Source organism: Actinoplanes sp. NPDC051494 (genome assembly GCF_044454705.1).
In the GTDB taxonomy this organism is placed as follows: domain Bacteria; phylum Actinomycetota; class Actinomycetes; order Mycobacteriales; family Micromonosporaceae; genus Actinoplanes.
Genome location: NZ_JBITDZ010000002.1, coordinates 585,356 through 641,827, shown reverse-complemented (window position 1 = coordinate 641,827; position 56,472 = coordinate 585,356). Strand labels below are relative to the sequence as shown.

General features: G+C 70.1%; 54 protein-coding genes, 1 tRNA gene and 1 pseudogene (2 of these 56 only partly in view). 31 read left to right on the top strand and 25 right to left on the bottom strand.

What is annotated here, in order from left to right; genetic code table 11:
• Nucleotides 1–975, top strand: the 3' portion of a protein-coding gene (locus tag ACIA6A_RS09575) for a hypothetical protein (RefSeq protein ID WP_396097052.1). It extends 150 nt beyond the left edge of the window; 975 of the gene's 1,125 nt are visible here — the last part of the coding sequence; its start codon lies beyond the left edge, outside the window; it ends in the stop codon at nt 973–975.
• A gap of 222 nt (nt 976–1,197) precedes the next feature.
• Here ACIA6A_RS09575 and ACIA6A_RS09570 read toward each other — a convergent pair.
• Nucleotides 1,198–1,782, bottom strand: a pseudogene (locus tag ACIA6A_RS09570) (M23 family metallopeptidase); the annotation flags it as partial.
• Between the two features lie 727 nt (nt 1,783–2,509).
• On the opposite strand from ACIA6A_RS09570, the gene ACIA6A_RS09565 reads away from it, so the two are divergent.
• Nucleotides 2,510–2,833: a hypothetical protein gene (locus ACIA6A_RS09565; protein WP_396097050.1), complete on the top strand. Its 324-nt coding sequence runs from the start codon at nt 2,510–2,512 to the stop codon at nt 2,831–2,833.
• Nucleotides 2,834–2,890: 57 nt separating this feature from the next.
• Complete coding sequence (locus ACIA6A_RS09560; RefSeq protein ID WP_396097049.1) at nt 2,891–3,094, top strand: hypothetical protein; 204 nt, start codon at nt 2,891–2,893, stop codon at nt 3,092–3,094.
• Between the two features lie 274 nt (nt 3,095–3,368).
• Here the strand turns inward: ACIA6A_RS09560 and ACIA6A_RS09555 are convergent.
• Nucleotides 3,369–3,458 (bottom strand) — tRNA-Ser (locus ACIA6A_RS09555).
• A 109-nt stretch (nt 3,459–3,567) separates the two neighbouring features.
• Between ACIA6A_RS09555 and deoD the strand changes: the two genes are divergently transcribed.
• Complete coding sequence (gene deoD / locus ACIA6A_RS09550) at nt 3,568–4,275, top strand: purine-nucleoside phosphorylase (protein ID WP_396097048.1); 708 nt, start codon at nt 3,568–3,570, stop codon at nt 4,273–4,275.
• Here deoD and ACIA6A_RS09545 read toward each other — a convergent pair.
• The 6 genes from ACIA6A_RS09545 to ACIA6A_RS09520 form a co-directional block, all read right to left on the bottom strand.
• Nucleotides 4,265–4,714 (bottom strand): nucleoside deaminase, encoded by a 450-nt coding sequence (locus tag ACIA6A_RS09545; RefSeq protein ID WP_396097046.1) that lies wholly within the window; start codon nt 4,712–4,714, stop codon nt 4,265–4,267. The two genes, deoD and ACIA6A_RS09545, sit on opposite strands and share 11 nt — an antisense overlap.
• Nucleotides 4,711–5,244: a tRNA adenosine deaminase-associated protein gene (locus ACIA6A_RS09540; RefSeq protein WP_396097045.1), complete on the bottom strand. Its 534-nt coding sequence runs from the start codon at nt 5,242–5,244 to the stop codon at nt 4,711–4,713. The genes ACIA6A_RS09545 and ACIA6A_RS09540 overlap by 4 nt, the downstream gene beginning before the upstream one ends.
• Nucleotides 5,245–5,540: 296 nt before the next feature.
• Entirely contained in the window at nt 5,541–5,960 is a 420-nt protein-coding gene (locus ACIA6A_RS09535; protein WP_396097044.1) for a hypothetical protein, read from the bottom strand.
• A 107-nt stretch (nt 5,961–6,067) separates the two neighbouring features.
• Nucleotides 6,068–6,397 (bottom strand): STAS domain-containing protein, encoded by a 330-nt coding sequence (locus ACIA6A_RS09530; RefSeq protein WP_396097043.1) that lies wholly within the window; start codon nt 6,395–6,397, stop codon nt 6,068–6,070.
• 240 nt (nt 6,398–6,637) lie between these two features.
• Complete coding sequence (locus ACIA6A_RS09525) at nt 6,638–6,847, bottom strand: hypothetical protein (protein ID WP_396097042.1); 210 nt, start codon at nt 6,845–6,847, stop codon at nt 6,638–6,640.
• 446 nt (nt 6,848–7,293) lie between these two features.
• Entirely contained in the window at nt 7,294–8,520 is a 1,227-nt protein-coding gene (locus tag ACIA6A_RS09520; protein WP_396097041.1) for an ArsB/NhaD family transporter, read from the bottom strand.
• Nucleotides 8,521–8,559: 39 nt separating this feature from the next.
• Between ACIA6A_RS09520 and ACIA6A_RS09515 the strand changes: the two genes are divergently transcribed.
• The 4 genes from ACIA6A_RS09515 (at nt 8,560) to ACIA6A_RS09500 (ending at nt 11,232) form a co-directional block, all read left to right on the top strand.
• Complete coding sequence (locus tag ACIA6A_RS09515) at nt 8,560–8,706, top strand: hypothetical protein (protein WP_396097040.1); 147 nt, start codon at nt 8,560–8,562, stop codon at nt 8,704–8,706.
• A gap of 44 nt (nt 8,707–8,750) precedes the next feature.
• Nucleotides 8,751–9,392, top strand: a complete 642-nt coding sequence (locus ACIA6A_RS09510; RefSeq protein WP_396097039.1) for a GNAT family N-acetyltransferase — start codon at nt 8,751–8,753, stop codon at nt 9,390–9,392.
• 98 nt (nt 9,393–9,490) lie between these two features.
• Nucleotides 9,491–9,883, top strand: a complete 393-nt coding sequence (locus tag ACIA6A_RS09505) for a helix-turn-helix domain-containing protein (RefSeq protein WP_396097038.1) — start codon at nt 9,491–9,493, stop codon at nt 9,881–9,883.
• Nucleotides 9,880–11,232: an ATP-binding protein gene (locus ACIA6A_RS09500; RefSeq protein WP_396097037.1), complete on the top strand. Its 1,353-nt coding sequence runs from the start codon at nt 9,880–9,882 to the stop codon at nt 11,230–11,232. Before ACIA6A_RS09505 ends, ACIA6A_RS09500 begins: the two co-directional genes overlap by 4 nt.
• A 26-nt stretch (nt 11,233–11,258) precedes the next feature.
• On the opposite strand, the gene ACIA6A_RS09495 is transcribed toward ACIA6A_RS09500, so the two are convergent.
• Both ACIA6A_RS09495 and ACIA6A_RS09490 read right to left on the bottom strand, forming a co-directional pair.
• Nucleotides 11,259–12,929, bottom strand: coding sequence for a DUF885 domain-containing protein (locus ACIA6A_RS09495; RefSeq protein WP_396097036.1), 1,671 nt, complete (start codon nt 12,927–12,929; stop codon nt 11,259–11,261).
• A gap of 9 nt (nt 12,930–12,938) precedes the next feature.
• A complete protein-coding gene (locus ACIA6A_RS09490; RefSeq protein WP_396097034.1) occupies nt 12,939–14,015 on the bottom strand; it encodes a PHP domain-containing protein in 1,077 nt (358 codons plus the stop codon).
• Between the two features lie 303 nt (nt 14,016–14,318).
• On the opposite strand from ACIA6A_RS09490, the gene ACIA6A_RS09485 reads away from it, so the two are divergent.
• The 6 genes from ACIA6A_RS09485 to ACIA6A_RS09460 all read left to right on the top strand — a co-directional run bounded on the left by ACIA6A_RS09485 (nt 14,319) and on the right by ACIA6A_RS09460 (nt 20,073).
• Nucleotides 14,319–15,413 carry a hypothetical protein gene (locus ACIA6A_RS09485; RefSeq protein ID WP_396097033.1) on the top strand — a complete coding sequence of 365 codons (1,095 nt, stop codon included), beginning with the start codon at nt 14,319–14,321 and terminating at the stop codon, nt 15,411–15,413.
• Nucleotides 15,400–17,976 carry a nitrate- and nitrite sensing domain-containing protein gene (locus tag ACIA6A_RS09480; RefSeq protein WP_396097032.1) on the top strand — a complete coding sequence of 859 codons (2,577 nt, stop codon included), beginning with the start codon at nt 15,400–15,402 and terminating at the stop codon, nt 17,974–17,976. Before ACIA6A_RS09485 ends, ACIA6A_RS09480 begins: the two co-directional genes overlap by 14 nt.
• Complete coding sequence (locus tag ACIA6A_RS09475; RefSeq protein ID WP_396097031.1) at nt 17,973–18,422, top strand: roadblock/LC7 domain-containing protein; 450 nt, start codon at nt 17,973–17,975, stop codon at nt 18,420–18,422. The genes ACIA6A_RS09480 and ACIA6A_RS09475 overlap by 4 nt, the downstream gene beginning before the upstream one ends.
• A complete protein-coding gene (locus ACIA6A_RS09470; protein ID WP_396097030.1) occupies nt 18,419–18,811 on the top strand; it encodes a DUF742 domain-containing protein in 393 nt (130 codons plus the stop codon). The genes ACIA6A_RS09475 and ACIA6A_RS09470 overlap by 4 nt, the downstream gene beginning before the upstream one ends.
• Entirely contained in the window at nt 18,789–19,430 is a 642-nt protein-coding gene (locus ACIA6A_RS09465) for a GTP-binding protein (RefSeq protein WP_396097029.1), read from the top strand. The genes ACIA6A_RS09470 and ACIA6A_RS09465 overlap by 23 nt, the downstream gene beginning before the upstream one ends.
• Nucleotides 19,431–19,542: 112 nt before the next feature.
• A complete protein-coding gene (locus ACIA6A_RS09460) occupies nt 19,543–20,073 on the top strand; it encodes a hypothetical protein (RefSeq protein ID WP_396097028.1) in 531 nt (176 codons plus the stop codon).
• Here ACIA6A_RS09460 and ACIA6A_RS09455 read toward each other — a convergent pair.
• From ACIA6A_RS09455 to ACIA6A_RS09440, 4 genes are all read right to left on the bottom strand, one after another.
• Nucleotides 20,064–24,905 (bottom strand): DNA repair ATPase, encoded by a 4,842-nt coding sequence (locus ACIA6A_RS09455; RefSeq protein WP_396097027.1) that lies wholly within the window; start codon nt 24,903–24,905, stop codon nt 20,064–20,066. The two genes, ACIA6A_RS09460 and ACIA6A_RS09455, sit on opposite strands and share 10 nt — an antisense overlap.
• Nucleotides 24,902–26,953, bottom strand: a complete 2,052-nt coding sequence (locus tag ACIA6A_RS09450) for an SPFH domain-containing protein (protein WP_396097026.1) — start codon at nt 26,951–26,953, stop codon at nt 24,902–24,904. Before ACIA6A_RS09450 ends, ACIA6A_RS09455 begins: the two co-directional genes overlap by 4 nt.
• An 8-nt stretch (nt 26,954–26,961) precedes the next feature.
• Nucleotides 26,962–27,522 carry a hypothetical protein gene (locus ACIA6A_RS09445; RefSeq protein ID WP_396097025.1) on the bottom strand — a complete coding sequence of 187 codons (561 nt, stop codon included), beginning with the start codon at nt 27,520–27,522 and terminating at the stop codon, nt 26,962–26,964.
• A gap of 91 nt (nt 27,523–27,613) precedes the next feature.
• On the bottom strand, nt 27,614–27,865 hold the full coding sequence (locus ACIA6A_RS09440) for a hypothetical protein (protein ID WP_396097024.1): 252 nt from the start codon (nt 27,863–27,865) through the stop codon (nt 27,614–27,616).
• Between the two features lie 345 nt (nt 27,866–28,210).
• Between ACIA6A_RS09440 and ACIA6A_RS09435 the strand changes: the two genes are divergently transcribed.
• From ACIA6A_RS09435 to ACIA6A_RS09420, 4 genes are read left to right on the top strand one after another with little or no spacing between them, the layout of a single operon-like run.
• Nucleotides 28,211–29,557 (top strand): glycosyltransferase, encoded by a 1,347-nt coding sequence (locus ACIA6A_RS09435; RefSeq protein ID WP_396097023.1) that lies wholly within the window; start codon nt 28,211–28,213, stop codon nt 29,555–29,557.
• 10 nt (nt 29,558–29,567) lie between these two features.
• The gene (gene wecB, locus ACIA6A_RS09430; protein ID WP_396097022.1) at nt 29,568–30,761 is read left to right on the top strand and encodes a non-hydrolyzing UDP-N-acetylglucosamine 2-epimerase; all 1,194 of its coding nucleotides are present in this window, start codon (nt 29,568–29,570) and stop codon (nt 30,759–30,761) included.
• A complete protein-coding gene (locus tag ACIA6A_RS09425) occupies nt 30,761–32,389 on the top strand; it encodes a DUF2334 domain-containing protein (protein WP_396097021.1) in 1,629 nt (542 codons plus the stop codon). Before wecB ends, ACIA6A_RS09425 begins: the two co-directional genes overlap by 1 nt.
• Nucleotides 32,389–32,748 (top strand): nuclear transport factor 2 family protein, encoded by a 360-nt coding sequence (locus ACIA6A_RS09420; protein WP_396097020.1) that lies wholly within the window; start codon nt 32,389–32,391, stop codon nt 32,746–32,748. Before ACIA6A_RS09425 ends, ACIA6A_RS09420 begins: the two co-directional genes overlap by 1 nt.
• On the opposite strand, the gene ACIA6A_RS09415 is transcribed toward ACIA6A_RS09420, so the two are convergent.
• Nucleotides 32,724–33,464, bottom strand: a complete 741-nt coding sequence (locus tag ACIA6A_RS09415; RefSeq protein WP_396097019.1) for a dienelactone hydrolase family protein — start codon at nt 33,462–33,464, stop codon at nt 32,724–32,726. The genes ACIA6A_RS09420 and ACIA6A_RS09415 overlap by 25 nt on opposite strands.
• Nucleotides 33,465–33,587: 123 nt before the next feature.
• Between ACIA6A_RS09415 and ACIA6A_RS09410 the strand changes: the two genes are divergently transcribed.
• The gene (locus ACIA6A_RS09410) at nt 33,588–35,045 is read left to right on the top strand and encodes a cellulose binding domain-containing protein (RefSeq protein WP_396097018.1); all 1,458 of its coding nucleotides are present in this window, start codon (nt 33,588–33,590) and stop codon (nt 35,043–35,045) included.
• A gap of 66 nt (nt 35,046–35,111) precedes the next feature.
• Here the strand turns inward: ACIA6A_RS09410 and ACIA6A_RS09405 are convergent, their stop codons facing one another.
• The gene (locus ACIA6A_RS09405; protein WP_396097017.1) at nt 35,112–35,714 is read right to left on the bottom strand and encodes a TetR/AcrR family transcriptional regulator; all 603 of its coding nucleotides are present in this window, start codon (nt 35,712–35,714) and stop codon (nt 35,112–35,114) included.
• Between the two features lie 105 nt (nt 35,715–35,819).
• Between ACIA6A_RS09405 and ACIA6A_RS09400 the strand changes: the two genes are divergently transcribed.
• Nucleotides 35,820–36,290, top strand: coding sequence for a MarR family winged helix-turn-helix transcriptional regulator (locus ACIA6A_RS09400; RefSeq protein WP_396097016.1), 471 nt, complete (start codon nt 35,820–35,822; stop codon nt 36,288–36,290).
• A complete protein-coding gene (locus ACIA6A_RS09395) occupies nt 36,287–37,894 on the top strand; it encodes an MDR family MFS transporter (RefSeq protein WP_396097015.1) in 1,608 nt (535 codons plus the stop codon). Before ACIA6A_RS09400 ends, ACIA6A_RS09395 begins: the two co-directional genes overlap by 4 nt.
• A 453-nt stretch (nt 37,895–38,347) precedes the next feature.
• Here the strand turns inward: ACIA6A_RS09395 and ACIA6A_RS09390 are convergent, their stop codons facing one another.
• Nucleotides 38,348–38,872 (bottom strand): TetR/AcrR family transcriptional regulator, encoded by a 525-nt coding sequence (locus ACIA6A_RS09390; RefSeq protein ID WP_396097014.1) that lies wholly within the window; start codon nt 38,870–38,872, stop codon nt 38,348–38,350.
• Between the two features lie 77 nt (nt 38,873–38,949).
• On the opposite strand from ACIA6A_RS09390, the gene ACIA6A_RS09385 reads away from it, so the two are divergent.
• A complete protein-coding gene (locus ACIA6A_RS09385) occupies nt 38,950–39,354 on the top strand; it encodes a nuclear transport factor 2 family protein (protein WP_396097013.1) in 405 nt (134 codons plus the stop codon).
• A 143-nt stretch (nt 39,355–39,497) separates the two neighbouring features.
• Here the strand turns inward: ACIA6A_RS09385 and ACIA6A_RS09380 are convergent, their stop codons facing one another.
• The 7 genes from ACIA6A_RS09380 to ACIA6A_RS09350 all read right to left on the bottom strand — a co-directional run bounded on the left by ACIA6A_RS09380 (nt 39,498) and on the right by ACIA6A_RS09350 (nt 46,450).
• Nucleotides 39,498–40,253, bottom strand: coding sequence for a PDZ domain-containing protein (locus ACIA6A_RS09380; protein WP_396097012.1), 756 nt, complete (start codon nt 40,251–40,253; stop codon nt 39,498–39,500).
• Nucleotides 40,254–40,357: 104 nt separating this feature from the next.
• The gene (locus tag ACIA6A_RS09375; protein WP_396097618.1) at nt 40,358–41,545 is read right to left on the bottom strand and encodes a hypothetical protein; all 1,188 of its coding nucleotides are present in this window, start codon (nt 41,543–41,545) and stop codon (nt 40,358–40,360) included.
• Nucleotides 41,546–41,795: 250 nt separating this feature from the next.
• Complete coding sequence (locus ACIA6A_RS09370) at nt 41,796–42,110, bottom strand: DUF3349 domain-containing protein (protein ID WP_396097011.1); 315 nt, start codon at nt 42,108–42,110, stop codon at nt 41,796–41,798.
• A gap of 4 nt (nt 42,111–42,114) precedes the next feature.
• Complete coding sequence (locus ACIA6A_RS09365; RefSeq protein WP_396097010.1) at nt 42,115–42,414, bottom strand: hypothetical protein; 300 nt, start codon at nt 42,412–42,414, stop codon at nt 42,115–42,117.
• Between the two features lie 13 nt (nt 42,415–42,427).
• Nucleotides 42,428–43,651: an anion permease gene (locus tag ACIA6A_RS09360; RefSeq protein ID WP_396097009.1), complete on the bottom strand. Its 1,224-nt coding sequence runs from the start codon at nt 43,649–43,651 to the stop codon at nt 42,428–42,430.
• Nucleotides 43,652–43,761: 110 nt separating this feature from the next.
• Nucleotides 43,762–45,057 (bottom strand): aspartate aminotransferase family protein, encoded by a 1,296-nt coding sequence (locus ACIA6A_RS09355; RefSeq protein WP_396097008.1) that lies wholly within the window; start codon nt 45,055–45,057, stop codon nt 43,762–43,764.
• 16 nt (nt 45,058–45,073) lie between these two features.
• Complete coding sequence (locus ACIA6A_RS09350) at nt 45,074–46,450, bottom strand: PLP-dependent aminotransferase family protein (RefSeq protein WP_396097007.1); 1,377 nt, start codon at nt 46,448–46,450, stop codon at nt 45,074–45,076.
• Between the two features lie 175 nt (nt 46,451–46,625).
• Between ACIA6A_RS09350 and ACIA6A_RS09345 the strand changes: the two genes are divergently transcribed.
• From ACIA6A_RS09345 to ACIA6A_RS09310, 8 genes are read left to right on the top strand one after another with little or no spacing between them, the layout of a single operon-like run.
• On the top strand, nt 46,626–47,465 hold the full coding sequence (locus ACIA6A_RS09345; RefSeq protein WP_396097006.1) for a nitrilase-related carbon-nitrogen hydrolase: 840 nt from the start codon (nt 46,626–46,628) through the stop codon (nt 47,463–47,465).
• Complete coding sequence (gene hydA / locus ACIA6A_RS09340; RefSeq protein ID WP_396097005.1) at nt 47,462–48,862, top strand: dihydropyrimidinase; 1,401 nt, start codon at nt 47,462–47,464, stop codon at nt 48,860–48,862. The genes ACIA6A_RS09345 and hydA overlap by 4 nt, the downstream gene beginning before the upstream one ends.
• A gap of 10 nt (nt 48,863–48,872) precedes the next feature.
• Nucleotides 48,873–50,357, top strand: coding sequence for a CoA-acylating methylmalonate-semialdehyde dehydrogenase (locus ACIA6A_RS09335; protein ID WP_396097004.1), 1,485 nt, complete (start codon nt 48,873–48,875; stop codon nt 50,355–50,357).
• 4 nt (nt 50,358–50,361) lie between these two features.
• Complete coding sequence (locus tag ACIA6A_RS09330; RefSeq protein ID WP_396097003.1) at nt 50,362–51,372, top strand: TIGR03842 family LLM class F420-dependent oxidoreductase; 1,011 nt, start codon at nt 50,362–50,364, stop codon at nt 51,370–51,372.
• The gene (locus tag ACIA6A_RS09325) at nt 51,369–52,229 is read left to right on the top strand and encodes an ABC transporter permease (RefSeq protein ID WP_396097002.1); all 861 of its coding nucleotides are present in this window, start codon (nt 51,369–51,371) and stop codon (nt 52,227–52,229) included. Before ACIA6A_RS09330 ends, ACIA6A_RS09325 begins: the two co-directional genes overlap by 4 nt.
• Nucleotides 52,226–52,993, top strand: a complete 768-nt coding sequence (locus ACIA6A_RS09320; protein ID WP_396097001.1) for an ABC transporter ATP-binding protein — start codon at nt 52,226–52,228, stop codon at nt 52,991–52,993. Before ACIA6A_RS09325 ends, ACIA6A_RS09320 begins: the two co-directional genes overlap by 4 nt.
• On the top strand, nt 52,990–53,733 hold the full coding sequence (locus ACIA6A_RS09315) for an ABC transporter permease (protein ID WP_396097000.1): 744 nt from the start codon (nt 52,990–52,992) through the stop codon (nt 53,731–53,733). The genes ACIA6A_RS09320 and ACIA6A_RS09315 overlap by 4 nt, the downstream gene beginning before the upstream one ends.
• 9 nt (nt 53,734–53,742) lie before the next feature.
• Nucleotides 53,743–54,861 (top strand): ABC transporter substrate-binding protein, encoded by a 1,119-nt coding sequence (locus tag ACIA6A_RS09310; protein WP_396096999.1) that lies wholly within the window; start codon nt 53,743–53,745, stop codon nt 54,859–54,861.
• Nucleotides 54,862–54,906: 45 nt separating this feature from the next.
• Here the strand turns inward: ACIA6A_RS09310 and ACIA6A_RS09305 are convergent, their stop codons facing one another.
• Entirely contained in the window at nt 54,907–55,422 is a 516-nt protein-coding gene (locus tag ACIA6A_RS09305; protein WP_396096998.1) for a hypothetical protein, read from the bottom strand.
• Nucleotides 55,423–55,537: 115 nt separating this feature from the next.
• Between ACIA6A_RS09305 and ACIA6A_RS09300 the strand changes: the two genes are divergently transcribed.
• A protein-coding gene (locus ACIA6A_RS09300; protein ID WP_396096997.1) for a LamG-like jellyroll fold domain-containing protein crosses the window boundary here: on the top strand, nt 55,538–56,472 show its start. The gene runs 1,021 nt beyond the window's last position; the window shows 935 of its 1,956 coding nt (coding positions 1–935); it begins with the start codon at nt 55,538–55,540; the stop codon falls past the right edge of the window.

The following is a 56,472-nucleotide window of genomic DNA, read 5'->3' as shown; positions in this document are numbered from 1 at the left end:
GGCGACTTCACCCAGGCGGTCGTCAAGGGCAAGTCGTACCCGCGGACCCGGCTCGCCGCCGTCGACGCGTACACCGGCGCTCTCCTGCCCTGGGCCCCGGCCGCCAACGGCCGGGTGAAAGCGATCGCGGTCAGCGGGTCGTCCGTCTACATCGGTGGCGATTTCGGCACCGTCGCCGGGCAGAAACGGGACAGCCTCGCCCGGCTCGACGCGACGAGCGGCGCACTCTCCAGCACGTTCAAGCACACCGTCGACGGCCGGCCGTACGCGCTCGCCGCCGCCAACGGCCGCCTCTATGTGGGCGGCACGATCAGCAAGGTGAACGGCCAGTCCCGGGCCAGGCTCGCCGCGTTCGACCTGGCCACCGGCGCCCTCGACAGCACCTGGAAACCGGCCGTCGACGACCAGGTCGAGTCACTGGCCACCGGCGGCGGCCGGGTCTACACCGGAGGCAAATTCCACAAGGTCAACAGCACCGGTGGGTACGATCGCCTGGTCGCGCTCGACCCGGTCAAGGGCACCGTCGTCTCCGGCTTCAAACCCAAGCCCCCGGTCATCGCGTTCTCCATCGCCGTGACCGGAGACAGCGTGTACACGGCCAACGGCGGGCAGGGCGGCACCGCGAACGCCTACAACCTGGCGGGCGGCAAACGCTGGACCGCCACCTTCGACGGCGATGCGCAGGCCGTAGCCGTGCTCGGCGACTCCGTGTACGTGGGGGGACACTTCGACAATGCGTGCCGGACAGCCCGTACCGGCGCTCAGGGCACCTGCCTGGACGGCCAGGACGATCGCGTCAAGCTGGCCGCTCTGGCCGTCAGTGACGGCCGTCTGCGCGGCTGGAAGGCGAACGCCAACGGGATCGAGGGCGTACTCACCCTGGCCAGCAGCCCGAGCGTGAACTCACTCGCCGCCGGCGGCGCGTTCACCACGGTCTCCGGGGCGTCCCAAAAGAGGTTCGCCCAGTTCAGATGAGGGTGACGGCCCGGGTCAGGCCTTGCAGTTGTGCGACTTGGCCCAGGCCGCGGCCTTCGCGACCGGGCTCTTGGTGCCACCCTTGCGCCACGAGTCGAGGTAGTCGGCCGGCCAGATCACGCCCCGCCGCACCTTCCAGTCCCCGGTCTGCGCACACGGCGGGGAGATGCCGAAGTGCAGGTGACACACGTTGTTGGCGTTACCGGTCCGGCCGACCTTGCCGACCTGCTGGCCGGCCGTAACCCGCACACCGGCCTTGATGCCCGACTGCACCTTGCTCAGGTGCGAGCCGTAATAGCGCACCCCGTCGTCACCGAGGATCGACACGGAGAGCCCACCGTTCAACGGCCCGTCCGCGGAACCCTCCACATACCCGTCCTTGGTCGACACCTCGAGCACCACCCCGCTGGTAGTGGCGACCGCCGGCTCCCCACAGTCGGCGAAGATGTCCGTCGCAGGATACTTGCCGTGAGTCGGGTGATAATCGACATTCGAGGCGTTGACCGGGAAGGCGTATGTGACCTTCTTACCGCCGGCGGCCTTGCTCGCGCTCTTCGACGGCGACGCACTCTTGGACGGCGACGCACTCTTCGAGGCACCGGCCGACACCGACGCCGAGGGCGCGGGCGGATCGGCGGACGGCGCCGCCTCCGACGCGGTCTCCGAGGGCACCACGAACTGCGGTGTCGCGGTTGCCGACGAGCCGTCGCCCTGCCCACCGCAGGCGGCGAGCGAGAACGCGGCGACGGTCAGGACCGAGAGGGTACGCAGGGAAAGCACGGCGCCATCCTGGCAGAGTTCATCCATCCCCGCAGACCCGCGAACGCTGGATAGGGTGGATCGGGCAGGTGCGACGGAGCCGGAAGGACGGCAATTCCGGCACCGCACGACGACGCGGTCCCCACCGCGGCCGTGGTACGCATCTCGGGAGGGTGGCATGACCGAACAGCACGGCGCCTGGGCTGCGACAACACCCCCGCCCAACCAACCGACCCCACCCAGCGCGACCGAACCGCTGACGCACTCCCCGCAGCCACCCGCCACCCCGCCGTCCACCCCCGATCCGGCCGGCCCCGCAGTGTCCGCCGAATCACAGCCTCCCGGGCCCCAGCCCTCCGGACCACTCCCGTCGTGGCCGCAGGCTTCTGGATCGCAGGCTTTCGAGTTCCAGCCGTCAGCCGCGCCACAGCCTTCCGCGCCACAGCCTTTCGGCGCCCAGCCCTCTGGCGCCCAGCCCTCTGGCGCCCAGCCCTCTGGCGCCCAGCCCTTCGGCACCCAGCCCTTCGGCGCCCAGCCGTCTGGACCACCGGCTTACGGCGCGCAGCCTTCTGGGCCGTGGGCTCACGGCCCACAGGCCGCCGCAGCGTGGCCGCAGCAGGACCCAGGGCACCCGTTCGGCCAGCAGCCGTTCGGATCCGCCGGACCCGGGACCCTGCCGTCCGGCCCGCCGCCGTCCGGCCCTCCGCCGTTCGGTCAGCCGCCGTTCCCGGGACCGCACGGGCAGCCTTTCGGCGGGGCGCCCATGATGCCGCCGATGGGCCACTTCCCGCCCGCGTTGCCGCCGCGGCCGGTCTACCGGGAACCCAACCCGATCTCGGCCGGCCTGCTGCTGTCCGGCATCGGGGCCACCGCGGTCTGGTTCGCGCTGTTCGGAAGCCTGGGGCGCGACCTCATGTCGTACGCGTGGTGGACCGTCGCGGCCGCGATCTCCGCCTGGGTCGTGGCCGCGTTCCTGACCTTGTTCGGCGACCGGGGGGTCGCGGTCGGCGTGGCAGCGACCAGTGGCCTGGGACTGGCCACCGCGGTGGGCCTGGTAGCCGAGAGATGGATCACCACAAACGACTGGCCGCTGTGGTGAAAAATCGGTCCTGACAACCACCGTGGGTACGCTCCCAGTGGCGCTACGCACTCACCCTTGACGAACGTCGTCGGCGTAGGCAGTCTCGGCCTCATGGCCCACGTACCGCAGCGACTCGACCCCGACCGTCGCCGTCGCCGGCTCGAACTCCTCGCGGCCCTCGCCGACGCCAAATCAGCCCGGCACCAGGCCCAGCCTTCCCGCCTGCGCGGCGCCCGCCTCCGCGAACTGATCGCCAACCGCCGCCGCCTCGCGAACTGAAGCCGGCCAACAAAGCCCCGCCAGCTGACGCCCATCGAGGGCAAGCCGCAGCACGGATGCACAGCCGTGCCGCCTTCCGGAGCCGGGCAGCGATCGCGTTCAGCCGCACCATGAGGCCCCTCGGCGACCTCGCACAAGCACCCAGAGCCGCGAACCCAGCGGGCACGAACCAGACGAGTCCGCTCCGCCACGGTCGTATCGTCAATGCATCCCGCCGGCCGGACCGACCCGGAAAACCAGAACCGCCCGGCAGCTGGGCTACCGGGCGGTTCATTGGCGGTGGTGAAGGGATTTGAACCCTTGGAGGGCTTGCACCCTCACACGCTTTCGAGGCGTGCTCCTTAGGCCGCTCGGACACACCACCGCGAAGTAGAATACAAGAGCCCCGGGACCGCCCGCCGCCGGGTTACCCCAAACGGCGATCTGCGAGGTCAATGCACCTGAGCCGGGGCCGCCTGGCAGGATCTGTGGCCATGAGTGTGCACATCGGCGCGCAGCCGGGCGACATCGCCGAGCGGGTTCTTCTTCCCGGGGATCCCATGCGGGCGAAGTGGATCGCTGAGACGTTTTTGACGGATCCGGTCTGTTATACACAGGTACGCGGCATGCTGGGCTTCACCGGCACCTGGCAGGGCGTCCGCGTCTCGGTCCAGGGGTCCGGGATGGGCATGCCGTCCGCCTCGATCTACACCCACGAGCTGATCAACGAGTACGACGTGAAGTCGGTGATCCGGATCGGGTCCTGCGGGGCGCTCGCCGAGGATCTGCAGCTCGGGGACGTCATCGCGGCGATCGGGTCGGCGACCGACTCGAACATGAACCGCACCCGGTTCGACGGGCTGGTGGACTACGCTCCGGTCGCCGATTTCGGGCTGCTGCGGACCGCCGCGGACGTGGCGGAGCGCCGGAACATCGCGCTGCGGGTGGGTCCGATCCTGGCCGCCGACGCGTTCTACACCGACCGCCCCGACCTTTATGACACGCTGGCGGACTACGGCGTGCTGGCGGTCGAGATGGAGTCGGCTGCCATCTACACGATCGCGGCCCGGTACAAGGCGAAGGCGTTGACGATCCTGACCGTCAGCGACCACATCAAGCGTGGCGACAAGATGGATTCGGCTCAGCGCGAGCAGGGCTTCTCGGACATGGTCCAGATCGGCCTCGACACCGCTATCGCCTGAAGAAGGCCCGCATGAGTGCGGCGCATTCGTTTTCCAGGACACCGGAGTAAACCTCTGGGCGGTGGTTCAGGCGCCCGTCCCGGACCACGTCCCAGAGGGATCCCACGGCCCCGGTCTTCGGCTCCCAGGCGCCGAAGACCAGGGTGCCGACCCGGGCCAGCACCAGCGCGCCCGCGCACATCGTGCACGGTTCGAGCGTCACGACGAGCGTGCAGCCGTCCAGCCGCCGGGTACCGATGCTGTCAGCGGCCCGGCGCAGCGCCAGGATCTCGGCGTGGGCGGTCGGGTCCCCGGCCGCCTCCCGCTCGTTGCCGGCCGAGGCCAGTTCGGCCCCGCCCGCGTCATAGACCACCGCTCCGACGGGCACGTCCTCCGGAGACGTGGCGGCGACGGCTAGTGCCCGGCGCATCCACGTCTCGTGCTGAGGACGTACTTTCACGCGTCGCGCAGCTCTTCGAGCTCGTCGCCGGCGCCCAGCTTCTGGCAGATCTCGGCGGTGACATCGGCGGGCAGCATGCCTTCGAGCCCGCAGAGCGTCAGCAGCCGGTGCGACCCGATCCCCAGGTCGGCCAGGATCTCGACGTCACCCACCGGGTCGGCGTCGGGGTCGGCGGCGGGCCGCTCGTCCTCGTCGTCGTCCCCGGAACCACTCGACGGCGGCGGCCCGGCCAGGTCGTCGATCTCCAACGCCGGCGGTTCCACGTCGGTCAGCAGCAGCGTCCCGATCCGTGACTCGTCGGCGAACGCGGAATCGGACCCGAAGACCCGCAGATCCTCACCGTCGTCCAACCGCAGGATCACCAAATACTGGTCGTCGGCCTCGACGAAAAGCAACGAAAGCTCGGCGTCCGGCTCGGCATCCCGCAGCCGGTCGACAACCTCGTCGATGTCGGCGGCCCCGGTGAGTTCCACCTCGGACGCCGTCCAGCCGTTCTTGCCCCGAGCGACGGCTGCAGCGAAAGTCGACACGTATCCCCCCACGAACATCTGTTCTCAGCGAGTGACGGTATCCGCTCCGTCGGCCCAGGCGCAGCGCCACGCCCCGACAGGAACAAAGAGCAGGTGCGTGCTCGGTCACGCCCAACCCCTCAAAGACAATGTGGGTACGCACAATGTCACGCCCCGTGACTCCAAGCCCGGCTCCTGCCGTCCCGGCCCCATCACGCCACCATCCGGGCTGACAGCCCACGAGACCGCCACCCCCGCGCCGCACGAAAACCCCCCGATTGAGGTTCGCAGGCAAGGCAGCGAGCCGGCCCGCCACCTCAGCGCAGCCCGCGGCACCCCGCCGCCACGTCATCGCGAGTCCGTAGCGCGGCTGCCACGTCACCGCGGGCCCCGGGCGTCGCCGCCACTTCACCGCGGGCCCCGGGCGTCGCCGCCACCTCGCCGCGGGGGCGGGGTGACTCTGGGAACCAGGGGTAGCGGCCGGGGCGCTCGTCCATGAACTCGGGTAGGCCGATGCGGCCGCCGAGGTAGTCGATGGTGCCCTGCAGCAGGCGCACGATCTGCCATTCGTCGGACACCGCCGCCGTGTACTGGGCGTCGGTGAGCAGACCGAGCAGCCGCCGCCGGGGCCCGGCCAGCTGGTCGATCGCGCCGGTGACGGCGGCCTTGACCGGCGGGTGACCGGACATCGCGCCGATTTTCCGCAGCTGCCGTTCGAGCGGGTCGTTTGACAGCACCCAGTCTGACCTTGTCTCCACACTCGATATCCTGGACCACGGGTACGACAGTTTCGGGTGACTCCGTCGCCCGTACGCCCGGAAGCGGTGGCCCCGCCCGCCCGGCGTTACATCTGGCCCGCCGCGATGGCGTCGTCGACCTCGGGGAAGACGGCGAAATACCTGCTCAGACCCACGGTGGTGAGCAGTTCGGCGAGGAACCGGTTGGGTCCGGCGAAGCTCAGCCACCCGCCTCGTGAGGAAATGACATGTTTTGCGGTGACGAAGGCGCTCAGGCCCACCGAGTCGCAGAATTTGAGACCGGTCAGGTCGACCACTATTCGCGGCACCGGGCGGTCGAGCAGATCCGCCAGCAGGCCGTGCAGGTGTGGGGCGGTGTCGGCGTCGAGCTCGCCGGTCAGGCGGAGCACGGCGACGTCGGAACGATGGTCGGTCACTGTGGCCTGCATGACATCGCTTTCGTCCTGTTTACATGGGGTTCCAGGCTAGATCTGGCCATCTGGATGATGGCGCACATCGGGTCCGTCCGGATCGCGCGGATCAATCCGGATTGCGCGACAACCCCGCGCCCAGCACCACAGGGGACAACAAAATCGGGCCGGACCCCGGAGGGTCCGACCCGATTCATGGTTGGCTGGCCGAGAGAGGACGCTTGCGGCACAGCCCGGCTCCTGGCGTCAGATCTGACGCCACCGCCAGCGTGGACCGCGCCACGCGTCTGCCAGGATCAGCGCGGACGCTTTGCCCGGACACTGCTGCACCTTGGATTTGCCCTGCGGTCCACCCATCTGGGCTTCGACCTCCCAGACAGATCCGTCGGTGCGGACGTAGACATCCCGGCGCGCGAGCCGGGCGTCACCATTCCACCAGTGCTGTTCAACTCTCACTCGTCAACTTTATGACAGATATCGAAGCTTCTGCGGGAGGCTTATCTGTGAAAGTTTTTCGACGTCAGGCTCGACCGGGTTGTCCGATCCGGTGGATTTCGGGCCCATGACTTGCGTCACGTCGACATATTAGGGCGGCACGCAATCCAGCACCGTGCGTAATTACCGCAGGTGGGGGCCATGTTTTCGGGCCATCGAAACGATCCCGACACGCAGACGTCATCTGATCAGCGCATTAGATCATGTGCGCCGGGCGGCTGGTGACCGGCCCCCGGTCGGCTCGGAACCATCCGACACGCAGCGTGATGCGACACGAAGCGCACGCCCCGCCCCAGCCTGCGCGATACGTCAGGACCAGCACGTCCACATCGGTCCGGGCAACACGCAAAGTAATGCGTGCCGCCCGGCAAAAAGGTGAGCAACGCCACCCGCGACACGTTAACGCCCTACAGCCCCGACACCCGCAGACTCACCCACAGTGACGCCACCCCCACGATCAGGCACGCGGGTACGGTCAGCGCGCCCAGCCGCACGAATTCCCCGGCCACCGGCGCGTGGCCACGCCCGTGCAGGATCCGCCGCCAGAGCAGCGTCGCCAGCGAGCCCACGTACGTGAGGTTGGGGCCGATGTTGGCACCCAGCAGCACCGCCAGCACGAGCCCGGGCGAGTGCGCGGTCAACGGCAGCAGCATCAGCGTCGCCGGCAGGTTGTTGAGCAGGTTCGCCAGCACCGCGGCCAGCACGGCCATCAGCAGGAGCCCGAGCAGGTCGGCGTGCTGCGGCGCGACCCGGTCGACGACCGCCCCGAACCCGCTGCGGCTCACCGCCAGCACCACCACGCCGAGGGCCAGCACGAACACGCAGAACCCCGGATTGGCCTTGCGGACGAGCGTCGCCACCGGCTGCTTCTGGCGTACGCCGAGCACCACCGCCCCGGCCAGCGCGACCCACGCGGGGTGCACGCCCAGCGGCCCGGCCACCGCGAAGCCGGTCAGCGTGACGCCGAGCAGGACCAGGGCGAACCGCGGGGCCGGCTCGTCGGGGATCTCCACCGGATGCGCCGGCGTGCCCAGGTCGGCGGCGAAGAAGCGGCGCAGGATCACGTACTCGACGCCGATGACCGCGAGCCACGGCAACACCATCAGGCCCGCGAACGACAGGAACGACAGCCCGGCGGCCGACATCGCCAGCAGGTTCGTGAGATTCGAGACCGGCAGCAGCAGCGACGCGGAGTTCGCCAGGTGGTTGCAGGCATAGACATGCGGTTTCGGCCGTACGCCCAGGGTTGCGGCGGTCGCGAAGACGACCGGGGTGAGCAGTACGACGGTGGCGTCGAGGCTCAGTGCCGCGGTCACCACGGAGGCGATGACGAACACGATCCCCAGCAGCCGCCGCGATGAGCCACGGCTCCACCGGGCGGCGGCCGCACCGGCGTACCGGAAGACGCCGGCCTCGTCCGCGAGGAAGGCGAGCAGCAGCACCGCGGCCAGGAACCCGACGGTCGGCCCGAGCTCGCCCAGTTCGTGGAGCGCGTCCCGCCACGGCACCAACCCGACAACGACCAGCAGAGCCGCGACGGGTACGGCCGCCACCCACTCGGGCAGCCCGCGGGGCCGCGCCACGGCGAAGCCGAGCACGGCGAGCAGCAGCAGAAGCGAAATGAACGTGATCACAAGTCGACTGTGCTGCCCACTGGCCGTACCGTCAAAACCATGATCCGTCGCTGGTTCCCCTCCGCGTTGTTGCTGGTCGTGGCGGTCTTCGCGGCTTTTGCCGCCAGCTATGTGGCTCTCACCGTCTTTGTCCTCGCGGCGCTGGCGGACCCCCGCTGGCTCCGCACCGCGCTCGCCGCCCACTGAAAAACCCGGCGACCGCAGCGACCGGGCGGTGACAGGATGCGGTCGTGCTTCTGGACCACTGGCCGCCGGCCGGCCTCAGCCTGACCACCGACCGTCTCCGGTTGCGGCAGCCCGACGATGCCGAACTGGCGGCGTTGGCCGAGGTCGCCGCCGACGGTGTGCACGCCCCGGGCGAGCGCCCGTACCTGACCCCGTGGACCGACCTGCCCCCGGCCGAACGGGCCCGGTACGTGATCCAGCAACACTGGCGACGCCGAGGCGAGTGGCGGGCCGACTCCTGGGAACTCGAGTTCGGCGTGTTCCACGAGGAGCGCCCGATCGGCATCGTGGCGATCCGCGGCCACGACTTCGCGATCCGGCGCGAGGTCAAGACCGAGTCCTGGCTCGGCCTGCCGCACCACCGCCGCGGCCTGGGCACGGAAGCGCGCACCGCCCTGCTCCACCTGGCCTTCACCGGCCTGGACGCGGTCGCGGCGGTCTCCGAGGTCTTCCAGGACAACGCCGCGTCGCAGGGCGTCTCCCGCAAGCTCGGGTACCGCCCGGACGGCATCTCCCGCGACGTCCTGCACGGACAGGTGGCAACCTCCGACCGCCTGCGCCTGACCGCCGACGACTGGCACGGCCGCCCGCGCCCCGCGGTGACGATCACCGGCCTGGAACCCTGCCTGCCCCTCTTCGGCCGCTGATCGTCCTGCCCCATGGAGTCGCTGTACAACAGCTGCTCGACTGATAGACGTTGTACAGTGTTGTACAACGTTGTACAGCTACCTCGGGGGCCTCGGTCGTGAATACCAACGAGATCGCCTCCGTGCTGACAACCTTGCGCGCCATCGGCAACGACACGGTCACCTGCGAGGTCAAACGGGCACAGGGTGGCCTGCCGGCAACCGTATGGGAGACGTTGAGTGCGTTCGCCAACGCTAACGGCGGACACCTCCTGCTTGGCATCGATGAGAAGAAAGCGTTCGCCGTGACAGGCGTCGATGACCTGGCGCGATGGAAGCCCACCTGGCCTCGCTCTGTTCCGAGATGGAACCTCCGATCCGGGCGGAGATCCAATCCGTCCTCATCGACGGGAAGATGGTGGTCCTCTGCGAGGTACCGCAACTTCCACGGGACCAACGTCCGTGTCATAAACGATCGCTCGGACCCTGGGCGGGTTCCCGGATCCGCGTGAGCGACGGGGACCGCAAGCTGACCGACTACGAGGTCGGCATTCTTCTCGCCAATCGCCGCGAACAGCGACACGATCTTGAACCCGTCGTCGGCGCCCGGATGAACGATCTCGACCACGATCTCGTGCAGGCGTTCCTACGACGGATCCGGAGCACCAGACACGACATTTTCCAGAAGGTCGACGATGAACGCGCGTTAACGATGCTCAACGTGCTGACAACGCATGAGAGCGAGCGGGTACCGACCCTCGCCGGACTGCTCGTCTTCGGGGTCTATCCACAGACTTTCGAGCCCCAGCTGGACCTCACCGTTGTCGTCTACCCGACCGCTGAACCCGGCGTGACCGGTCCGGCCGGCGAGCGATTCATCGAGAATCGCTCGATCGACGGTCCCATCCCGTACATGGTCTCCGAGTGCATCCGCGTGCTGAAGCGCAACATGAGGCGACGCAGCATCGTGTCCGGGATCTTCCGGATCGAACAGTGGGAGTATCCCGAGGAGGTGCTCCGCGAGGCCCTGGTCAACGCGCTCGTGCATCGCGACTACTCGGCTTTCGCCCGAGGGATGCAGGTCCAGGTGGAGCTGTATCCGGATCGTTTGATGATCCGCAATCCCGGTGGCCTGCACGGCCCGGTCGAGGTCGGTTCGCTGGGCGTGACGACAGTGCATTCTTCGCGGAACAGGAGCCTTCTCAAAATCCTTGAGGACACCCCGTTCGGCGACGGCCATATGGTCTGCGAGAACCGAGGCACGGGCATCGCCCGCATCCTCGTCGCCCTCACGGAAGCCGGCATGGAACCGCCGCACTTCCTCGACGAGATCTCGACTTTCACGGCGGAGTTCCCCAGCCATACGCTGCTGGACGAGGAAGCATTACGGTGGCTCGCCGGACTGGACGATGCCCCGCTGACCCGATCGCAGATGACAGCGCTGGTCCTGCTCCGTAAAGGCGCGTCGCTGAACAACAGCACCTACCGTGCTTCGACCGGGATCCAGGACAGCCGGGCAGCCAGCCGTGAACTCCGCGAACTCGTCGATCGTGGCATCGTCGAGCAGATCGGTACCCGCGGCACGACCACATACCGGCTGGTGGACGCGGATCGGGTGGCCGAGACGGACCTGTTCGACGTGCCGCCGGCCATGGTGGAGGAGCTTTCGACGGTCGAGCGGCAGTTGTGGGCTCTACTGGAACGCAATGAGCGTTCTCGATCCGAGCTGGAGACGGCCACCGGCCTGGCGGGACACCAGATCCTGCGAGCACTCCAGCACCTGCGGGACAACGGGCTGGTCCGGATGTCCGGCCGGCCCCGATCGCGCAACGCGACCTGGGTCGCGACCCGGCGGAGTTGAGCGATCGGACCGGCGGCCCGGGTGGGTCAGAGGCGGGCCAGGGCCTGGCGTAGCGGGTCGAGGCCGAGGGCGCCCAGGTCGAGGGCCTGGCGGTGGAATTCCTTGAGGTCGAAGGCCGCTCCCCGGCGGGCCTTGGCGTCGTCGCGGGCCTGGAGCCAGATGCGTTCGCCGACCTTGTAGGACGGGGCCTGGCCGGGCCAGCCGAGGTAGCGCTTCCACTCGAAGCGCAGGACCTCCTCCTGCATCCTGCAGTGCTGGCGGAGGAACTCCCACCCCAGGTCGGGGGTCCAGCGTTCGCCCGGGTGGAAGCCGAACGGGTTGTCGCGGGGGATCTCGAGTTCGAGGTGCATGCCGATGTCGACGATGACGCGGGTGGCCCGCAGGGCCTGGCCGTCGAGCATGCCGAGGCGGTCGCCGGGGTCGGCGAGGTAGCCGAGGTCGTCCATGAGGCGTTCCGCGTACAGAGCCCAGCCCTCGCCGTGACCGGAGCACCAGCAGAGCAGGCGCTGCCAGCGGTTGAGCAGTTCGGCGCGGTGGATGGTCTGGCCGATCTGGAGGTGATGGCCGGGGACGCCCTCGTGGTACACCGTGGAGGTCTCGCGCCAGGTGGAGAACGTGGTCTGGCCTTCGGGGACCGCCCACCACATGCGGCCCGGGCGGCTGAAGTCCTCGCTGGGGGCGGTGTAATAGATGCCGCCGTCGCTGGTCGGGGCGAGGCAGGCCTCCACCGTACGGACCACCGGCGGGATGTCGAAGTGGGTGCCGTTGAGTTCCGACATGGCCTTGTCGGCGGTGGCCTGCATCCAGTCGCGGAACGCTTCCTTGCCGGGGATGTTGCGGGCCGGGTCGGCGTCGAGGACGGTGACCGCTTCGTCGACGGTGGCTCCGGGGCCGGCGATCTCGGCGGCGACCAGGCGCATCTCGTGTTCGATGCGGGCGAGTTCGGCGAAGCCCCAGAGGTACGTCTCGTGCTGGTCCACGCGGGCGCCGAGGAAGTACTGCGAGGCGCGGGCGTAGCGTTCCGGGCCGGCTGCTTCCTTGTCGCGGCCGTGCGGGGCCAGTTCGGTGCGCAGGAAGTGGCCGAAGTCGGCGGTGGCCGCCGCGGCCGCGGTCGCGTTGCGGGTCAGTTCGGTCCGCAGCGTGCCGGTGGCGTCGAGGCCGTCGACGAGGCCGAGGAAGAAGTTGTCGCGGGTGGGGTCGCTCCAGGCGGCGCACTGGTCGGCGACCTCGGCCATCTGGATCCGGGCGCTGGCGTTGCCCTTGGCCGCTTCCTCGAGCAGGGTGCGTTTGTACTGGTCGAGGGCGCGCGGGAAGCCGCCGAGGCGGGACGCGATGTTGGCCAGTGCTTCCTCGCCCTGCACCGGCATGAGGTCGAAGGACATCCGCAGGCCGTGCACCGCGCTGGCGATGACGTTGATCTCGCTGGCGACGTCACCGGCCTCGTGGCGGATCAGGTCGAGCCCGATGCGTTCCTGCATGGCCTCCTTGGCGACGAGTTCCGCCTCGGTGGTGGTGGCGGTCCGGCCGAGTTCGGTCAGGGTCCGCCGGGCCAGGTCGGCCTGGGCCTCGAAGCCTTCCGGGGAGAGGTCGTCGAGCTGGTCGTCGTGTCCGGGCACACCGATGAAGGTGGCTCCGGTCGGGTTGAGCGGCGCCCACTCGGCGACGTAACGGTTGGCGAGGTCATCAATCTGTCCCACCTTGCGACCCTACGACAGGGAACCCGCGGTGTGGTGTCCCGCCGTCCATTCGAGGAGCCGGTCGGCGGGCCAGGTGTTCACCACCCGGTCGGCCGGGACGCCGCAGAGGGCGGCGCGCTCACATCCGTACCGTTGCCAGTCGAGTTGTCCCGGGGCGTGGGCGTCGGTGTCGATGCTGAAGAGACAGCCGGCCTCGACCGCGACGGTGAGCATGCGTTTCGGCGGGTCGAGCCGGTCCGGCCGGGAGTTGATCTCCACCGCCTTGCCGTGTTCGGTGCAGGCGGCGAGCACCTTGGCCAGGTCGAAGTCGCTCGGTGGCCGGGTCCGGCCGGCCCGGTGGCCGCGGTCGCCGGCGCCCGGTGCGGCGACCTTGCGGCCGGTCATGTGCCCGAGGATGTCGAGATGCGGATTGGCGATCGCGGCCAGCATCCGGCGGGTCATCTTCGCCGCGTCGTCGCGGAGTCCGCTGTGCACCGAGCCGACCACCACATCGAGGCGGGCGAGCAGGTCGTCGTCCTGGTCGAGGGAGCCGTCGGCGAGGATGTCGACCTCGATGCCGGTGAGGATGCGGAAGCCGTCGGGCAGCGCGTCGTTGATCCGGGCCACGTGGTCGAGCTGGTCGCGCAACCGGGCGGCGGTGAGTCCGTGGGCCACGGTCAGTTTCGGCGAGTGGTCGGTGAGGACGAGGTATTCGTGGCCGAGTTCGACCGCGGCCAGGGCCATCTCCTCGATCGGCGAGCCGCCGTCCGACCAGTCGGAGTGGGCGTGGCAGTCGCCGCGCAGCGCTTCGCGCAGCACCGCGGCCGCGCCGTCGAGGTCGGTGCCCTCGGTGGCGGCGAGGCGGCGCAGGTACACGGGTTCCTCGCCGGCCAGGGACTCGGTGACGCAGCGGGCGGTCACGTCGCCGACGCCGGCGAGTTCGGCGAGCGTGCCCTCGGTGGCCCGTCGGGTGAGTTCGTCGCGGGGCAGGGCCGCGATGGTCGCGGCCGCCGACCGGAATGCCTTGACCCGGTAGGTCGCCTCGTTGGCGCGTTCCAGCAGGAAGGCGATGCGCCGCAGGTCGGCGACCGGATCACGGGTAGTCACCCGGCCAGCGTAAGGCTCGGGGAACCAGCGCCGACAGTTGGGTAACCCAACAGCTACTCTTAGTTATATTTACGCATCGGGGTTTACCTGTCGGTAACAAAAGCGGCCCGGCACTTTTGCCCACCCGCGTACGACCAGGCAACCCTGCTGGTCCATCGGCCGATCGGACGATCCAACTCTGACCCTCCGCGAGGGGCCGACGACTTCTTTCTCCGCTAGATTGACCCGGATCGGTGCGCCCTATGACTACTCAGAGTAGTCACCAAACCGGCACAGATCGGCAGCACGGCGGAGGAATCGACGATGTCAGACTCGGTGGATCACCGGCGGCCCCGGACGCGTGCCGTCCTCGCGGCCGTGATGACGGTCCTGATCCTCGCTCCGGCCGGCGTGCTCTTCGCCCGGGTCTGGGGCGAGGTGTCGCAGCAGCGGGAGAGCACCCGCCTCGAACAGCGGGGCGTGGAATACCTGGTCGCCCTGGCCCCGCTGGTCAGCGCGCTCGCCGAGGGCCAGTCGTCCGCGCTCACCGGCGTCACCGATCCACCGGCCACGATGGCGGCCGCGGTGCGCGGGGTGGCCGCCGCGGACGCGCGTCTCGGCACCGCGCTGGGCACCCGGGACAGGTGGACCGGCCTGCGCCAGAAGATCGAGCTGCTGCCTCAGCAGACCGGTGACCCGCTGACGGTCCTCCAGGCCCACGTCGAGGTCGCCGACCTCACCCTCGCGCTCTACCGGACCGTCCAGGCCAACTCCGACCTGTTCAAGGACCCCGACAACGACCTGGCGCACCTGCAGCGGGCCGTCGCGGTCGACCTGCCCACCACCGTCGTGCAGGTGAGCCGGATGGGCGACCTCAGCCAGCTCGTCGCCACGTCGAACCCGCAGGTCCAGGCGCAGCTCGGCCCGCAGTTCGGCGGCGCCGTGCTCGAGGTCAACGCCGCCGTCGAGGAGCTGACCGACAACCTGCAGGCGGCGGTCGACGACACCGCCAGCGCGACCCTGAGCGGCAACCTGGTCAGCGGGCTCGACTCGTTCCGGCGCGGCGTCGAGTCGCTGACGCGCGGCGCGAACCCGGGCGGCGCACCGAACCCCGCCACCATGGCCACCGCGCAGAGCCAGCTCCAGACCTCGCTCGCGAACCTCTCGTCCATCACCACCCGGGAGATGTCGAGCCTGCTCGACGACCGGCTCGGCGACCTGAACCACCGGGCGGCCGAGGCGATCATCGCCGTGGTCGTCGCCGTGCTGCTGGTGCTCGCCGCGATCCTGGCCCGGGCCACCGCCCGGCGCCGCCCACGCCCCCAGCGGGCGCCCCGCGACGTGACCGTGACACCCGGGTCCGAGCCGGACGAGGCCACCACCCCGAGCCGACGGGAGCGGGCCAGTGCTCTTCGGTAGGTTGCGCATCCTCGGCAAGCTGACGCTGCTGGTCCTGGTGCCGTTGATCGGCGTCGTGGCGCTCGCGGTGCCCATCGTCGTCAACCGGGCCGGCGTCTCGGTCAAGGCCGCGGACACGTCCGACACCGTCGAGCTCGCCACCCAGGTCGGCACCGCGCTGCAGGAGCTCCAGGAGGAGCGGCTGCTGTCGGTCGGCTACTACTTCGGTCTGGTCCAGGCGCCCGAGCTGGCGGTGCAGAGTGCCGCGGCAGGCGACCGGATCGCCGCGATCAGCCGGCTCGACCTGCCGGTCCCGGCGGAGCTGCGGCGGGCGCTGAACAACCTCTCCCGGCTCTCGAGCACCCGGGCGAACGTGGTCAACCGGACCATCCGGCCGGACCAGATCGTCACCGAGTTCACCACGCTCATCACCCCGGTGATCAACGCTCTCGGCCTGACCCGCAACGCGGACCTGACCACCTCCACCGGCCGGCAGATCTACGCGCTGGACCAGGCGCTGCGCAGCGACGACCTGATCAGCCAGGCGGCCGGTTACCTGACCAGCGCCGTGGTGACCAAGAACGCCGGTCTGGTCGGGCTCTTCTCCCAGACGCTGTTCCAGATCCAGCTGATCATCACCGACGCGGAGCCGTTCTTCACCCCGGCCCAGTACAAGCTGTACCTGAGCGCCCAGTCGGCGTTCAGCGCCCGGGTCGGCAACCAGTTCTTCACCCAGGCGCTCACCGATCCGGCCGGCGCGGTGAAGCTGCTGAACATCAAGACGTTGTTCCCGTCGCTGCGCTCGGTCATCGTGCTCGGTGGTTTCGTGGAGAAGCGCGTCGCCGCGGACGTCGACCGGGCCGTCACCAGCAGCCGGAATTCCGCGCTGACCACGGCGTTCGTCGTCGCGAGCGGCACGCTGCTGCTGCTCGTGCTCGTCATCGGCCTGTCGCTGCTCATGGCCCGCGCGGTGGCCCGGCCGCTGCGCCGGCTCACCGCCTCGGCCGACCGGGTGGCCCGCGGCGCCGAGGACGAGCTGGAACGGGTCGCGGACGACGACGCGGAGAGCATCCGGCCGCTGCGCCTCGATCCGGTCGACGTGGCCGGCCGCGACGAGATCGGCGACCTGGCCCGCGCGTTCGACCGGGTCCAGACCACCGCCGCCCGGCTGGTGGAACGCCAGGTCCTCGGCCGGCGCAACGTCGCCCAGATGTTCGGGCACGTCGGCCGGCGCACCCAGAACCTGGTCGGCCGCCAGCTCGCCCTGATCGACAGCCTGGAACGCCGCGAGACCGACAGCGACCGGCTGCGTGAGCTGTACCGGCTCGACCACATGTCCAGCCGGCTGCGCCGCAACGCGAGCTCGCTGGTCGTGCTCTCCGGCGGGGCCGGCGCCAACGACCACATGGCCCCGCTCGGGCTGTCCGACGTGGTCCGGCTCGCCCTCGGTGAGATCGAGGACTACACCCGGGTGGACGTCGAGGTCCCCGAGGAGATCGTGGTCGTCCCGGCCGTCCTCGCCGACCTGACGCTGCTGCTCGCGGAGCTGATGGAGAACGCCACCGCGTTCTCCCCGCCGCACACCCGGGTCACGGTCACCGCGGCCGAGCTGCGCGGCGGGGTCCGGCTCGGGGTCGTCGACCACGGCCTGGGCCTGCCCCCGGAACGCATCGCCGAGGAGAATTCCCGGCTCACCACCCGCGAGCGCCTCGACCTGGCCCCCTCCGAGGTGCTCGGCCTGTTCGTGGTCGGCCGCCTCGCCCGGCGGCACGGCATCGAGGTCAGCCTCACCCCCACCCCCGAGGGCGGCATCACCGCGTGGGTGGAGCTGCGGCCCGAGCACCTGGTGCCGCGGCAGGACCCGCTGGCCGGCCGGATCGGCCCGATCCAGGCCACCGTGCCGAGCCAGCACAGCGAGTTCGCACCGCTGATCGCCGGCGGCTCGGTGCGCTCGGTGCCGGGCAGCGCGATGCCGTTCGACGCGAACATGCTCAGCCGGGCCACCCGCACGCTCGAGGTCGCCAGGTCCTGGAACGCGTTCGCCGTGCCGGCGGCCACGACGATCGAAGCCGCCCCCGTGTACGAGGCCATCCCGGTCGCCGGCCGGTTCCCCGCGATCGAGCAGCCCGTACGCCCGGCTCTCGAGGCCCCGGTCGTCCTGGCCGCACCGGCCGACGTGGTGCAGATCCCGCGGCAGCGCAGTCCGCTGCGCCGCCGGGTGCCGGGCAGTCAGCTGCCGCCCGAGACCGCGCCGCAGCAGATCGCCGCCACGCCGACCGCCGACGACGCGATCGCCGCCCGGGACGCGTTCGACGCGTTCGAGGCCGGGGTGTCCCGCGCCCGGTGGGACGTCGTCGAGCAGGATCTGTCCGCACCCCCGGCGGCCGGCCACCCACCGCTGCTGACCCGCCGGGTCCCCGGCGCCACGCTGCCGCTCGACCAGCCCCGGAACCCGACCCCGCCGGCCGGCCCGGCCACGCCGCTCGATCCCGACGCCGCCCGTGCGGCGATGGAGCTGTTCGAGGACGGCGTCAATCGAGCTCTTGACGAAACCCAGCCACAACCCGAGGGACAACCGCGATGACTTCCCCCTACTCCACCGACGCGCAGTCCCAGCTCAGTGCGGAGGCGAAGACCTTCAACTGGCTGCTGGACTCCTTCACGTCCGGCACCGCCGGCGTCGTCGAGGCCATCGCCGTCTCCTCCGACGGCCTGCTCATGGCGATGTCGGCGATCAAGGACCGGCCGAACGCCGAACGCCTCGCCGCGGTCGTGTCCGGCCTGACCAGCCTCGCCGGAGGCGCCGCCAGCTGGTACAAGCTGGGCAGCCTCAACCGGGTCATCATCGACATGGCCGACGGCTACCTGCTCGTGACCGCGATCAGCGCCGGGTCGGTGCTGGGTGTGGTCGCCGACCGCTCGGCGAACCTGGGCACGCTCGCGTACGAGATGACCCTGTTCGCCACCCGGGCCGGTGGTGCCCTCAGCCCGCGCCTCATCGCTGAATTGAAGAACGCCGTCCAGCAATGACATCGGGGGTGCGGCCGTTCCTGAATGGTCCTGGTCCGGGCGGCGAGGATTCCCCGGGCGAGAGCTCGGCCGGTCTGCGCCCGTTCGTCATCACCTCCGGCCGGGTCGCCGACGACCCCGACATCGGCCTCGAAACCCAGGTCAGTGCGCTGCCGGGGGCCCTGCACGCCCGGTTGTCGCCCGAGCGGCGGGCCATCGTGCAGCTGTGCCGGACCCCGCAGTCCGTCGCTGAGATCTCGGCCCAGCTCCGGATGCATTTCGGGGTGACCCGGATCCTCGTCTGCGACCTGCGGGCGACCGGCCACCTGGACGTGCACGTGCTGCAGAGCGACTTTCCCGACCCCGACACCATCATGCGAGTGATCCGTGGACTTCGATCCATTTCCTGACCCCCGCGTCGCCGGCACCGCGCGGGTACCCGCGGTGCCCGGGTCGCCGCCGCGGCCCGCGCCACCGGTCCCGGTCAAGATCATCGTGGCCGGGGGCTTCGGCGTCGGCAAGACCACCACGGTGGGTGCCATCTCGGAGATCTCGCCGCTGACGACCGAGGCCGAGATGACGACGGAGGGGTTCGGCGTCGACGATCCGGGCCAGGCCACCGGCAAGACCACGACCACCATCGCCATGGACTTCGGCTGCGTCACCATCGATCAGACCCTCAAGCTCTACCTCTTCGGTACGCCCGGCCAGTCCCGTTTCTCCTTCATGTGGGACGACCTGGTCCGGGGTGCGCTCGGCGCGCTCGTCATCGTCGATACGTCCCGGATTGACGACTGTTATCCCGCGGTGGACTATTTCGAACGGGCCGGGCTTCCGTTCGTGGTCGGCGTCAACACCTTCAACGGTCAGCAGGGGTACAACTTGGACGAGGTGCGCTGGGCGTTAGCGGTGCGTGACGAGGTGCCCATCCTTCAATTCGATGCCCGGTTCCGTGGTTCGGTGCGAGATGCCCTGCTCGTGGTGCTCGACCGGGCCCTGGACAAGGCCATCCGGATGCGGCAGTCGTAAGGTGTGTACTTAGACGCTCCGTACCGGCTTTCCAAACGGACCCCCGAGCGGGCACAGTTGTTGGGCGCAGAGGTGTGGGCGCACAGGTGTGGGCGACTGGGAGGACGGTGTCGTGCGAGGCGGACTGGACGACGCGCTCGACAAGCTGGCACGCCGCGATCAACTGCGGCGGCGGGCCACAGGCGAGTCGGCGGGAACACCCCCGGCGGTGACGGAGCTGGTCGAGGCGATCGCCGCGGTCGTGGCCCGGCATCCCGACCTGGGCGTGACGGTCGGCGTGGAGGGCGTGACCGACCCGATGCTGCTGCACTTCACGATCGAGGACGGCATCGTCCAGGTCAGCGCGGATCACACGGTGGCGCAGCGGCCTCCGGAGCCGGCGCACGACGATGTCATCGACGTCGATCTGGACGACACGCCCTACCCGGTCTATGAGCCGGAGCCGCCGCCGACGTATCAGTACGAGCGACCCCAGCAGAACCTGTTCGAGGAGACCGCGGGCCCGGAACAGCCGCGGGGCATGCCCGAGCCGCTGCCGGAGCCGATCCCGCTGCGGGTCGACGAGGCGGAGACGGAACAAGCCGCCCGCCGCCTCGCCGCCCTGTTGCGCGAGGAACCCAACCTGCTGCGGAGTCAGGACTGACGACGGGACAGGATGGCCTGCTCGACGCCGCCCACCTTGTCGGCGAGCAGGCCCATCGCCCCGACGGCCCGGGTCATCGGGTCGTCGCCGGCCCCACCGAGCGCCCGCTCCCGCAGGAACGCCGCCTTGACCTCGGCCCAGCGCGCGGCCTGTTCCGCGGTCAGCCGGCCGCGTAGCTCGGCCAGTTTCAGCAGGTTGGCCTCGGCACCGGTGGTCAGCGTCTGCGCCTCGCCGACGTAATGGTCGTCGATCAGCGCTTCCAGCTCCGCGTCGTTCATGACCGGCACGATCCGCTCGGCGAGCTTGTTCATGTTGCGGTACGAACCCTGCAGCTTGAACGCGGGCTCGGTGCGTGATCCCTCGGCCTGCCCGGCCGACGCGATGTACGCCTGGTTGTTGCGCAGCACCGTGCGCTGCACCCGGCGCATCTTGCGCAGCACCGACAGCACCTGCTCGAGCTCAGCCGCCGAGTACGCGTGGCTGAGCCGGTCGGGGCGCACCGAGTCATCGTTCTCCGCGAGCCGCACCAGCAGCGGCAGGTCGGCGCGGTCCCGGGCGGCCAGCGGGGCCAGCACGGCGTTCGCGGTCAGCGCGTTCTCCAGGTAGGACATCTCGAACGCGTCCTCCCGGCCGGAGAGCACGTCGCCCAGGTTCCAGACGTCGGCCCGGTTGGCCAGCATGTCCGGGATCCGGAAACGCTGCCCGCTCTCGGTGTACGGGTTGCCCGCCATGCACACCGCGAACCGCTTGCCGCGCAGGTCGTACGTCCGGGTGCGGCCGTCCCACACGCCTTCCATCCGCCGCTGGGCATCACACAGCGAGATGAACTTCTGCAGCAGCTCCGGCGACGTGTGCTGGATGTCGTCCAGATAGAGCAGGACGTTGTTGCCCATCTCCAGGGCGAACGAGATCTTCTCGACCTCCTGGCGGGCCGTGGCGTCGGGTGCGTCGGCGGGGTCGAGCGACGTCACCGCGTGCCCCAGCGCCGGCCCGTTGACCTTCACGAACACCAGGCCGAGCCGGTTGGCGACGTACTCCATCAGGGTGGTCTTGCCGTAGCCGGGCGGGGAGATCAACAACAGCAGACCGGACTGGTCCGTACGTTTGCTGTCGCCGGCCGCCCCGAGCTGGCGCGCGAGGTTGTCGCCGATCAGCGGCAGGTAGACCTCGTCGAGCAGCCGGTTGCGGACGAACGCGCTCATCACGCCGGCCTTGAACTCGTCGAGTCGCAGGCGTTCCCGCTCGGCGGCGGCGACCGCGGTCCGCTGCTTCTGGTACGCGCGGTAGGCCGGGATGCGCTCTTCCCGGAAGTACCGGGTGTGCGTCAGGAAGTCATCGAGACGAAGCGCGAAATGTCCGTCCTTGATGGTCGGGTGCACCCCGAGCAGTCCCTCGACGGTCTCGGTGAGCGCCGCCGCCGAGTCGTACCGGGTCAGTGCCGTGCCGGTCAGTTCGATGGCGGCCGCCTCGATCCGGTCGGCCTCGTCGCCGCTGTCCGGCTGGGCCGCGTGGAACGCCGCGAGCCAGGCCGTGACGAGCTGCCGGCGGGCGGTGGTGTCGTGCTCCAGCGCCCGCAGGTCGTCGGCGAAGGCCCGGTCGCCGGTGCTCAGCGCCCGGTGGAAACGGTCCAGGAAGCGCCGGGCGCCGGCGCCGGTGACGAAGCCGGCCGGGGTGGCGGCGAGCTCCTCCACCAGGTATTCGCCGACGTCGGCACCCGGGTCGTCCAGGAAGGACCGGGCCGCGGCGGACAGCTCGGCGCACAGGTCGTCGAGCGCACTGCCCGCGGCACCGAACAGCGACCGCGCCCGGACCAGCGACGACGCACGCAGGGTCCACGCGGTCTGCTGCTCCGGGGTGGTGCCGAACGCCCAGAACAGCTGGGCGTCGGCCCGGACCGCGGGCGGGTACCGCAGCAGCCCGGCCGCGGCGTGCAGCCGGATCAGCGCGCCGAGGATCAGCGTGGCGTCGCTGTCGTGCACGCCACGCTCGTACCCCTCGTCGAAGCGGGCCTCGGCACCGCGCCGCACCAGATCGCGCAGCGAACCGTCGGCCAGTGCCGTCGTGGTGCCGGCCGGGTCCGCCGCGAACAGCGTGGCGGCCAGGTGCGAACCCCGGTAGACGCGGCGGTCCTCGGAGATCAGCGGCTGGTCCCAGAAGTCCTGGGTGTGCTCGAACGCCGCGTCCCGCACCGGCCCGCGATAGTCCGTGCCGGTCACCGTGAACGCCAGGTGATCGCCGTCCGGCACCAGCGTCAGGTCGATGGCCTGGGTGTTCACCGCGAACGCGTGCCGGCCGAGCCGGATCGTGGCGCCGCCGTCGGTGTACAGGTCGAGGCGGTCGCGCAACGAGCGGCCGGCCTCCTGCCGCGCGGCCTTCACCCGCCCGTCCAGCTCCTCGGCCCGGACGACGTCGCCGAGGGTACGCAGTTCCGCCGCGACCGAGCGCAGTTTGCCGACCATCGGATCGGTGGCGAAGTACGTGTTGACCTCGTCCACGCCGGCGAGTCCGGCGGCCCGGCGCTGCACACTGGTCAGCGTGCGCTGCGCGGAGGCGACCAGCCGGTCGGCCCGACGGGCGCGGTCGTCGAGCAGCTGCTGGCGCCGCCCGGCGAACGCCTCGTAGATCTCCGAGCGTTTCGTGGCCAGCTGGTCGGCGAAGTCGTCGAAGTCCCCGAACCGGGATTCCAGCGCCTCGATCTGCAGCATCAGCTTGGCCGACTGCTCGTCGCCGTGCTCGGGGGTGTCCGAGGCGGCCAGCCCGGCCGTCACCGACTGGGTGAGCAGCGCGAACTCGGCGGCGAAGGCGGCCCGGCCCTCGAGCGCGGCGAGGTCGCGGCGGCGGGCGTCGAGCGTGGCCCGGGCCCGGTTGACGCCGCCGAGCACCTCGCCGATGCGTTCCAGGATGCCGACGCGGACGGTCGCGTCCGCGATGTCCAGGCCGCCGACCACCTCGGTGACCACCTGAAGGCCGTCGGCCTGCTCGGTGAGCCGCTCGGCGACCGGTTCCGAGGCGGCGACCGTGGTGATCGCGCCCGCGTCGGTGACCAGTTGCTCGACGGATTCCTGGTAACCGGCGAACGCGTCCTCGCGCTGGAGGAACTCGACGGCCCGGCGGGCGGCGTTGTCCACCTCGGCCGACAGTTCCGCGGCGAGGCGGTCGAGGCGGCCGGTGTCGACGTACCGGAGCTCGCGCAGGGTGACCGTGCGTCCCTGTGACATCCGCAGCGCGGCGAGCTGGCGCACCCAGCCGTCGGTGTCGACCGGCACCTCGCCCCGGGCCCGGCGGATCAGCGTGGTGGCGGCCGCTTCCGCCTCCTCGACCGCGGTGGCGGCCTGCGCGGTGAGCTGCTGCACCGATTCGAACTCGTCGAGCACCTGCTCGGCGGTGGCGCGCAGTTCGGTCACCGGGGCGGCGAGGTCGCCGAGCTCCGGATCGTTCAGCCAGTGGTAGTGGTCGAACAGCCGGCTCGCGGCCGCGATGATCGCCTCGAAGACCGGCCCGGTGGGGGTCATGTCGTCGACCATCCGGGCCACCGAGATGGTGTCCGCGATGCCTCGGACCAGGTCGGCGTTGCCGATCCGTTCCAGCGGGCCGGTGCCGGTCTCCTGCGCGGCGGCGAACGTGTCCGACACGTACGGCGTCTGCCACACCTGCATCGGGTGCACCCGGGCCGGCTCGTCCATCGCCCGGAACGCGATCAGCGTCCCGTCGTCGAACAGCGAGTACCCGTGGCAGGTGATCGGGGTGGCGACCTCTTTGCGGATCACGTTGTACGGCAGCAGCAGGTAGCGTCCGGCCGCCCGGGCGTGGAACACGTACAGCGTGTCCTCGCCGTTGACCGAGCGCACGACCCGCTCGAACTCCAGCTCGTCGGTGTCCGCGTCGAACGTCTTCGCCAGCCCGGTCGACAGGTAGTAGCCGCCCGGGAAGATGATCCCCTGGTCCTCGGGCAGCCGCTGGCACGCCTGCCCGATCCCGTCGAGCCGGCGCACGTCCCGGGTGCGGGTGTTGAACACCAGGTACCGGTGGGTGGTCTCCTTGTACGGCAGGATCCGCAGCAGGATCAGCGGGCCGACCCGGGCGTACGCGATCTCGCCGTCGGCCAGGCTCTGCAGCGGCTCGTCCACCGGCTCGGAGAAGATCCCCTCGCCGTCCTCGGTGTTGTTCTCCACCTTGACCGTGAGGGTGCCGCCGACCGTCTCGACGAACACCTCGTCGTCGATCGAGACGTGCGGGTGCCGGCCGAGCACGTGCTGGTCGCGGGTGGTGAGCGTCCACTCGAAGTCGTGCGACGGCGGGAAGACGTGGTCGCGTTCACCGCGGTTGTCGACGTACGCGACCGACCCGTCCACGCCGAGGCGCCAGCGCAGCACCTTGAGGTCGTCGGCCCGGGCCCCGGTCTGGAACACCGCGAGCAGCAGCGAGTCGAGCCGGCGCAGCTGCAGCAGGTGCGTCTCGCGGTAGTACCGGTACAGCTCGGCGAAGTCCCGGAGGAAGCCGGGATCGTCGAGCAGGCCGGGCACCGCGGCCGGCTCGAACCCGTCCGGGGTGAACGCGTGCACGGCGAACACGTCCGCGACCGAGGTCTCCGAGCGCAGCCCGATGAAGACGTTGTAGCCGAACAGCATGGCGCCGCCGACCTGCACGATGTCGCGCGGCACGCAGTTGTTCTCCGTGCGTACCCGCTGCGAGCCGAGCTGGCGGGTCTGCTGCCCGCCGAACGTCTCCACCCGGCGGGCGTTGAGCTGCTCCGCGCGCCCGGCCAGCTCCTTGGCCTGCACGCCCAGCCGGGCGTGCAGGACCTCGTAAGTACCAGCGTCGAGAGAGGTCACCGGGAAGCCGGCACCTTGGCGTCGCCCAGACCCATCTTCTCAGCGGCCGCGAGGAGTTCCTTGAGCTTGCCGGTGTCGGACCCGCCCGCCCTGATCTGCTGCGCGAGGAACGCCGACAGGCTCAGGTTGGCCACGTCACCGGTGCTCACCGAGCCGATCACCCGGCCCAGGTCGTCGGCGAAGTCCGCGGAGCCGTCGAGGTAGCGCGCACCGAGTGTCTGCGCGACGGTGGAGTGCTCGACGAAGCCGTCGACGCTCTTGCCCATCGAGATCGAGCCGATCAGCTTGTCGAAGAAGATCGAGTCGCCACCGACGATGTCGATGTCGGCCTTCTCCAGTCCGACCGCGATGAGCGTGGCCTGCGACTCGGCGATGTCCTTCTGCACGGAGATGCCGGCCAGCCGGATCTCCTTCTCCATCTCGAGGCGCAGCCGGTATTCCTCGTGCTCGCGGGTCGCGACGTCCATGGCCGCCATCGCGCCGGCCTTCTCCTGCAGACCCGCGGCCTCACCGAGCAGCTTCTCGCGGATCGCCGCGGCGATGACCAGCGCCTTCTCGCGGTCCACGGCGGCCTCGGCGCGGCCGGTCTTCTCCAGCACCTCGGCGTTGCGGTCGCGCACGGCGGCCTCGGCCAGGCCGGTCTTCTCGACCACCTCGGCGTTGCGCTCGCGCACCTGGACGTCGGCCAGACCCACGGCGGCGGCCTCGGCCTGCGTACCCTCGGCGAGTCTGATCTTGGCTCGGGCGTCGAGCTCCGCGGTCTGCTGGCGGGCCTCGGCCAGCAGCAGCGACTCGCGGGCCTTGAACTTCGCGGAGGTCTCGGCGGCCTCGGCGGCCTTGATGTCCTTGACCAGGGCCTCCTGCGCCTCGGCCTCAGCGTTGATGATCACCGCCTGGCGGGTGCGCTCCGCCTCCTCGACGACGCGCAGGCGCTTGATGTTCTCCTCCTGCTCGGCGACCGTCTTCTCGACCGCGATGCGCTCGCGGATCAGGTCGGCGATGGAGCGCTTCTCGGTCTCGATCTCCTTGTTCTTGGAGATCGTGGAGAGCTCGGTCTCCCGGTCGCGGCCGATGACCTCGAGCATCCGGTCCTTCTCGATGCGCTCGGTCTCGATCGCGATGACCCGCTCGCGGTTCTTCTCGGCGACCGCGATCTCCCGGTCCTTGTTCTCCTTCTGGATCCCGAGCTGCTGTTCGGTGCGCAGGTGCGCGCCCTCGGCCCGGAGCCGCTCCTCGGCGTGCGCGAGCGCGATCTCGGCCTCCTCGCGGGCCCGCATCGTCTCGATCTCGCGGCGCTGCTTGATCTCGGCGTCCGCCTGCCGGCGCTCCAGTTCGAGGATCGCCTCCTTGGCGTCCACGTTCTGGCGGGTGAGTTCCTTCTCCTCGTTGCGCCGGAAGTCGTTGGTGAGCACCGCCTCGATCGCGGTCAGCTCGGTGATCTTCCGGATGCCCTGCGCGTCGAGGATGTTCTTCGGGTCGAGCTGCACCATCGGGGTCTGCTCGAGGAAGTCGATCGCGGCGTCCTCGAGGCTGTACCCGTTGAGGTCGGTGCCGATCACCTCGATGATCTGGTCCCGGAACTCGTTGCGCTTGGTGTACAGGTCGACGAAGTCGAGCTGCTTGCCGACGGTCTTGAGCGCCTCGGAGAACTTCGCGCTGAACAGCTCCTGCAGCGTGGTCTCGCTGCTGGCCCGCTCGGTGCCGATCGCCTGGGCCACCTTGATGACGTCCTCGGTGGTCTTGTTGACCCGTACGAAGAACGTGATCCGGATGTCGGCGCGGATGTTGTCGCGGCAGATCAGGCCCTCACGGCCGGTCCGCGAGATCTCGATCGTCTTGACCGAGATGTCCATGATCTCGGACTTGTGCAGCACCGGCAGCACGACCGCGCCGGTGAACGTGACGTCGACCCGGCGCACCTTGGAGACGATCAGAGCCTTGCCCTGTTCGACCTTTTTGAACATCCGGCTGATGAACAGCACGACACCGAGGGCGATGAGCAGGACGACGGCGATGAGCACGCCGACTCCCGCGGAGATAACACTCATAGGAGTCCTTAAACGTTGGCGATGTCGGCCGGGACGACCCAGAAGAACTCACCGTCGGGGTCGACGTCGTAGAGCAGGGCGATGGTTCCCGCGCGCAGATCGTCGGTGCCGGCCTGACGCACCTGGACGATCGCTGAGGAGCCGTCGGGGGAGTGCACCTCGGCCTGGCCGAACGTGGCCGTCACCCGCCCGGTGCGGATGACGCACGTCATGCCGAGGAAGTCGGCCCGCGACGGTTCGGGGCCGGACGGCAGGAAACGCTTGAGCAGCAGCACGGCGAGCCGGGCGAGAACCCAGGCCACGACGAGTGCGGCGACGAGGACGAGGACGGCCGGGAGCGCGCCGAGCAGCTCGGTGCCGGCCAGGCTGGTGAACCAGGCGAACACCACGATCAGCGACAGACCGACGGGCAGGGGCACGCCGTCGAGCCCGAGAAAGCCCGCCCCGGCATCGTCCTCGGGGTCGACCCCGCCCGCCACGACGACGAGCCAGTAACCGACGACGACCACGAGTAGTGGGGTGAACACGACGGTGGGGAAACTCAGGACAGCCTCGAAGAACCCACCCATCAAAAAAGCCCCGCCCCCGTGAAACGAAATGCTGTGAGGTCGAGGATAAAAGGCCCGGTCAAACCAGGCCCTCCCCCGTCAGGGCAAAAGATCAGTCGTCGGTCAGCCCGAGGGTGTCGGGAAGATCCATCAGGACCTCACGACGGTCCCGGTCACGGGTCGCGTCGGCGAGTTCCTCGATGTGGTCGATGAGGTCGTCGCGGTCCTTCTCGGGGAGATCCTCGAGCGCCACCGCCAGGTCATCGAGCAGGGTCGTCGCGGTCTCCGGCTCGATCTCGTCGTCGCTCGCGAGTTCGATCGACACGGCCAGGTCGATCAGGGCACGCACCAGGATCCGGTTCACGCAGGCAGCATAGACCTTACTGAGAGTCACAGGTAGTGATCCGGAGGCCACGATCCGGCCGCACCGGCCGACATCACTTTGCGTGATGAATTCCTCGCACGCGGATACCTGATCAACCCTGGCGCGTCGTTTGTCCTCACGCCATGTAACGCGGCTATTTGCCGGTTTTAAACGGTTATGCGATGCCTGAGATGTCTGGGATAGACCATTTGGCCAATTCGCCCGAGACCTCCGGCTCACGGCCTTGAATCACGCTCGGTAGCGACTTAATGTCCTAATACGTCCAGCGGTACGGCAAGAGTGACGACGCTGAACACACGAACGGTGACGAAGGGAGGGCGAGACATGACCGCATCGAACAGCTGGCTCCTGGTGATCGCCGGCTACGCGATCCTGCTCGCCTGGCCGATCTCGACGCTGGCCCTGGTCAGCTTCGCGGTGCGTTACATGGCGTCGCACCGGCGCACGGTCGTCGACCGGTCGCTGGCGCACGGCGACGCCACCCCCGAGCACTTCTGGATCATCGTGCCGGCGCTCAACGAAGAGGTCGTCGTCGGCAACACGGTCAACGCGGCGCTCGGCCTCGGCGGACCCGGCGGCACGCTCGCCCGGGTGCTCGTCGTGGACGACGGCTCCGACGACCGCACCCCCGAGGTGCTCGCCGCGATCGACCACCCCCGGCTCTACATCCTGCGCCGCAACCTGCCGCACGCCCGCAAGGGCAAGGGCGAGGCGCTCAACGCCGCCTACCGCTTCATCGCCGGGCTCACCGCCGAGGAGGGCGTCGACCCGAACCGGGTCGTCATCGGCATCATCGACGGCGACGGCCAGGGCAGTCACAACATCCTGCTCGAGGTCTCCCGGATGCTGCGCGACCCGACCATCGGCGCGGTGCAGGTGCAGGTGCGGATCCGCAACCGCAACAAGATCCTCGGCGCGGTGCAGGACCTCGAGTTCGGTGCGATCGTCAACGCCTGCCAGAGCCTGCGGGACACCATCGACACCGTCGGTCTCGGCGGCAACGGGCAGTTCACCCGGCTGTCGGCGCTGCTGGCCCTCGGCGACGCGCCCTGGTCGGCGTGCCTGGTCGAGGACCTCGAACTCGGCCTGCGCATGCACCTCGACGGCGTCGGGATCCGATACACCTCCCGGGCCACCGTCACCCAGCAGGCCGTGGTCGACCTGCGCCGGCTCACCCGCCAGCGCACCCGCTGGGCGCAGGGCAACCTGCAGTGCGCCCGCTACCTGCGACAGATCGCCGCCTCCAAGCGGATCGGCGTGACCCCGCTGCTGGAGATGTACCACTACCTGATCTCCCCGTGGCTGAACGCGCTGGTCACCGTCGTCCTGCTCGGTGCGGTCCTGACCGGGGCGGCCGGCCTGACCATCGGCCACCCGATGCCCTACCTGCCGTCCTGGACGGGACTGCTGGTCAGCGGCGAGGTGTGGTTCGCGGTCACGTTCTTCCCCGGCCTCATCTGGGCCGTCGTCCACCGGTACCGGCTGCGCGACGAGAAGCTCTCCCGGCTCCTCACCGCCGCCGTCGCGTACCCGGTCTTCCTGCTCCTCGGTCTGGTCGCCACCTACCGCGCCATCGCCCGCCAGGCGAGCGGCCGGCAGTCCTGGGCCAAGACCGAACGGCTCCCCGAAGAGCCGGTTCCACTCCCCCTGCACGTCGCTCTCGCCGCCTGAAGGAATACACATGTCGCTCCCCGAAGTGCACCTGATCGGCGGCACCCGCCCCGAGGCCGTCAAGCTCGCCCCCGTCGTCCTCGCGTTCCGCGAAGCCGGCCTGCTCGCCCCCGTCCTGGTCGCGAGCGGCCAGCACCCCACCATGGTCAGCCAGGCCCTCACCGCGTTCGGCCTCGAGCCGGACGTCACGCTGACCGTCGAACGGGGCACCGGCACCCAGGCCGAGCTGCTCACCGAGATGGTCCGGCAGCTCGACCAGCTGTGGACCGAGCGGGCCCCGGCCGCCGTCATCGTGCAGGGTGACACCACCACCAGCCTGGCCGGCGCGCTCGCCGCGTTCTGGCGCCGGATCCCGGTCGTGCACCTCGAGGCCGGCCTGCGCTCCGGTGACCTCGACTCGCCGTTCCCCGAGGAGGCGAACCGCCGCCTGGTCGCCCAGGTCGCGTCGCTGCACCTCGCGCCGACGCCGCTGGCCGCGATGAACCTGCTCGACGAGAACATCGACACCGCCGACGTGCTGATCACCGGCAACACCGTGGTCGACGCGACGCTCGCGGTGGCCGGCCGCAAGCTGCCGTTCGAGAACCCGGTGCTGGCCGCGGCCCGCGCCGCCTCGTCCTCGAACCGCCTGGTCGTCGTCACCGCGCACCGCCGCGAGTCGTGGGGCGCGCCGCTGGACCGGATCCTCACCGCGGTCCGCGAGCTCGTCGAGCGTTACCCCGACATCGACGTGGTGCTGCCGAGCCACCCCAACCCGGCGGTCCGCGCCCAGGTCGAGGCCCGTCTCGGTGGCGTCGAGCGGGTCACGGTCACCGACCCGCTGCCGTACCCGGACCTGTCCCGGCTGCTCTCCGAGGCCTACCTCGTGCTCACCGACTCCGGTGGCATCCAGGAGGAGGCGCCGTCGTTCGGGGTGCCCGCGCTGGTGCTGCGCGAGGTCACCGAGCGGGTCGAGTCGCTGGACGCCGGCTGCGCGAAGCTCGTCGGCTCCAACCCCGAACTGATCGTCAAGGAAGCCGCCGAGCTGCTCGACAGCCGGGTGCGCCGGGACGCGATGACCGCGGGCGGAAACCCCTACGGTGACGGCCTCGCGGCCCGCCGTACCGCCCAGGCCACCGCCGCCCTGCTCGGTCTCGCCGAGGCTCCCGCCGCCATGCCCGCACTCGAATCCCCCGCCGCTGTCACGTTCGGAGCGTCCATCTGATGCGTACCCCCAAGCTCACCCGCCGCGCGATCCTCGGTGCCGGCGTCGCGCTCACCGCCACCGCCGCGCTCGGGGTCGGCGTCATGAACGCCGACGCCGCGACCACCACCTCGGCCCCGGCGACGAAGTCCGGCAAGGCGGCACCCGGCGGCGGCACCGCGAAGACCCTGGTCCTGTACGACACCACCGGCGACTACGGCTGGCTCGGTGAGGTCTACGCGACCCAGACCGCGAACCTCGCCTCGCACTTCGGCTCCTGGACGGCGGCGCCGGTGACCGCGTACAAGGCCGGCGACCTGAACACGTTCACCGCGGTGGTCTACGTGGGCTCGACCTACGACGAGCCGCTGCCGGCCGCGTTCCTCGACGACGTCACCGCCACCAAGAAGCCGGTGACCTGGATCTACGACAACATCTGGCAGCTGTCGTCGCGGGACGCGTCGTTCGCCGCGAACCACGGCTTCACCAGCGGCACGTTCGACGGCACCGACGTGGCCGAGGTGGACTACAAGGGCAAGAAGCTGACCCGCGCCACCACCGGCGGGGCCGGGATCATGAACCTCACGGTCAGCGACACGACCAAGTTCAAGACCCTGGCTTCCGCCGTACGACCTGACGGCACGTCGTTCCCGTGGGCCGTACAGTCCGGCAACTTCACGTACGTGGGGGAGATCCCGTTCGCGTACGTGACCCACGACGACCGTTACATCGCGTTCGCCGACCTGCTCTTCGACTCGCTGGGTGACACCGGGGTCTCGCGGGAGCGGCACCGCGCGCTGGCCCGCATCGAGGACGTCGGCCCGGACTCCGACCCGGCCGAGCTCAAGGCGATCGCCGACTACCTGTACGCGGAGAAGGTGCCGTTCAGCGTCGCCGTCTACCCCCGGTACCGGGACCCGAAGGGCGTGCAGAACAACGGCAAGGCCCAGGACTACACGCTGGTGCAGAAGCCGAAGGTGGTGGCGGCGCTGAAGTACATGCAGCAGCGCGGCGGCACCCTGATCATGCACGGTTACACCCACCAGTTCGGCACCGCGGCGAACCCGTACGACGGTGAGAGCGCGAACGACTTCGAGTTCTACGCCGCGCACATCGACGAGAACAACAGCGTCATCTACGACGGCCCGGTTGCCGGCGACTCCGCGTCGTACGCGAGCGGCCGGATCACCGCCTCCGCCCTGACGTTCGCGCTGGCCGGCCTCGGTGTGCCGACCACGTTCGAGCCCCCGCACTACGCCGCGAGCGCGGTGGACTACCAGACGATCAACTCGCTGATGGGCAAGCGCTACGACCGGGGCCTGTACTTCCCGGGTGTGCTCACCGGCGCGAAGTTCGACTACACCCGGCAGTTCGGGCAGTTCTTCCCGTACGCGGTCCGCGACGTCTACGGTTCGGTCGTGATCCCGGAGAACATCGGCAACGTCGAGCCGGAGCCGTTCAACAACCACCCGGCCCGGCTGCCGTCCGACCTGCTCGCCTCAGCGGACCGCAACCTCGCCGTCCGGGACGGGGTGGCCAGCTTCTTCTACCACCCGTACCTGGGCACCGACTACCTCAAGCAGCTGGTGACCGGCATCAAGGCGCAGGGCTACACGTTCGTCACCGGTGACTCGATGGTCGCGAACTGATGTCCGGCACCGCGGAGGTCACCGCCTTCTACGCGCAGTCCTGGATCCACCAGGACCGCGGGGCGGTGCTCCGGGTGATCGCGCCGGACGCCGGGATCGAGTGGAACCTGGACCAGCCCGTCGACGACGAGGAGCTGGTCCAGGTCCTGCACCGGATGGCCGCGTTCGCCGACTCGGTCGAGATCGTCTCCACGATCTGCACCGGCGACCGGGCGGCGCTCGTCTACGACTGCGCCGCCCCGTTCGGGACCGTGCGGATGGCGGAGTTCCTCACCGTCACCGACGGCCTGATCAGCGAGATCCGGCAGGCGTACGACGTGGTGGCACTACGCCGTTACTTCCCCGGCCTGCTGGACTGACGCTCCAGCAGCGCGAACAGGTTCTCCCAGTGCCGCGCCTCGCCGGCTTCCTGATAGGCCGACGTGTCGGTCATCGTGAAGCCGTGCGGGGCGCCTTCGTAGATCTCCGACGTGTACGTGACGCCGGCCTTGTCGAGCGTCTCCTCCAGCACCGCGATCTGCTCGTCGGTGATCGAGTGGTCCTTGTCGGCGTGCCCGAAGTACAGCTCGCCGGTGATGGCCCCGGCGGCCAGGTGCGGGCTGTCCGGGGCGTCGGTGACCAGCCGGCCGCCGTGGAAGCTGCCGATGGCCTTGATCCGCTCCGGGTACGCCGCGATGGCCTTGAACGCGTTGGTGCCGCCCATGCAGTAGCCGAACACCACGACCGGGTCGCGGTCGAGGAAGTCCAGGTACGCCTTGGTGTCGGCGACGATCTTGGGCGTGTCGAGCGCCATCACGTGCGGCATGATCGCGCCGATGACCGACTCGCGGCCCTCGGGGGTGGCCAGCTGACCCATGTCCACCCGGGGGAGGCCGCCACGGTAGAGCAGGTTCGGGGCGAGGACGGCGTACCCCTCGGCGGCGATCCGGTCGGCCATCTCGAAGATGCGCGGCCGCAGGCCGAAGGCGTCCGGGAAGAGCAGTACGCCGGGGAACGGTCCGTCACCGTCCGGTTGCACGAAATACGCGTCGGCGACGCCGTCCTCGGTCGTGATGTCCACGGTGGTCTTGTTCATGACTCGCAGGCTATCCCCGGTGCCCGACTTTAAGCAGACTTAAGGATATTGGCAGAACGCGTTAAGCCGTCCGGGCCGACGATCAACACGGTTCATAGCCGTCCCCTGATCGGAGTTCCACCCATGGCACGTCGTCGTCTGCGCTTGTTCATCTATGCGGGAGCCGCCGCGCTCGCCGTCGGAGGAGGCGCCGTCGCGGCGGTCGCGGCGACGGAACCCGCCGCCCAGGGCACCGGCAAGCTCACCGCGGCCTTCACCAAGGACTCCGACTGGGGTACGGGCTACCAGGGAAAATTCACCATCACGAACACGGGTACGGCGGCGGTCACCGGCTGGCAGCTCGCGTTCGGGCTCCCGTCCGGCACGAAGCTCGGCAGCACCTGGGAGGCGAACGTCTCCACCTCGGGGGCGACCTCGACGGCGAAGGACCGCGGTTACAACGCGACGATCCCGGCCGGCGGCAGCACCCAGTTCGGCTTCATCGCGACCGGCAGCGGCGCCCCGACGACCTGCCTGATCAACGGCGCGTCCTGTGGCTCCGGGGCGGTGCCCTCCACCGCACCCACGACGGCGCCCACGACGAAGGCCCCGACCACCGCGCCGACCACGTCGCCGACCACCAAGGCACCGACCACCCCGCCGACCAAGGCACCGACGAGCGCACCCGCGACGAGCACACCGCCCCCGCCGGCGACCAGCAGCGGGGTGCTCGTCGCTCCGTACGTGGACATGGGTCTGCTCTCCAACGGCAGCACGACGCTCTCCCAGCTCGCGGCCGGCGGCAACGTCAAGTCCTTCTCGCTGGCGTTCGTGACCGGTGCCGGCTGCAAAGCCAGCTGGTTCGGCGCTTTCGACCCGCGCGCCAAGCAGTTCGCCGACCAGATCGACGCGCTGCGGGCCGGCGGCGGTGACGTCAAGGTCAGCTTCGGCGGCGCGACCGGCATCGAGCTGGCCCAGGCGTGCACCGACGTGAAGGCGCTGCAGGCCGAGTACCAGGCGGTCGTCTCCGCGTACAACCTGACGTTCATCGACCTCGACATCGAGGGCGCGGCATCGGCCGACGCCGCCTCGATCGCCCGCCGGTCGACCGCGCTCGCCGCGCTGCAGAAGGCCAACCCGGGCCTGAAGGTCTCGCTGACGCTGCCGGTGCTGCCCGAGGGCCTCACCAACGACGGCCTCACCGTGGTCAGGTCCGCCAAGAGCGCCGGCCTCGACCTCGACCTGGTCAACATCATGGCCATGGACTACGGCCGGTCCGCCCAGGACTACGGTGACCTCGCCATCCAGGCCGTGAAGTCCACCAAGGACCAGCTCAAGTCGATCTACGGCAGCAGTGACGCGGCCGCGTTCAAGATGGTCGGCGTGACCCCGATGCTCGGCAAGAACGACGACAACGGGACGTTCACCCAGGACGACGCCCGGGACCTGGTCGCGTTCGCGAACAGCAACCACCTCGGGATGGTCTCCTACTGGGAGGTCAACCGGGACCGGAACGCCTGCACCGGCGCGCTGTTCCAGTGCACCAACGTGACCCAGTCGCCGTTCGAGTTCAGCAAGATCTTCGCCGGCTTCAAGGGGTAAGAGCCTGTCTCCTCCACCAGGAACGCGGCGTCGGAAAGCACCCCTTCCGGCGCCGCGTTCCGCTGTCTATGCGAAGCCGGTGCCGACCTCGGCCAGCGTGCGCCGGGCCACGTCCCGCAGCGCCGTCTCGTCCGGGTGCTCGAGCCAGGTGTGCAGCGCGACCCGCATCGCCGCCAGGAACGTCGCGGCCATCAGCCGGGACCGCACCCCGAGCTCGTCCGCCTCGGTGATCCGTTCCGCCACCGCCGCGGCGAGCTCCCGCTCCAGCGCGGCGAACGTGGTGACCTGGTGCGAGACCAGTGTCGGCGCGGTCCGCAGCAGCCGGGTCTGGGCGATCCACTCCGGGTCGAGCGTGCCGAGATGCTCGTAGAACTGCTGGGCCGCGCCGCTCAGTGCCGCCCACGGGCGCTCGTCCACCGGCCGCGCCCGGACCAGCTCGATCATGCCGCCCATCCGGCGCCGGTCGCCGTACAGCAGGGCTTCTTCCTTGTTGGCGAAGTAGTTGGAGAACGTGCGGCGGGAGACCCCGGCCTCGTCCGCCACCGCCTCGACCGTGATCTTCTCGGGGCCGTGCGCGATGGCCAGCCGGACCGCGGCCTCATAGAGAGCCTGGCGGGTGGCGGCCTTCTTCCGCTCCCGCAGCCCCAGCTCAGCAGTGCTCGCCGTCATGCGGCAAGCCTAGCGGCGGTGTGACTCAGTTCCCAATGCGCAAACTTGCACAATGGGCAACCTCGGCCGATAGTTGTATGTGGCACCCATTCCCAGGAGGTCCCCATGCTCGCCGGTACCGCGGCTCGTCGTGAGCTCCTCTCCCAGATCAGCGAGACGCAGAAAGCGGTCCGGCTCCTCAAGGGCGACCTGCACTCGGCGGTCCCACCCGGCACCCTGATCGTGCTCGCGTCGATCGCCCGCATCAGCGACTGCCACGTGAAGGACCTCGCCGTCAGCTGCTCGCTCGACCCCTCGACGGTCAGCCGGGCGGTCGCCGCCCTGGTCAAGGCCGGACTCGTCGCCCGCGCGGCCGACCCGGCCGACGGCCGGGCGCGCGCCCTCGCGCTGACCGAGCACGGCACGCGAACCCTCGACGAGGTCTACGGCTGGATCGACGTCCGCCTCGCCGAAGCCCTCCAGGAATGGACCCCCGAAGACCTCGCCCGCTGCACCGCGCTGATGCGGCGTTTCGCCACCGACCTCATGTCCCGCACCACCACCGACTCCGATCAACCGCTGGAGGCCGCGCGATGAGCGCACCGACAACCACGCGCGCCGAACAGGCCGCGATGAGCCACCGCCAGATCCTGGAAGCCCTCAGCGGCCTCCTGCTGGCGCTGTTCGTCGCGATGTCCAGCGCCACCATCGTCTCCACCGCCCTGCCGACCATCATCGGCTCGCTCAACGGCACCCAGAACCAGTACACCTGGGTCGTCACCGCGACGCTGCTGACCAGCACGGCGACCACCCCGATCTGGGGCAAGCTCTCCGACCTGTACAGCAAGAAGCTGCTGGTCCAGATCTCCATCGTCGTCTTCGTGGCCGGCTCGATCGTGGCCGGCTTCGCACAGACCGCCGGTGAGCTGATCGCCGCCCGCGCGTTCCAGGGCATCGGCCTCGGCGGTGTCCAGGCGCTGGTCCAGGTGGCCATCGCCGCGATGATCCCGCCCCGCGAGCGCGGCCGCTACAACGGTTACCTCGGCGGCGTGCTCGCCATCGCCACGGTCGGCGGCCCGCTGCTCGGCGGCGTCATCGTCGACTCCCCGCTCGGCTGGCGCTGGTGCTTCTTCGCCGGCGCGCCCATCGCGATCGTCGCCCTGATCGTCCTGCAGCGCACCCTGCACCTGCCGGTCTTCAAGCGCGACAACGTCAAGATCGACTATGTCGGCGCCAGCTTGATCGCGATCGGCGTGAGCGTCCTGCTGATCTGGATCTCGTTCGTCGACAGCTCGTTCGCCTGGATCTCCTGGCAGACCTTCGCCATGGTCATCCCCGGCATCCTGCTCCTGGTCGCCGCCGTCTGGGTCGAATCCCGGGTCGCCGAGCCGGTGGTCCCGCTGCCGATCGTCAAGCAGCGCAACACCGCCCTCGCGATCATCGCCAGCCTCGCGGTCGGCATGGCCATGTTCGGCGGCTCGGTCTTCCTCGGCCAGTATTTCCAGATCGGCCGCGGCTACAGCCCCACCGAAGCCGGCCTGCTCACCATCCCGCTGATGGGCGGCCTGCTGGTCTCCTCGACCATCTCCGGCCGCATGATCACCAAGACCGGCAAGATCAAGCCCTACATCCTCGCGGGTACGGTCATCCTGGTCGCGGGCTTCGCCATGCTCGCCTTCATGGACCACCTCACCCCGCTCTGGTACCTCTGGACCGGCATGCTCCTGGTCGGCGTCGGCGTAGGAATGTCGATGCAGAACCTCGTCCTCGCGGTGCAGAACTCGGTGTCCCTCAAGGACATCGGCGCGGCCAGCTCGACGATCGCGTTCTTCCGCTCCCTGGGCGGCACCATCGGCGTCTCGGTCCTGGGCGCGGTCCTCGCCCACCGCGTGACCGCCGACATCACCGGCCAGCTGGCGGCGTCGGGAGCCTCGGGCGGTTCGAGCGGCGGCGGCAGCATCAGCGCCCTCAACCTGTCCAGCCTGCCGGACGCGGTCCAACACATCGTCCGGGCCGCCTACGGTGACGCCACCGGCCACATCTTCATGATCGCCGCGTTCGTAGCGGTGATCGGCGTGGTCGCGTCACTCTTCTTCAAGAACATCACCCTGCGCACCACGGTCGACCTGGTCCAGGGCGCCAAGGAGGCCAAGTCCGCCGAGGACGAGGCCACCATCCCGGCCGAGGCGGTCACCCGCTGACCATCGCACCACCACAGCGGCGGGCGGGGGGGGGGCCCCCGGGGCCGCCCCCCCCCCCCCCCCCCCCCCCCCGCGCCCCCCCCCCCCCCCCCCCCGCGCCCCCCCCCCCCCCCCCCCCCCCCCCCCCCCCGCCCCCCCCCCCCCCCCCCCCCCCCCCCCCCCCCCCCCCGGCCCCACCCCGACCGGCGCAGCCCCACCCCGACCGGCGCAGCCCCACCCCGACCGGCGCGGCCCCACCCCCATCGGCGCAGCCCCACCCCCATCGGCGCAGCCCCACCCCGACCGGCGCGGCCCCACCCCCATCGGCGCGGCCCCACCCCCATCGGCGCGGCCCCACCCCCATCGGCGCAGCCCCACCCCCATCGGCGCAGCCCCACCCCCATCGGCGCGGCCCCACCCCGACCGGCGCGGTCCTACCCCGACCCCAGCCCGGTTGCCCTGGGCCGCTTCCCGTCACGCGCGGGGCGGCGGCACCAGGCCCGCGAAGATCACGGCGAGGGTGCGTTGCTGGAGGTCGGCGTCCCAGCCCCCGTGCAGGGCGCCCTGGCCGACGCTGGTGAGCAGCGCCATCACCTCGGGCAGCCGGACCTCCCGGTTGACCACGCCCGCCGACTGGGCCTGGACCAGCAGCTCCCCCACCGCGTCGTCGAGGGCTCCCATGGCAGCGCCGATGTCGACGCCGGCCATGGCGACCACGGTTCGCTTCTCAGCGGCCTCGGCGACGAGGGTGCCGAAGAACGTGAACAGACCGTACGGCCCCGACAGCCCTCCGGCCCTCTCCACGAGCCGGGCCAGGAGCCGCTTCATGATCGCTGTGAGCAGGTCATCCTTGGTCGGGAAGTGCCGGAACACCGTCCCGATCGCGAGACCCGCCCGCCGGGCCACCTCCTCGGTCGAGGCAGCCGCGCCCTCGGCTGCGAAGACCAGCTCGGCGGTGTCCAGGATCAAGGCCCGGTTGCGTTGTGCATCCGCCCGCACGGGCGCCCCCTAGGAAAATGAGTCTCGACTCACTATCGTAAGTCGAGTCGTCACTCACTTTAACCGGAGGCACTGCCATGACACCACGCGACGCCTACGAGCAGATGCGCCGGCGGTGGCTCACCGACGTCCCCACGTTCGACGCCGCCATGCTCGCCGAGGACGTCGTGCTGGAGACACCCTTCGCCCGGCCGGGCCGGCCCACCTCGCAGACCGGCCGCGACACGGTTCTCGCTTACGTCGAGGCCGGGCACGCGTCGGTGCCGTTCCGCTTCGAGGACTGCCGCACACTGGCGATCCACGACACCACGGACCCGGAGACCATCGTCGTGGAATACGAACTGACCGCCACGATGAAAACCACCGGCACATCCGCGAGCGCCCCCTTCATCGGCGTCCTGACTGTGCACGACGGCCGGATCACCCGCTGGCGCGAGTACCAGAACACCGCGGCCATCGAAGCGGCCATGTCCGGCCGGTAGCGGACCGGACCCCACCACCACAAAGGCTCCACGGACCCGGCGCCAAAACGGCACGTCGCGCAAAGAGGGGGCCTCGGCCGACCTGACGGCAGGGCCGGGCGTCGCCCGCAGTCCACGCCCACGTCTTAGCTTGCCGCCGGGTGTCAGGCGGTACAGGGCATCGGGGTGCCGCCCGCCGCGATCGCCGTCAGGGCGGTCAGGGCGTCGTCGACCGTGGCGATCTCGGCCATCGGGAGGCCGGGGACCTCGTTGTCGAGGGCTTCGGCGCAGTTGCCGGCCGGGACCAGGAAGATCTCGGCTCCGTCCGCCTTGGCTCCGACGAGTTTCTGGGGGATGCCGCCGATCCGGCCGACGTTGCCGTCGTCGTCGACCGTACCGGTGCCGGCGATGATGTGGCCGCCGGTCAGGTCGGCGGGGGTGAGTTTGTCGATGATGGCCAGGGTGAACATCAGGCCGGCGCTGGGTCCGCCGATCTCGTCGAGGTCGAAGGACACCTCGAAGGGCCGGCCGATCTCGCGCCGGGCGACGACCTCGGCGCTGGTCTGGGACGTGGCGAAGGCCGTGGCGTTCTCCTGCTCGACCTGCTTGTTGCTCAGACCGGGCGGATAGATCGACTGCCGGGGTACGAGCGCGCGTTCGTCGTCGAACCAGCTTCGCGTTGCGTCGGCGAGCGAGATGTCGGACCGTACCTGAATGGTTGTCATCCGTAGTTGCCCGGCCGAGGTGGAGACGTCGGCGCCGGTCACGGTGACCACTTCCTTGCCGTCGGAGCGGCCGAGCGTGTCGACGGTCGGGCCGGGTTCCAGGATGACGTAGGGCAGGGGGAGGGTCAGGGCTCCCCCGGCCAGCAGGGCGGTGAGCACGCCACCGGCGACGGTCACGGCGGCACGATGTTTCATGCGGCGAGCGTACCCACCACCGGTCATGGCCTGGCAGCGGCCGGACATGATTCGCCCCCGGTGTCCAGAAACGGGCACCGGGGGCGAATCGGGGGAACCGGGTGTTACTCGTTCAGCGAGCAGGGCGCGAACTTCTCGAGGCCCTCCGGCTTGGCCGCGTTGCGGCCGATGGCGGTCTCGATGCGGTTCAGCGTCGCGACGCGCTTGTCCGCCAGCGGGCCGAGGATGGCGTTCTGGATGAAGTTCGGGCCACCCTGACCCTGGGTGGAGATGAGCCGGGCGTTGGCCTCCGCGATCTGGGTGTCGAGCAGCTCCAGGTTGCGGATGACCTCGGCCTGCGCCTGCGCCGGGATCGACGGCAGACCGGCGACGGCCGGGCAGTTCACGGTCGGGGCGGCACCGCCACCGGCGTTGTTGCCACCACCGGCGTTGTTGCCGGCGCCGGGGTTCGCGGTCGGGACCACGGTGGCCTCGGGGGCCGGGGCCGCCGCGCCGTTCTCGTTCAGCGAGCAGGTGGCCAGCGTGTTCACGTCGAGCACCGGCTTGGCGGCGTTACGGCCGATCGCCGTCGCCATGCGGTTGATCGTCGCGACGCGCTTGTCCTTCAGCGGGCCGAGGATCGCGTTCTGGATGAAGTTCGCGCCGCCCTCACCCTGGCTGGTGACGAGGCGCTTGTTGGCCTCGGCGATCTGCGTGTTGAGCAGCGCCAGGTTGCGCTCGATCTCGGCCTGGGCCTGCGCCGGGACCGTGCCGAGCGCACCGGCGACGGCCGGGCAGTTCACGGTGGGGGCACCGGTGGAACCGCCGGTCTCTTCCCCGGCGTCGCCACCACCGGCGGCGGGGGGCTCGACGGCGGTGGGCTCGGGAGCTGCGACGCCACCACCGTTCTGGTTGAGCGAGCAGGTGGCGAGCGCGTTCGTGTCGAGCTTCGGAGCGGCGGCGTGCCGGCCGATCGAGATCAGCATCCGGTCGATCGTGGACGCCCGCTTGTCCTTCAGGGGGCCGAGGATCGCGTTCTGGATGAAGTTCGCGCCGCCCTCACCCTGACTGGAGACCAGGCGCTTGTTCGCCTCGGCGATCTGCGTGTTCAGCAGCGCCAGGTTGCGCTCGATCTCCGCCTGGGACTGGGCGGGGATGGTGCCCAGTTGCCCGGCCACGCTGGGGCAGTTCACCGTCGGCACGTCATTCTCGGCGGCTGAGGCGACGCCGAGGCCGACTCCGACCAGGGCCACGGCGACCGCGCCGACACCGGCGATCTGCCAGCGGCGGGCGGAACTACGGGAGATGTGCATCTTCGCCAAAGCCTTTCCTTCGTAGGACCTCGGCGATCAATACGGGAGCGCTTCCACAACGGATCAGGGACCGTGAGACCTTAAGGCACTCTTAAAGAAACGACGCCAGTACGCCGTGCCGGCGCCCCGGGGCGTACGGCGGGGGCCGCGCCGAGCGGGCCGGTGAGCAGGTGCGGATCACTCAGGTGGGCGATGAGCATGGCCCGGCGCCGGAACGTTCCGGCGCCGGGCTCTGTCGCATGAGGACGTCTCAGTCGGGCGGGTCGGCGAGCGGCCAGCCGCCGGCGGCGAGGTGGGCGGAGACCCGGACGACGTCCTCCGGGCTCGCCTCCTGCAGCATCGAGGAACTCACCATCGCCTCGATGTCCTCGGTCGTGATCGGGTCGCTGCCGTCGATGGACTGCGCCGCGAGGTCGACCGCGATGCCGCGTACCTCGTCCTCGGTGAGCTTGCGCCGCAGCAGGCCGAGCAGGGCGACGTAGTCCTGGCGGGGCACGCCGGCCGGGTAGCCGGCGCGCAGCCATCCGACCGCGCGGGTCATGAAGTTGGAGCGGAGTTCGGACATGGCCTCACTTGTCCACGATCGTCGGGAACACGTGCTCGAAGCTCAGCGCCTTGCCGAAGCCGCTGGCCACGATGAACGTGATACCCAGGACGACGCCGAGCAACACGATCGCGAACAGCGCCCAGCCGAGCACCTTGCCGAGTGCGTGCGGGGCCTGCCCGGCGGAAACCTCGGCACTACCACCGTCACCCCAGGCGAGGGTGCGGATACCGAGCGCGAACAGGGCCGGCAGCCCGGCTCCGAGGATGAGGCCGGCGGCCAGGACCTTCCAGGCGCCTTCGAGGGCGAATCCCAGGTTGTGCATTCTCGTACGCCTCTCAGCTCGCCGTGCCGGCCGGGACGCGCTCGTCGGCACGGGCGCCGTCCCACTCGTCGTTGACGTTGGTGTGGTCGACCGGCGTGCGCCGCGACCGCAGGAACATGAAGCCGGCGGCCGCCAGCAGGATCACGAAGACCGCGAGGGAACCGGCGAGCCCGTCGCCGAGCAGGTGCCCGATCCACCACATGAGCGCGCCGACGACCGCGGCGGCGGGCAGTGTGATCAGCCAGGCCGCGATCATCCGGCCGGCGACCCGCCAGCGGACCTGGGCGCCGGGCTTGCCGACCCCGGACCCGAGGATCGAGCCGGTCGCGACGTGCGTCGTGGACAGCGCGAACCCGAGGTGGCTGGACGCGAGGATGACGGCGGCCGAGGCCGATTCGGCGGCCAGGCCCTGCGGCGGGGCGATCTCCACGAGACCCTTGCCCAGCGTACGGATGATCCGCCACCCGCCGAGGTAGGTCCCGAGCGCGATGGCGAGCGCACAGGACGCCTTGACCCAGAACGGGATGCTCTTGGTGTCGTCCCAGTCCCCCGCCGCGATCAGCGCGAGGGTGATCACGCCCATCGTCTTCTGCGCGTCGTTGGTGCCGTGGGCGAGCGAGACCAGCGAGGCGCTGCCGATCTGCCCCCACCGGAAGCCGTTGTCGGTGAACCGGGCGGCGACCCCGGCGGTGATCCGGTAGATCAGCCAGGTGCCGGCCGCCGCGATGACGCCGGCGATGACCGGGGACATGAGCGCGGGCAGCAGCACCTTGCCGATGACGCCGTCGAGCTTGCTGCCGTCGCCGTTCCAGTTGACCCCGGCCCAGCCGAGGCCGGCGATGCTGGCGCCGATGAGCCCGCCGAACAGCGCGTGCGAGGAGCTGGACGGCAGGCCGAGCAGCCAGGTCAGCAGGTTCCAGACGATGCCGCCGACGAGGCCGGCCAGCACGATGAGCAGCAGTGCGGATCCACCGTCACTGAGCAGCTCGGGTTTCGGCGTACCGTCGGAATTCTGGATCTTCACGACGGCATTGCTGACGGTGAGGGCAACTTCGACGGAGAGAAATGCCCCGATGAGGTTGAGGAGGCCGGAAAGGGCGACGGCGACCTTCGGCTTGAGCGCCTTGGTGGCGATGGACGTGGCCATCGCGTTGGCGGTGTCGTGGAACCCGTTCGTGAAATCGAAACCGAGGGCGGTCACGACCACGAGCGCGAGAATCACGGAAGTCTCTGTCACATGCAGATAGTCGCTCCCGGGGTCAACGACGAGAAGACCCCGGGCGACCCGATCACATGTTTCACCCCGTGTTTGACTTTGCGTTGCGGCGAAGTCACCGGAAGGTTACGTCAGGAGCCCTCGGCCGTACGGATCGCCTCGGTGAGAATGGCCAGTCCGGCGCGGGCCTCGTCCTCGGTGAGGGTGAGCGGCGGGCCCATCCGCAGCACGTTGCCGTACAGGCCGCCCTTGCCGACCAGCAGGCCGCCCCTGCGGCACTCGTCGAAGATCCGCATGGTCGCCGCGGTGTCCGGTTCGGTGGTGCCGGGGCGGCAGATCTCCAGGCCGATCATCAGGCCCCGGCCGCGGACCTCGGCGACGATGGCCGAACCGGCCGCCACCGCGCGCAGGCCGTCGAGCAGGATCGTCCCGGTCCGGGCGGCGTTGGCCTGCAGGTCGTGGTCGAGCACGTAGTCCAGCACCGCGCTGCCGGCGGCCGTCGAGATCGGGTTGCCGCCGAACGTGGAGAAGCTGGTGCCGGGCACGGCGTCGAGCAGGTCCGCCCGGCCGACCACGCCGGCCAGGGCGAAGCCGTTGCCGATGCCCTTGGCGAACGTGATCAGGTCCGGCTGCACGTCGTGGGCCTGATAACCCCAGAAGTGGTCGCCGGTGCGGCCCCAGCCGGTCTGCACCTCGTCGGCGATGAGCAGGATGCCGTGGTTGTCGAGTTCCTTCTTCAGCGCGCCGAGCAGCCCGTCCGGGCCGTGCACGAAACCGCCGACGCCCTGGATCGGCTCGGCGATCAGGGCCGCGATGTCCCCGGCCGTCGTCGTCGCGATGACCTCGCGCAGGTCCTCGACCGCCGCGTCCACGAAGTCGGCGTCGGACAGCCCGGTCATCCGGCCGCGCAGCCGGTCGCCGGAGCTGAGCCAGCTCACCGTCAGCGGGCTGAGGCCGCTCACCGACCAGCTGCGGTGCCCGGTCACCGCCATCGCGCCGAACGAGCGGCCGTGATAACTGTTGCGGATCGCCAGGACCTGGTTGGAGCGGCGGGCGTTGGTGGCGAACAGCAGCGCCGCCTCGTTGGCCTCGGTGCCGGAGTTGGTGAAGAAGACCCGCGCGTCGGGGATGCCGGAGACCCGGGCGATCTTCTCGGCCAGCTCGACCTGCTGCCGGATCAGGTACAACGTGGAGCTGTGCACGATGCCGGTGGCGAGTTGCTTCTCGACCGCCTCGCGGATCTCGGCGACGTCGTAGCCGAGCATGTTGGTCAGCACGCCGCCGAAGAAGTCGAGATAGGTGCGCCCGGACGCGTCGGTGACGTGCCGCCCGGAGCCGGACACCAGCTCGATCGCGTCGGCGCCGTAGTAGGGCGCGACCCAGGAAGGCAGCACGGCCCGGTGCCGGGCGAGCAGGTCGTCGGTCATGAGATCCCCCAACAGGTCAGCGCCAGCCGCGTGGGTGCGGGTGGCTACGGGAACCGCCGCCACGGGCACCGGCCCCGGCGGCGGAAGCGAAGATGTCGGCCAGGCCGGTGACGTCGCCGCGGATCAGGCCGACGGTGATCCGGACGTGGTCGGCGCCGAGCGGGGACACCGCGAACGGGGCGCCGGGGGCGACCGCGATGCCGTGGCCGGCCAGCGTCAGCATCGCCGTCTGCTGGTCCTCGACGGTCATCCACAGGTTGATGCCGTCGTCGGCGGTGGCGGTGACGCCCCGCTCGGCGAGCGCGGTGAGCAGCGCGGTGCGGCGGTCGGCGTACAACGTCCGGGCCGCGGCGACCTGGGCGGTGGCGTCCGGGGAGGTGAGCAGGTCGAGCAGCACCGCCTGCAGCAGGCGGCTGGACCAGCCGGGCCCGAGCAGGCGGCGGTCGGCGACCGCGGTGACCACGGCCGCGGGTCCGCCGAGCGCGGCGAGCCGCAGGTCCGGGCCGTGGCTCTTGGAGAAGCCGGCGACGTGCACGGTGCGGTCCGGCAGGCGGGTGCCGAGGCTGACCGGGGGCGCGGTGGCGATGTCCCCGGCATGGTCGTCCTCGACGATGGTGACCTGTGGGTACGCGGCCAGCACGTCGGCGAGCTCCTCGACGCGCCGGGCGCTGAGGCTGACCCCGGTGGGGTTGTGCGCGCGCGGCTGCAGGTACACCGCGACCGGGTCGTAGGACTTGAGCGCGGCGGCGAGCAGGTCGGGCCGGAGGCCGTGCCCGTCCATCGGCACGCCGACGATCGTGGCCCCGACCGCTTCGAGCAGGTCGAGCACGGGCGGGAACGCGGGATTCTCGACGAGCACGTGGTCACCGAAGCGGACCACCGTCTGGGTCACCCGGTCCAGCGCGTCGAGCGCGCCGTCGACCACGGTCACCTGCTCCGGGGGGTACGGCCACCGCTGCCGCAGCACCGTCTCCAGCGGGGGCAGCACGGCCGCCTCGAGGTAACTCGTCGTGAGCCGCGCGTCGCCCAGCCGCCGGAGCGACTCGGTGATGCTCGGTAACAGGTCGTAGTCGGGAACCCCGGTCGAGAAGTCCCTCGTGACCCCGCTGAGGGTGCCGCCCAGTTGCGCGTACCGAAGGCGTTGTCGTGGCAGCACGGGTGCCGTGACGAAGGAGCCGGACCGACCGCGGGTCTGGATCGCCCCGGCGCGCGCCAGACTCCGCCAGGCCTCACTGACCGTGGTCGGGCTGACGCCCAGCGCCCGGGCCACGTCCCGCACGGTCGGCAGGCGGGCCCCACTCGGCAGATCACCCGCGGTGACGAGACGACTGACAGCGGCCGCGATCCCGCGCGCACTGCGGTCGTCCACCGCTTCGGTGATGAGGAGCAGCAATTTTCACATCCGAAACATTCGGTAACAGGTAGGCAATTGTCCGCCCGAGGCTGTGTCATTAGTGTTCCCCGACATGAGCCCTGGATGTCAAGCCGTGCAGGGTCAATGACAGGTGGTGCGTACGCGATCACAATCGAGTCGTGACGTACACCACCACACAAAGAGAGGGGCAGGCATGAGCACCGTCGTGCGCGCCGCCCTCGTCCAGACCACCTGGACGGGCGACAAAGAAACGATGATCAAGGCTCACGAGGACTACGCCCGTGAGGCGGCGGCCCAGGGCGCCAAGGTGATCTGCTTCCAGGAGCTCTTCTACGGCCCTTACTTCTGCCAGGTCCAGGACAGCAAGTTCTACGAGTACGCCGAGTCGGTCCCCGGCCCGACCACCGAGCGGTTCCAGGCCCTCGCCGCCGAGCTGGGCATGGTCATGGTCCTGCCGATGTACGAGCAGGAGCAGCCCGGCGTCCTGTACAACACCGCCGCCGTGATCGACGCGGACGGCAGTTACCTCGGCAAGTACCGCAAGAACCACATCCCGCAGGTCAAGGGCTTCTGGGAGAAGTTCTACTTCCGGCCCGGCAACCTCGGCTACCCGGTGTTCGACACCGCGGTCGGCCGGATCGGCGTCTACATCTGCTACGACCGGCACTTCCCGGAGGGCTGGCGCGCGCTGGGCCTGGCCGGCGCGAAGATCGTCTTCAACCCGTCCGCCACCAGCCGCGGGCTGTCGTCGTACCTGTGGCAGCTGGAGCAGCCGGCCAGCGCGGTCGCCAACGAGTACTTCATCGGCGCGATCAACCGGGTCGGCACCGAGGACCTCGGCGACAACGACTTCTACGGCCAGTCGTACTTCGTCGACCCGGAGGGCAAGTTCGTCGGCGACGTCGGCGACACCAACAACCCGGAGCTGATCGTCCGCGACCTGGACCTCGGCCTGCTCGACACGGTCCGCGACCGCTGGCAGTTCTACCGCGACCGCCGCCCCGACAGCTACGACGGGCTGGTCCGACCGTGAGCTACCTGATCAAGAACGGGACCGTGGTCGGGCCGACCGGCCCGAACCCGGCGGACGTGCTGGTGGACGGGGAGCGGATCGTCGCGCTGTTCGCTCCCGGCAGCGCGCCGGACGTCGCCGAGACCATCGACGCGACCGGGAAGTACGTCATCCCGGGCGGGATCGACGCGCACACCCACATGCAGATGCCGTTCGGCGGCACCGAGGCCAGCGACACGTTCGACACCGGCACCCGGGCCGCGGCGTTCGGCGGCACCACCACGATCATCGACTTCGCGATCCAGCGCACCGGTGAGGTGGTGCAGGACGGGCTGGCCGCCTGGCACGAGAAGACGGCCGGGAACTGCCACATCGACTACGGCTTCCACATGATCATCGGTGGCGTGGACGACGAGTCGCTCAAGGCCATGGACCAGCTGGTGGCGACCGAGGGCATCTCCAGCTTCAAGCTGTTCATGGCGTACCCGGGCGTGTTCTACAGCGACGACGGCCAGATCCTGCGCGCGATGCAGAAGGCCCGGGACAACGGCGCCATGATCATGATGCACGCGGAGAACGGCCCGGCCATCGACGTGCTGGTCAAGCAGGCCCTCGAACGCGGCGAGACGGACCCGTACTTCCACGGCACGACCCGGCCGCAGGAGCTCGAGGCGGAGGCCACGAGCCGGGCGATCTGGCTGGCCGAGGTCGCGTCGGACACCCCGCTGTACATCGTGCACCTGTCCGCGTCGAAGGCTCTGGAACAGGTCGCCGCGGCCCGCAGCCGGGGACGCAACGTGTTCGCCGAGACCTGCCCGCAGTACCTGTACCTGACGCTGGAGGACCAGCTCGGCGCCCCCGGTTTCGAGGGCGCCAAGTGGGTCTGCTCGACGCCGCTGCGCAGCAAGCACGAGAGCCATCAGGCGGATCTGTGGCGCGGACTGCGTACTAATGATCTCGCTGTGGTCTCCACCGACCACTGTCCCTTTTGCATGAAAGACCAGAAGGAGATGGGGATCGGCGACTTCTCCAAGATCCCCAACGGGATCGGCAACGTCGAGCACCGCGTCGACCTGCTGTACCAGGGCGTGGTAGACGGCAAGCTGTCGCTGGGCCGCTGGGTCGAGACGATCGCGACCACCCCGGCGCGGATGTTCGGTATGTACCCGAGAAAGGGCGTCATCGCGCCCGGCTCCGACGCCGACATCGTGCTGTACGACCCGGACGGGCGCACCCGGATCTCGGTCGACACCCACCACATGAACATGGACTACTCGGCGTGGGAGGGCTGGGAGATCGCCGGCAGGGTCGACACGGTCATCTCCCGCGGCACCGTCATCGTCCAGGACGGCGAGTACAAGGGACGGGCCGGTCACGGCCGGTACGTCCCGCGGGGCCTGTCCGATTACCTCATCTAGGAGGGGCGACATGCGCGAGATCGAACACTGGATCGACGGTACGGCCAGAGCGGGCACCAGCGGCCGGCAGCTCCCCGTCTGGGACCCGGCCACCGGCGAGCAGCAGGCGTACGTCGTCGCCGCCACCACGGCGGAGACCGCGGCGGCCGTGGCCTCCGCGAAGAAGGCGTTCCCGGCCTGGCGGGCGGCGTCGCTGTCCCGCCGGGCCGAGGTGATGTTCCGCTTCCGCGAGCTCGTCGACGCCAACCGCAAGGAGATCGCGTCGCTGGTCAGCGCCGAGCACGGCAAGACCGTGGCCGACGCGGGCGGCGAACTGGCCCGCGGCCTGGAGAACATCGAGTTCGCCGCGGGCGCGCCGCACCTGCTCAAGGGCGGTTACAGCGAGCAGGCCTCCACCGGCGTGGACGTCTACTCCATCCGCCAGCCGCTCGGGGTCGTCGCCGGCATCACGCCGTTCAACTTCCCGGCGATGGTCCCGATGTGGATGTTCTGCAACGCCCTGGTCTGCGGCAACACGTTCGTGCTCAAGCCCAGCGAGAAGGACCCGTCGGTCTCGCTGCTGCTGGCCGACCTGCTGCGCCAGGCCGGTCTGCCGGACGGCGCGTTCAACGTCGTGCAGGGTGACCGGGAGGCCGTCGAGGCGCTCATCGAGCACCCGGACGTGCAGGCGCTGTCGTTCGTCGGCTCGACCCCCATCGCCCGGACCATCTACGAGAACGGCACCCGGGCGGGTAAACGGGTGCAAGCGCTGGGCGGCGCCAAGAACCACATGGTGGTGCTGCCGGACGCGGACATCGGCTCGGCCGCGGACGCGGCGGTCAGCGCCGGGTACGGCTCGGCCGGCGAACGCTGCATGGCGGTCGCGGTGGTCGTGGCGGTGGGGGCGAGCGCCGACCCCCTGGTCGAAGCGATCAAGGAGCGGGTCGGCCGGATCGCGGTCGGACCGGCCTCGGACCCGTCCGCCGAGATGGGCCCGCTGATCAGCCGCGAACACCGTGACAAGGTCGCCGGCTACCTGGCGAACGCCGGGGCCGCCGAGATCGTGGTCGACGGCCGCGACGCGGCTGTCTCCGACGGGCCCGGGTTCTTCCTCGGGGCGTCGCTGGTGGACAAGGTGCCGACGGACTCGCCGCTGTACACCGACGAGATCTTCGGGCCGGTGCTGTCGGTGGTCCGGGTGGACACCTACGAGCAGGCCCTGGAGCTCGTCAACAGCAACGAGTACGGCAACGGCACCGCCATCTTCACGCGCGACGGTGGCGCGGCGCGGCAGTTCCAGTACGACGTCGTGTGCGGGATGGTCGGCGTGAACGTGCCGGTGCCCGTACCCGTCGCGTACTACAGCTTCGGTGGCTGGAAGTCGTCGCTCTTCGGCGACCTGCACATGTACGGCCCGGAGGGGTTGCAGTTCTACACCCGCAGCAAGGTCGTCACCTCGCGCTGGCCCGACCCGGCCACGTCCGAGATCGACCTCGGATTCCCGAAGGTGAGGTGAGACGGTGGACATCGGCGTCGTCCTGCAGTGCGACCCACCCTCGAGCGAGGTCGTCGAGCTGGCGAAGAAGGCCGAGGACCTCGGTTACAGCCACGTGTGGACGTTCGACTCGCACGTGCTGTGGCAGGAGCCCTTCGTCATCTACAGCAAGATCCTGGCCGAGACCGAGCGGGTGATCGTCGGGCCGATGGTGACCAACCCGGGCACCCGGGACTGGACGGTCATCGCCTCGCAGTTCGCCACGCTCAACGAGATGTACGGCAACCGCACCGTCTGCGGCATCGGCCGGGGCGACTCCGCGTTGCGGGTCCTCGGGCTCAAGCCGAACACGCTCGGGCAGCTGCGGACGAGCATCGAGGTGATCCGCGGCCTGGCCAGCGGCGCTTCCGTGGAACTGCGCGGGCAGGAGCTCCGGTTCGCCTGGGCGCCGGACAGCCGGCTCGAGATGTGGGTCGCCGCGTACGGGCCGAAAGCCCTGGCCCTGACCGGTGAGGTGGGCGACGGCTACATCCTGCAACTCGCCGACCCGGACATCGCGGCCTGGATGATCAAGGCGGTGCGCGACGCGGCCGAGAAGGCCGGCCGGGACCCGATGGCGATCACGTTCTGTGTCGCGGCACCGGCCTACGTCGGGGACGATCTCGCACACCAGCGGGACCAGACCCGGTGGTTCGGCGGCATGGTCGGCAACCACGTCGCCGACATCGTCCAACGCTACGGCGCCGCGGGGGCGGTCCCGAAAGCATTGACTGATTACATCGAGGCGCGGCAGGGCTACGACTACGCCGAGCACGGGCGGGCCGGGAACTCGCACACCAGCTTCGTGCCCGACGAGGTGGTGGACCGGTTCTGCATCCTCGGGCCGGTCGAGAAGCACCTGGAGAAGCTGGCTCAGCTCAAGGAACTCGGCGTCGACCAGTTCGCCGTCTACCTGCAACATGACGACAAGGAAGCGACGCTCGAGGCGTACGGGAAAAGCATCATCCCGGCCATGTCCCCTTCAGCCGGGTCATGAGGCGCGTCCTCAGCGTCTCGGCCGGGCTGGTGTTCCTCGTCCTGCTGTGGGAGGGCTACAAGGCGGTCGGCAACCCGGACGGGACGGTGCTGTTCGGCACCCGCGTCCTGCCGCGCGCCGACGACCTGTCCATGCCGCACGTGTGGGACATGCTCAGCCGGCTCGGCCGCCCGGAACTCACGGGTGGCCGGCCGGTCTGGCAGGTGGTGCTCAGCGGATCGCTGTTCACGCTCGGCATCACCGCGGCCGGGTTCGTCACCGGGACGGTCGTCGGGCTGCTGCTCGCGGTGGCCATGCAACGGTTCCGGATCGTCGAGCGCGGGCTGCTCCCGTACGTGATCCTGTCCCAGACCGTGCCGCTGGTCGCGCTCGCGCCGCTCATCGCCGGCTGGAGCGGGAACCTCGCGTTCGGCCCGTACCCGTGGCAGGACTGGATGACGGTCGCGGTGATCGCCGCGTACCTGAGCTTCTTCCCGGTCGCCGTCGGCATGCTGCGCGGTCTGCAGTCGCCGTCGGCGAGCGGGGTGGAGCTGATGCGCAGCTACGCCGCGGGGTGGTGGCGCACGCTGGTCAAACTCCGCTTCCCGGCGTCGCTGCCCTATCTGTTCCCGGCGCTGCGGCTCGCCGGTGCGGCCGCCGTCGTGGGCGCGGTCGTCGGGGAGATCTCCACCGGTACGAAGGGCGGCATCGGCCGCCTGATCATCGAATACTCCCGGGAGGCCACCTCGGACCCGGCGAAGGTCTACACGGCCATGATCGGAGCGGCGTTGCTCGGACTGGTCGTGGCGGGCCTGGTCAGCCTGCTGGAACTGCCGCTCATGCGGCACCGACGACGAGTCACGGTGGTGACGATGTGACAGCTGTCTCCGTCTCCGGAGTCACCAAAGTCTTCAACCAGGGACGTGCCGACGAGGTCACCGCCCTGTCCGACGTGGACCTCACGGTCGGGGCGGGCGAGTTCGTCTCGCTGATCGGCCCGTCCGGCTGCGGCAAGAGCACGCTGCTGCGGCTGGTCGCGGACCTCATCGCGCCCACCACCGGCGAGGTGGTGGTGGCCGGCAAACCCGCGCCGAAAGCCCGCCTCGACCAGGACTACGGTATCGCGTTCCAGCAGGCCGGACTGTTCGAATGGCGAACCGTACGCCGCAATGTGGAACTGCCCCTCGAACTGCGCGGGCAGTCCCGCGCGGCCCGCCGGGCCCGGGCCGAGGAGATGCTCGCCCTGGTCGGGCTGGACGAGTTCGCCGACCATTACCCCGCGCAGCTGTCCGGCGGCATGCAGCAGCGGGTCGCCATCGCCCGGGCGCTCGCCGTGCAACCGCCGCTGCTGCTCATGGACGAGCCGTTCGGCGCGCTGGACGAGATGACCCGCGAACGCCTGCAGACCGAACTGCTCGGCATCTGCGCGAAGACCGGCACCAGCACGGTCTTCGTCACCCACTCCATCTCCGAGGCGGTGTTCCTGTCCGCCCGCGTGGTGGTCATGTCACCACGGCCGGGCCGGATCACCGCGACCGTCGACATCGACCTGCCCACCCCGCGTGACGAGAACGTCCGGCAGTCCCCCGCGTTCTTCGACGCCGTCACCACGGTCCGTAAAGCGCTCCGGGCGGCGGCGTGAAGCGCGTCCTGCCCCCGGTGCTCCTCGGCGTCGTCGCCCTGATCGCCTGGGAACTGACCGTCTCGCTCGGCCGGATCGCGCCGTTCGTGCTGCCCGCCCCGTCGGCCATCTGGCACGAGCTGGTGGCACAGCGCGGCAACATCCTCGACGCCGCCGGGGCCAGCGGGCTCAACGCCCTGATCGGACTGCTCTGGGGCACCGTCGCCGCGGTGCTGGCGGCCATGCTGGCGAGCCGGTTCCGGATCCTGTCGGAGGTGTCCCTGCCGCTCGCGGCGGTGCTCAACGCGCTGCCGATCATCGCGCTCGCCCCGATCCTCAACAACATGTTCGAGTCGACGTCCAGCCTGCCCCGCCGGCTGGTCGCCGGGATCATCGTGTTCTTCCCCGTCTTCATCAACACGCTGCGTGGCCTGCGCGAGGTGAACCCCACCCACCGTGAGCTGATGACCAGTTACGCGGCGGGCGGCTGGGCCTTCACCCGCCTCGTCCGCCTGCCCGGCGCGCTGCCCTTCGTCTTAACCGGCCTGCGACAGGCGTCGTCGCTGGCCGTCATCGCCGCGGTCGTCGCCGAGTACTTCGGCGGACTGCAGAACGGTCTCGGGTCCCGGATCACCTCCGCGGCCTCGTTCACCGCGTACCCCCGGGCCTGGGCCTTCGTGGTCGGTGCCTGCCTGCTCGGACTGCTCTTCTACCTAGCCACGCTCCTCGTGGAACGCCTCACCATGCCCTACCGCTATTAAGGAGCCCGCGTGCGCCGATACCTCATCGCCGCTTCCCTTCTCCTGCTCACCGCCTGTGGCACGGCCGACACCACCGCCACCCCGACCGCCTCGGGCGGGACCACCCCCATCAAGCTGCAGTTGCAGTGGTTCTACCAGGCCCAGTTCGCCGGCTACATCGCCGCCGTGGACCAGGGCTTCTACAAAGAACAGGGCCTCGACGTCGAGCTGCTCGAAGGCGGTGTCGACATCGTCCCGCAGACCGTGCTCGCCACCGGCAAGGCCGACTACGCGGTCGCCTGGGTGCCCAAGGCCCTCGCGTCACGCGAACAGGGTGCCGGCATCACCGACGTGGGCCAGATCTTCGCCCGCTCCGGCACGTACCAGGTCGGCTGGAAGGACAGCGGCATCACCTCGGCCGCCGACTTCACGGGCAAGAAGGTCGGCAACTGGGGCTTCGGCAACGAGTTCGAGCTCTTCGCCGGCATGACCAAGGCCGGCATCGACCCCGGCAAGGACGTCACCCTCGTCCAGCAGCAGTTCGACATGCAGGCGCTGCTCAAGAAGGAGATCGACGTCGCCCAGGCAATGAGCTACAACGAGTACGCGCAGCTGCTCGAGGCCACGAACCCGGCCACCGGCAAGCTCTACACCGCCGACGACTTCACGGTCATCGACTGGAAGACGAACGGTTCGGCGATGCTGCAGGACGCGGTGTGGGCCAACACGGAGAAGCTCAGCGATCCCGCGTACCAGCAGCAGACCGTGAAGTTCCTCGCCGGCACCGTCAAGGGCTGGGCCTACTGCCGCGACAACCCGCAGGCCTGCCGCGACCTGGTGGTGGCCAAGGGCTCCAAGCTCGGCAAGAGCCACCAGCTCTGGCAGATGAACGAGGTCAACAAGCTGGTCTGGCCGGCCACCACGGGCGTCGGCCTGATCAGCGAGGCGGACTGGAAGCAGACCGTCGACATCTCGCTGACCGCGAAGAACCAGACCGGCGACACGGTCATCACCAAGCAGCCGGAAGGCCTCGCCTACACCAACGACTACATCCAGCAGGCCCTCGACCAGGTCAAGGCCACCGGCGTCGACGTGACCGGGGCCGGCTTCCAGCCCCAGACGGTGACCCTCACCGCCGGCGGCGCGTAACCGTCCTACCGGCCCGGTCGTCCCCCGACGGCCGGGCCGGGCTCTTCAGGACACCAGCGCCGTCAGCACCAGCAGCGCCGCGGTGGCGGCGAGTTCGGCCGCGACCCACGGCAGGCTGCGCCGGATCAGCTCGTGCTTACGCATCGCGATGCCCGCGAGGATGGACACGTGCTGCTCCGCCTCGGCCCGCACCCGCCGGGCACCGCCGGGCGCCGGGCGGTCCCCCGCCGCGACGATGCTCGCCAGCGCGAAGCGGTTGGTCCCCACCGGCCGCGGGGTCCTCGGCCGGATCGCGAGGATCAGGCACCACGCCACGACGACAGCACTCCCGATCGCCGTCGCGACCAGACATGCGTACGCCACCGGAACCGCCGGCCCCGGGGCGATCCGGTCGCCGATCAGCACCACCGCCCCGGACGCGACGGTCGCCAGCGAGGCGATCTTGGCGTCCGCCGCCCGGATCGTCGACTGCAGGGAGTCCGCGGTGGCCAGCGCGACGCGTAGATCGGTGTCGTCGGCGGCGTTCAGGCTGCGGTGCCGGATCCGGCGAGGCGTCGTCATGACTCCAGCAGACCCCGCGCGGCCGCCGCCCATCGCGTCGAAATAGGTGATCACGCCGCCGATATCCGACACCCGTGCCCCCACGGATCCCGCCGTTCTTGGCAGAGTGACAGCCATGATCATTGATGTGGCCCGCCGGACCGGGGTCGCCGCGGCGACCCTGATCGCGGTGGTCTCCCTGAGCCCCGGGCCGGCCGCGGCGGTGGAGCCCGGCAACCCGACCGGAGCGACGACACAGTGGACACAGACGTGGAGCGACGAGTTCCGCGACCCCGCGGGGTCGGGACCGTCCCCGGCGAAGTGGGGCCATGACGTCGGCGAGATCGGCTGGCCCGACGGTGAGCAGGAGTTCTACACCGACGCGGTCGCCAACGCGTACCAGGACGGCGAGAACCTGACGATCGACGCGCACACCGGTGACGTGCCGGCCGGGACGAAGTGCCGGACCGCCGGGGAGCAGCCGCGGACCGTCGACTGCACCCACACCTCGGCACGGTTGGTCACCCATTCCACGTTCCGGCAGAAGTACGGCCGGTTCGAGGCCCGGATCAAGGTCCCGGCGGCGGACGGCTACTTCCCGGCGTTCTGGGCCCAGGGCCGGGAGACCTCGTCGTGGCCGGCCAACGGGGAGATCGACTGGATGGAGGTCATGGCCCCCGGTCAGCGAGACGTCCATTTCAGCCCGATCGGCAAGGCCCTGCCCGGCTGCACGCTGCACCAGAACAAGGGTGCCTGGGGCCTCATGCCGGAGGCGAGCACGTTCACCCCGTCGGCCGAGCCGTTGTCGACCGGCTACCACGTCTATTCCGGTGACTGGTTCGCCGACCACATCTCGTTCGCCGTCGACGGGCACACGTACGCGACGGTCTACCGGCAGGACGTCCTGGCCGCCGGCTGTCAGTGGCCGTTCGACCAGGAGTTCTTCCTGCTGCTCAACCTCGCGGTCGGCGGCGCGTCCGGCACCCCCGCGGTGGACCGGGCCACCATGTCGGTCGACTACGTACGGGTGTTCACGCCGGCCGTCGCCGCGGGCACGATCACCGACCGGGT

Excerpts from the sequence above, each read along its gene's own strand:
- ACIA6A_RS09565 (WP_396097050.1), top strand. The coding sequence starts at position 2,510 with ATGGGCCACTTCCCGCCCGCGTTGCCGCCGCGGCCGGTCTACCGGGAA.
- deoD (WP_396097048.1), top strand. The coding sequence starts at position 3,568 with ATGAGTGTGCACATCGGCGCGCAGCCGGGCGACATCGCCGAGCGGGTT.
- ACIA6A_RS09515 (WP_396097040.1), top strand. The coding sequence starts at position 8,560 with ATGATCCGTCGCTGGTTCCCCTCCGCGTTGTTGCTGGTCGTGGCGGTC.
- ACIA6A_RS09485 (WP_396097033.1), top strand. The coding sequence starts at position 14,319 with ATGTCAGACTCGGTGGATCACCGGCGGCCCCGGACGCGTGCCGTCCTC.
- ACIA6A_RS09475 (WP_396097031.1), top strand. The coding sequence starts at position 17,973 with ATGACTTCCCCCTACTCCACCGACGCGCAGTCCCAGCTCAGTGCGGAG.
- ACIA6A_RS09470 (WP_396097030.1), top strand. The coding sequence starts at position 18,419 with ATGACATCGGGGGTGCGGCCGTTCCTGAATGGTCCTGGTCCGGGCGGC.
- ACIA6A_RS09450 (WP_396097026.1), bottom strand. The coding sequence starts at position 26,953 with ATGAGTGTTATCTCCGCGGGAGTCGGCGTGCTCATCGCCGTCGTCCTG.
- ACIA6A_RS09445 (WP_396097025.1), bottom strand. The coding sequence starts at position 27,522 with ATGGGTGGGTTCTTCGAGGCTGTCCTGAGTTTCCCCACCGTCGTGTTC.
- ACIA6A_RS09435 (WP_396097023.1), top strand. The coding sequence starts at position 28,211 with ATGACCGCATCGAACAGCTGGCTCCTGGTGATCGCCGGCTACGCGATC.
- wecB (WP_396097022.1), top strand. The coding sequence starts at position 29,568 with ATGTCGCTCCCCGAAGTGCACCTGATCGGCGGCACCCGCCCCGAGGCC.
- ACIA6A_RS09425 (WP_396097021.1), top strand. The coding sequence starts at position 30,761 with ATGCGTACCCCCAAGCTCACCCGCCGCGCGATCCTCGGTGCCGGCGTC.
- ACIA6A_RS09420 (WP_396097020.1), top strand. The coding sequence starts at position 32,389 with ATGTCCGGCACCGCGGAGGTCACCGCCTTCTACGCGCAGTCCTGGATC.
- ACIA6A_RS09415 (WP_396097019.1), bottom strand. The coding sequence starts at position 33,464 with ATGAACAAGACCACCGTGGACATCACGACCGAGGACGGCGTCGCCGAC.
- ACIA6A_RS09410 (WP_396097018.1), top strand. The coding sequence starts at position 33,588 with ATGGCACGTCGTCGTCTGCGCTTGTTCATCTATGCGGGAGCCGCCGCG.
- ACIA6A_RS09405 (WP_396097017.1), bottom strand. The coding sequence starts at position 35,714 with ATGACGGCGAGCACTGCTGAGCTGGGGCTGCGGGAGCGGAAGAAGGCC.
- ACIA6A_RS09400 (WP_396097016.1), top strand. The coding sequence starts at position 35,820 with ATGCTCGCCGGTACCGCGGCTCGTCGTGAGCTCCTCTCCCAGATCAGC.
- ACIA6A_RS09395 (WP_396097015.1), top strand. The coding sequence starts at position 36,287 with ATGAGCGCACCGACAACCACGCGCGCCGAACAGGCCGCGATGAGCCAC.
- ACIA6A_RS09385 (WP_396097013.1), top strand. The coding sequence starts at position 38,950 with ATGACACCACGCGACGCCTACGAGCAGATGCGCCGGCGGTGGCTCACC.
- ACIA6A_RS09380 (WP_396097012.1), bottom strand. The coding sequence starts at position 40,253 with ATGAAACATCGTGCCGCCGTGACCGTCGCCGGTGGCGTGCTCACCGCC.
- ACIA6A_RS09375 (WP_396097618.1), bottom strand. The coding sequence starts at position 41,545 with ATGCACATCTCCCGTAGTTCCGCCCGCCGCTGGCAGATCGCCGGTGTC.
- ACIA6A_RS09370 (WP_396097011.1), bottom strand. The coding sequence starts at position 42,110 with ATGTCCGAACTCCGCTCCAACTTCATGACCCGCGCGGTCGGATGGCTG.
- ACIA6A_RS09365 (WP_396097010.1), bottom strand. The coding sequence starts at position 42,414 with ATGCACAACCTGGGATTCGCCCTCGAAGGCGCCTGGAAGGTCCTGGCC.
- ACIA6A_RS09355 (WP_396097008.1), bottom strand. The coding sequence starts at position 45,057 with ATGACCGACGACCTGCTCGCCCGGCACCGGGCCGTGCTGCCTTCCTGG.
- ACIA6A_RS09345 (WP_396097006.1), top strand. The coding sequence starts at position 46,626 with ATGAGCACCGTCGTGCGCGCCGCCCTCGTCCAGACCACCTGGACGGGC.
- ACIA6A_RS09335 (WP_396097004.1), top strand. The coding sequence starts at position 48,873 with ATGCGCGAGATCGAACACTGGATCGACGGTACGGCCAGAGCGGGCACC.
- ACIA6A_RS09325 (WP_396097002.1), top strand. The coding sequence starts at position 51,369 with ATGAGGCGCGTCCTCAGCGTCTCGGCCGGGCTGGTGTTCCTCGTCCTG.
- ACIA6A_RS09305 (WP_396096998.1), bottom strand. The coding sequence starts at position 55,422 with ATGACGACGCCTCGCCGGATCCGGCACCGCAGCCTGAACGCCGCCGAC.